Below are 47,426 nucleotides of genomic sequence, written 5' to 3' on the forward strand. Positions count from 1 at the left end.
CAGCATCCGGGTCGATACGAAGGGCCGCGAAGTCATGCGCTTTCTGCCGCGCAACCATGACGGCGTGAACGATGAATGGATTTCCGACAAGACACGCTTTGTCTGGGATGGCCTGCGCCGCCAGCGGCTTGATACCCCCTATATCCGCGAAAACGGCAAGCTGCGCAAAGCCAGCTGGCCCGAAGCCCTGAGCGCTGCGGCGACTGCGATGAAAGGCAAGAAACTGGCCGGTCTGGTCGGTGATCTGGCCCCTGTCGAAGCTGCATTCGCGCTGAAACAACTGATCGAAGGGCAGGGCGGTGTCGTCGAATGCCGCACCGATGGGGCGAAATTGCCTGCCGATAACAGGTCGGCATATGTCGGTACCGCCACGATCGAGGATATCGATACGTCAGAGGCGATCCTGATCGTGGGGTCGAACCCGCGTGACGAAGCCCCTGTATTGAACGCGCGTATCCGCAAAGCCTGGAGCAAGGGCGCTTTTGTCGGGTTGATCGGCCCTGCCGTCGATCTGACCTATGCTTATGAACATATGGGCACCGACCGTGCCGCACTGTCCGCCGCACAAGACGCAGGCAAAGCGATGACTGCTGCTAACCCCATCGTGATCGTCGGGCAGGGTGCCTTGCAAGAGGCGGATGGCGCTGCGGTTCTGAGCCAAGTCATGCAGATGTGCGAGGCGACCGGTGCGAAACTGCTGGTGCTGCACACTGCCGCCGGCCGCGTCGGTGCGATGGATGTCGGTGCCGTGGCCGACGGTGGCATGGACGCGATCAAGGATGCCGAGGTGATCTATAACCTTGGCGCCGACGAGGTTGAAATCGACGCCGGCGCATTCGTGATTTATCAGGGCAGCCATGGCGACCGCGGCGCGCATCGTGCCGATATCATCCTGCCCGGTGCCGCGTATACCGAAGAAAACGGCCTGTTCGTGAATACCGAAGGCCGGCCGCAACTGGCGCTGCGGGCCAGTTTCCCACCGGGCGAGGCCAAGGAAAACTGGGCCATCCTGCGGGCGCTGTCGGCGGAACTGAACGCGACGCTGCCATTCGACAGCATGGCGCAACTGCGCCAGACGCTGGTCAAGGCGCATCCGCATCTGGGTCGGATCGATGAAGTTGCCGAAAACGACTGGCAGCCGATCCCGGTCAAGAAACCCGGCAAAGCCGATTTCCGCAATGCGATCAGTGACTTCTACCTGACGAACCCCATCGCGCGGGCGTCAAGCCTGATGGCCGAACTCAGCGCCAATGCAAAGGCACGCAAGACCGCCCCGATGGCTGCGGAATAAGTGACGGGGTTTGCCCGCAAATTTGCCAGTCAAGGGCTGGCATCCAAGGCGCAGATTGGTTACGCGCTGGTTTATAAATGCGCCGCTCGACCGGTGTGAGGGACAAAGATGATTGAATTCTTCACCAATACCAACCTGGGCATTGTTCTGGTGATCCTTGCGCAGTGTCTGCTTGTGCTGGTTCCCCTGCTTTTGGCGCTGGCCTTTCTGATGTATGCCGACCGCAAGGTCTGGGCGGCCGTGCAGATGCGCAAGGGGCCAAACGTGGTGGGGGCCTTTGGCCTGCTGCAATCCTTTGCCGACTTCCTGAAATATATCGTCAAGGAAATCGTCGTGCCGGCGGGGGCCGACAAATTCGTCTTTTTCCTTGCGCCAATGATCGCCTTTGTGCTGGCCGTGATCGCATGGGCCGTGATCCCGTTCAACGATGGCTGGGTTCTGGCCGATATCAACGTGGCGATCCTTTACGTCTTCGCGATCTCCAGCTTGGAGGTCTACGGCGTCATCATGGGCGGGTGGGCGTCGAACTCCAAATATCCGTTCCTTGGGTCGTTGCGGTCTGCCGCGCAGATGATTTCCTATGAGGTGTCGATCGGCCTGATTATTGTCGGCGTCATCATTTCGACCGGGTCGCTTAATTTTGGCGACATCGTCGCGGCCCAAGACGGGGCTGGTGGCATCTTTAGCTGGTATTGGGTCGCGCATTTCCCGATGCTGTTCCTGTTCTTTATCAGTGCGCTGGCGGAAACCAACCGCCCGCCGTTCGATCTGCCAGAGGCGGAATCGGAACTGGTGGCCGGCTATCAGGTTGAATATTCATCGACACCGTTCCTGCTGTTCATGATCGGCGAACTGATGGCCGTGGTGCTGATGTGTGCGCTGGTGTCGCTGTTGTTCCTTGGCGGTTGGCTGTCGCCCATTCCAGGCCTGCCGGACGGCATCCTCTGGATGGTGCTGAAAATGGGCTTTTGTTTCTTCATCTTCGCGATGGTCAAGGCGATCACCCCCCGCTACCGCTATGACCAGTTGATGCGGATCGGCTGGAAGGTGTTCCTGCCGATGTCGCTGGCATGGGTGGTGATCGTGTCTTTTCTTGCAAAATACGAGGTTCTGGGGGGCTTTTGGGCCCGCTGGACAATGGGAGGGTAAGCAATGACCCAGATGGACTATACGCGCGCTGCGAAATATTTCCTCCTGCAGGATGTGTGGCAGGGTTTCAAACTGGGGATGAAGTATTTTTTCGCCCCCAAGGCGACGCTGAACTATCCGCATGAAAAAGGGCCGCTGTCGCCCCGTTTTCGCGGCGAACATGCGCTGCGCCGTTATCCAAATGGCGAAGAACGCTGCATTGCCTGCAAATTGTGCGAGGCGGTGTGCCCGGCGCAGGCCATCACGATTGATGCCGAACCGCGTGACGACGGCAGCCGCCGCACGACCCGCTATGACATCGACATGACCAAATGCATCTATTGCGGTTTCTGCCAGGAGGCGTGCCCTGTTGATGCCATTGTCGAAGGGCCGAATTTCGAATTCAGCACCGAAACACGCGAAGAACTGTATTACGACAAGGCCAAACTGTTGGAAAACGGCGACCGCTGGGAAGCCGAGATTGCGCGCAACCTCGAATTGGATGCGCCCTACAGATGACCGATCAGAACAATCCCTTTGATGCCATGATGAAGATGGGCCAGGACTGGGCCAAGTCGATGAACATTGACATGGATGCCTTTACGCCCAAGGGGTTTGAAAACCTCTGGCCCACCATGTCCAAGGACATGATGGAGAATTTTTTCGGCAAGGGGATCAATCCGGACGGGCTGGATGCGAAAACGCGGCTGCTGTTGACGCTGGCCGGGCTGACTGTGCTGGGCGCGCAGGCCGAGGCGCAGATCAGGCTGACCGTGCGGCACCTGATCGAAGCGGGGGCGACGAAACAGGAAATTGCCGAGGCAATCGCGCAGATGGGCCTGTTTGCCGGAATGCCCGCCATGACCAAGGCCATGACGCTGGCCAATGAAGTGCTGGAAAAGGACGAAACCGAATGACTGTTTTCGCGTTCACCTTCTATCTTTTTGCGATCACCACCGTGGTCGGCGGACTGCTCACTGTGCTCAGCCGCAACCCTGTCCATTCGGTGCTGTGGCTTATTCTTGCGTTTCTGTCGTCGGCGGGGCTGTTCGTGACGCTTGGCGCGGAATTCGTCGCGATGCTGCTGATCATTGTTTACGTGGGCGCTGTCGCGGTCTTGTTCCTGTTCGTCGTTATGATGCTGGATGTAGATTTCGCGGAACTGAAGGCCGAGATGGCGAAATACATGCCTCTGGCGCTGCTGATCGGCGTGGTGATCATCATGCAACTGGCGATTGCCTTTGGCGCATGGGAATTTTCCGATGGGTTCGAAATGCGCGTCGCCAGCCCGACGGGGGATATGACAAACACCGCCGCGTTGGGGATGTTGATTTACGACAAATATATCATGCTGTTCCAACTTGCGGGTCTGATCCTGCTGGTGGCGATGATCGGCGCGATTGTGCTGACGCTGCGCCACCGCGTCGATATCAAGCGCCAGAATGTGCTGGAACAGATGTATCGCGATCCCGCCAAGGCGATGGAATTGCGCGACGTGAAGCCGGGGCAGGGGTTGTGATGGCGAATTCTTCTGTAATTTTCTTCGCTGCGGACAAGACTGAGGGACGCACCAATGATCGGACTTGAACATTATCTCGCAGTGGCTGCGGCCTTGTTTGTCATTGGCATTTTCGGCCTGTTCCTGAACCGCAAGAATGTGATCATCCTGCTGATGAGCATCGAGTTGATGCTGCTGGCCGTGAATATCAACCTTGTCGCATTTTCCAGCTATCTGGGCGATCTTGTCGGGCAGGTGTTCACGCTGTTCGTGCTGACCGTTGCCGCCGCCGAGGCCGCGATCGGCCTTGCCATTCTGGTTTGTTTCTTCCGCAACCGCGGGACCATCGACGTTGAAGACGTCAACGTGATGAAGGGCTGAAGACCATGGAAACCATCATCCTTTTCGCTCCGCTTGTCGGTGCCATCCTGTGCGGGTTCGGCTGGAAGCTGATGGGCGAGAAAGCCGCCCAGTGGACGGCGACCGGCCTGTTGTTCCTGTCGGCCTTGCTGTCGTGGATCGTTTTCCTGTCATTCGATGGCACCACCGAAAACATTCAGATCATGCGCTGGATCGAAAGCGGCACATTGTCCACCGATTGGGCGATCCGGATGGACCGGCTGACGGCGATCATGCTGATCGTGATCACCACGGTGTCCGCGCTGGTCCACCTGTATTCTTTTGGCTACATGGCCCACGACGATAATTTCAAGGAAGGCGAGAGCTATCGCCCGCGTTTCTTTGCCTATCTGTCGTTCTTTACCTTTGCGATGTTGATGCTGGTGACAGCTGACAACCTTGTGCAGATGTTCTTTGGCTGGGAAGGGGTCGGGGTCGCGTCCTACCTTTTGATCGGCTTCTATTATCGCAAACCCACCGCCAACGCCGCCGCGATCAAGGCTTTTGTGGTGAACCGTGTGGGGGATTTCGGTTTCGCCCTCGGTATCTTTGCGCTGTATATGGTGACCGACAGCATCCGCTTCAGCGACATCTTTGCCGCGATCCCGGATTTACAGGATCACACGATCACTTTCCTCTGGGCTGACTGGAACACGCTGAACCTGATCGCCGTGCTGCTGTTCATCGGGGCGATGGGCAAATCGGCGCAATTGGTCCTGCACACATGGTTGCCTGATGCGATGGAAGGCCCGACGCCCGTGTCGGCGCTGATCCACGCCGCGACCATGGTAACGGCGGGTGTGTTCCTTGTCTGCCGCATGTCGCCGCTGATGGAATACGCGCCACAGGCAACAGCATTCATCGTATTCCTTGGGGCGACGACGGCGTTTTTTGCCGCGACCGTGGGTCTTGTGCAGAACGACATCAAGCGCGTCATCGCCTATTCCACCTGTTCGCAGCTGGGCTATATGTTCGTGGCTGCCGGGCTTGGTGTATATTCTGTCGCCATGTTCCACCTGCTGACGCACGCGTTTTTCAAGGCGATGCTGTTTCTGGGGGCCGGTTCGGTCATTCACGCGATGCACCATGAACAGGACATGCGCAATTATGGCGGGCTGCGTCACAAGATCCCCAAGACGTTCTGGATGATGATGATCGGCACGCTGGCCATCACCGGTGTTGGCATTCCGCTGCTTTACGTGGGTTTTCCCATTGGCTTTGCCGGCTTCGTATCCAAGGATGCCATCATCGAGAGCGCCTATGCGGGCACCCATGGCGGCTATGCGTTCTGGATGCTGGTGATTGCCGCGCTGATGACCAGTTTCTACAGCTGGCGGCTGATGTTCATGACATTCTACGGCACCCCGCGCGGTGACAAGCATACCCATGATCACGCCCATGAAAGCCCAAATTCGATGTTGGTGCCGCTTTATGTGCTGGCGATCGGGGCCGTGTTCAGCGGGATGGTCTGGTATGGGCCGTTCTTTGGATCGAACGACAAGGTCGGCAAATTCTTTGGCGTGCCCTATGCCGAAGCCGAGGTTGAGGCCGCGGCAGAGGGTGATCACGGTGCCGAGGAAGACCATGGCAAGGCCCATTACAATCTGGTCGGCGCACCGGGGGAAGGGGCCATTCACAACAGCCCTGACAACCACGTGCTGAACGACGCACACGCGGTGCCGATCTGGGTCAAACTGTCCCCCTTTGTGGCGATGCTGGCCGGGCTGGCACTGGCCTATCAGATGTATATCCGGCGTCCCGATTTGCCCGGAAAGCTGGCCGCGCAGCAGGCACCGCTTTACAACTTTCTGCTCAACAAGTGGTATTTTGACGAGCTTTACACCTTCATCATCATCAAGCCCCTGATGGCGCTTGGCCGCATCCTGTGGAAACAGGGCGATACGAATACAATCGACGGGGGGATCAACGGGTTGGCCATGGGGATCATTCCATTCTTTACACGGCTCGCGGGCCGCGCGCAGTCGGGGTATTTGTTCACCTACGCCTTTGCGATGGTGCTGGGGATTGCGGTGCTGCTGACCTGGGTCACGCTGACCGGGGGGGCAAACTGATGGGTAATATCCTTTCGCTGACGACGTTCATCCCGCTTTTGGGGGCCGTCATTCTGGCGTTGTTCCTGCGTGGCGATGACGCGGACGCACAGCGCAATGCAAAATGGGTCGCGCTGGTCACCACTGCGGTCACGTTCATCTGTTCGTTGTTCATCCTGTCCAACTTTGACCCGGCCAATACTGGGTTCCAGATGGTGGAAACCCGGCCTTGGCTGCTGGGACTGCAATACAAGATGGGTGTGGACGGGATCAGTATTCTGTTCGTGATGCTGACGACCTTCCTGATGCCGCTCGTGATCGCGTCCTGCTGGAACGTGACCACGCGCGTCAAGGAATACATGATCGCCTTCCTGATCCTTGAAACGCTGATGCTGGGCGTGTTCCTCGCGCTGGATCTGGTGCTGTTCTACCTGTTCTTCGAGGCAGGGTTGATCCCGATGTTCCTGATCATCGGCATCTGGGGCGGCAAGAACCGGATTTACGCATCCTTCAAGTTCTTCCTTTACACCTTCCTTGGGTCTGTCCTGATGCTGGTCGCCATGGTGGCGATGTTCGCCGATGCGGGCACGACCGATATTCCGACGCTGATGACCCATACGTTCGGCACCGAAACCGTCAGCGTGCTGGGTGTGCAGATCATGGGCGGCATGCAGACGCTGCTGTGGCTGGCGTTCTTTGCCAGCTTTGCGGTGAAGATGCCGATGTGGCCGGTGCATACCTGGCTGCCCGACGCGCACGTGCAGGCCCCGACGGCAGGGTCGGTCGTGCTGGCCGCGATCCTGCTAAAAATGGGCGGCTACGGCTTTCTGCGGTTCAGCCTGCCGATGTTCCCCGTCGGGTCAGAGGTGATGGGACCGCTGGTGTTGTGGCTGTCGGCAATTGCCATCGTCTACACCTCGCTGGTGGCCCTGGTGCAGGAAGACATGAAAAAGCTGATCGCCTATTCGTCCGTTGCCCACATGGGTTACGTCACGATGGGGATATTTGCGGTCAACCAGCAGGGGATCGACGGCGCGATTTTCCAGATGATCAGCCACGGCTTTATCTCTGGTGCGCTGTTTCTGTGCGTCGGTGTGATCTACGACCGGATGCATACGCGCGATATTGACGCCTATGGCGGTCTGGTGAACCGGATGCCAGCCTATGCGCTGATCTTCATGTTTTTCACCATGGCCAACGTGGGCCTGCCGGGGACGTCGGGGTTCATCGGTGAATTCCTGACGCTGGTGGGGATTTTCCAGGCGAACACGTGGGTGGCCGTGGTCGCCACCTCGGGTGTGATCCTCTCGGCGGCCTATGCGTTGTGGCTGTATCGTCGGGTGGTGTTGGGTGACCTGATCAAGGAAAGCCTGAAAACCATTCAGGACATGACCACCCGCGAGCGGGCGATCTTTGCGCCGCTGGTTGTGATGACGCTGCTGTTGGGCGTCTATCCTGCGTTGGTCCTCGACATGATCGGCCCCAGTGTAACGGCGCTGGTCGGCAATTATGAAACCGCGCTCGCGACCTTTGAGGCCGCTACGCAGTTCGCATTGAATTAAGGAACGGACGACATGATCGCCTCTGATATCCAAATCGTCATGCCGGAAATCCTGCTGGCCGTTTATGCCATGCTGGCACTGCTGGGGGCCGTTTACACAACCAAGGACGGTGCCGCACCGTTGCTGACATGGGTCACATCCGGTCTGTTTGTGGTGCTGGCGTTCTGGATCGGGATCAACGGTCAAGGTGCGCAATCCGCCTTTGGTGGGATGTTCATCGACGATGGCTTTGCCCGTTTCGCCAAGGTCACGATCCTGTTGTCGGCCGCCGCCGTCCTGCTGATGAGCGAGGCGTATATGCAGCGCCGCGGCCTGTTGCGGTTCGAATATCCGCTGCTGGTTGCACTGGCTGTCGTCGGCATGATGGTCATGGTCAGCGCGGGCGACCTGATGGCACTTTACATGGGGTTGGAACTGCAATCGCTGGCGCTTTATGTCGTTGCCGCCCTGCGCCGCGACAGCGTGAAATCCACCGAGGCCGGTTTGAAATCTTTCGTCCTTGGCGCGCTATCCTCGGGCCTGCTGCTGTATGGCGCGTCGCTGACATATGGCTTTGCGGGCACCACGTTGTTTTCCGGCATCATCGAAGCAACGGCAGATGACCCGTCGCTTGGGTTGCTGTTCGGGCTGGTTTTCCTGATCGCGGGCTTTGCGTTCAAGGTATCGGCGGCGCCGTTCCACATGTGGACGCCGGACGTCTACGAAGGGTCGCCCACGCCGGTCACGGCGTTCTTTGCCACCGCCCCCAAGGTTGCCGCGATGGCCCTGTTTGCCCGCGTCGTGCATGACGCCTTTGGCGGTATCGTGGGCGACTGGCAGCAGATCGTTGCGTTCTTGTCGGTGGTGTCCATGTTCCTTGGCGCGATTGCTGCCATCGGACAGACCGATATCAAACGGCTGATGGCCTATTCATCCATCGCGCACATGGGCTTTGCGTTGATGGGGCTGGCCGCGGGAACCGCCTTTGGCGTCCAGGCGATGCTGATTTACATGGCAATCTATGTGACAATGAATATCGGCACTTTTGCCTTTATCCTTGGCATGGAACGTGACGGGCGGCCCGTGACCCATATCGAAAGCCTGCGGATGTATTCCAAGCGCCAGCCGCTGCGCGCGCTGGCCATGTTGGTGCTGCTGTTCAGCCTTGCAGGTGTGCCGCCGATGGTCGGGTTCTTTGGTAAGTTCTATGTGCTGCGCGCCGCCTACGATGGCGGGCTGGCCTGGTTGGCCATTGCGGGCGTGATCGCATCGGTGATCGGCGCGTTCTATTACCTGCGTATCGTCTATTACATGTATTTCGGGGAAGAGGGCGACGTTCTGGATGGCAAGCTGAACCCCGTTCTGTGGACGTTCCTGATGGGGTCGGCGCTGATCATGGTCGTGGGCGTGGTGAACCTGTTCGGGATCGAACCGATGGCCGCCGCCGCGGCAGCGACGCTTGTCAACTAACGACACCGGCCAGGGGCATTGGCCCGAAGGTTATGCGCGCGTCGTGCTGGACAGCGTCGACAGCACCATGGCCGAGGCCGCGCGCCGGGCCGGCGCATTGGACCGCCCCACATGGATCATGGCCCACAGCCAGACAGCGGGGCGGGGACGCCGCGGGCGCGCTTGGGTCGCGCCCAAGGGCAACCTGAACGCCACGTTGATTTTCAAGCCAGAGGCCACGGCCGCAGAGGCAGCGCGCCGGTCCTTTCTGGCGGCCAACGCGCTTTATGCGGCACTGGCGATTTACGTGCCTGCGGTCAAGCTTTCGCTGAAATGGCCCAATGACGTGCTGTTGTCGGGCGGCAAGGTTGCGGGGATCCTGCTGGAAAGCAGCGGACAGGGGCGGTTCGTGGACTGGCTGTCCATCGGTTTCGGGGTCAATCTGGCCCAGGTGCCCGATGGCGTAACCGGTGCCAGCTTCCCCCCCATCAGCCTGAAGTCCGCAGGCGGTTGGGATGTGGACCCGGCGGATTTTCTGGCCACCCTTGCCGACGCTTATGCCACGCAGGAGGACAAGCTGGCGCATTTCGGTTTCACGCGCATCCGGCAGGATTGGCTGCGCCACGCCGCGCGGCTGGGCGAGGTCATTACCGCACGCACCGGCCGACAGGATATCACGGGCATTTTTGACACCATCGACGACGACGGAAACCTGGTGCTGATCACGGGCACCGGCCCTTGCGCTGTTTCCGCCGCCGACGTGTTTTTCTAAGGAGGGGCGGGGGATGCTTCTGGCCATCGATGTCGGCAATACCAACACCGTGTTTTCCATCTGGGACGGCACGCGTTTTATCGCCACATGGCGCACCGCGACCGAATGGCAGCGCACGGCGGACCAGTATTACGTCTGGCTGTCCAGCCTGATGCATTTCCAGAAACTGCATGTGGATATAGACGAGGTGATCGTCAGTTCCACCGTGCCGCGCGTTGTGTTCAACCTGCGGGTCTTTGCCGACCGATATTTCAACTGTCGCCCGCTTGTGGTGGGCAAGCCCGATTGCCTTTTGCCCACGCAACCGCGTGTCGACGAAGGCACGCAGGTTGGCCCTGACCGGCTGGTCAATGCGGCAGGCGCCTTTGACCGGCATGGTGGGAACCTGATTGTCGTGGACTTTGGCACTGCGACAACCTTTGACGTGGTGGATGTTGACGGCGCCTATGTCGGCGGGGTGATCGCGCCGGGCGTCAACCTGAGCCTGGAGGCATTGCACAATGCCGCTGCCGCCCTGCCGCACGTCGATATCACCAAGCCCCAGCAAGTCGTGGGCACCAACACGGTTGCCTGCATGCAATCGGGGATTTTTTGGGGTTACATCGGTCTGGTCCGTGAGATATGCGACCGGATCAAGGCTGAACGTGGCATGCCGATGCTGGTCGTATCGACCGGCGGGTTGGCGCCGCTGTTCCAGCAAAGCGAACCGCTGTTTGACGCGTTCGAGGATGATTTGACGATCCACGGCCTGACCGTGATCCATAAATATAACAAGGAAAATACATGACTGACCGCCTGATCTATCTGCCACTTGGGGGCGCCGGCGAGATCGGCATGAACGCCTATGTCTATGGCTATGGCGCACCCGGCAAGGAACGGCTGATCGTGGTCGATCTGGGTGTGACATTCCCCGACATGGACGGCACGCCCGGTGTTGACCTGATTCTGCCTGATATTGCCTGGTTAGAGGCGCGCCGCGCGCAGATCGAGGGGATTTTCATCACCCACGCCCACGAAGACCATGTGGGTGCTATCGGCCATTATTGGGACCGGCTTGGCGCGCCTGTTTATGCGCGCAAGTTCACCGCCAATATCGCCCGGCGCAAGCTGGAAGAGCAGGGCCATTCCCCCAACGTCGTCAAGGTCGTGGATGTCTATCCGCAGGTCATCGACTGTGGCCCGTTCAAAGTATCTTATCTGCCAATCAGTCATTCGATTCCCGAAAGTGCGGGCCTGTTGATCGATACGCCCGACGGCCGCGTCCTGCATTCGGGGGATTTCAAGATCGATGAAACCCCTGTTGTGGGTGATCCGTGGAATGCGGCGATCTGGGAAGAGGTGTCAAAGGACGGGGTCAAGGCGCTGATCTGTGACAGCACGAACGTGTTTTCACATTCCCCCGGACGGTCGGAAACAACCATCGGTCCCGCAATCACGGAAATGATGAAAGATGCCACCGGCATGGTCGTCGCGACGACTTTCGCCTCCAACATCGCGCGGCTGAAAACACTGGCAATGGCCGCACGCGACGCGGGCCGGTCGGTTGTGCTGTTGGGGCGCGCGATGCAACGCATGGTGCAGGCCGCAACGGATGAGGGCATTCTGGAAGGGTTTCCATCCGTCGTATCCCCCGAGGATGCGCTGAATATGCCGCGTGAAAACGTGATGCTGCTGGTCACCGGATCGCAGGGCGAACGGCGCGCGGCATCTGCGCAACTGGCGCAGGGGTCTTATCTGGGGCTGAAGCTGAAGGAAGGGGATACGTTCCTGTTCAGTTCAAAGACCATTCCTGGCAATGAACGCGGCGTGATCCGGATCATGAACCAGCTGTCGGAAATGGGTGTTGACGTGATCGACGATGCAGGTGGCAAATACCACGTGTCCGGCCATGCCAACCGTCCCGACCTTGAAACGCTGCACAAAATCGTCAAACCGCAGGTTCTGATCCCGATGCACGGCGAACACCGTCACCTGCGCGAACATGTCAAACTGGGGAATGCAGGTGGGCTGACCGGGATTGTTGCGGTCAACGGCATGATGATTGACCTGTCAGGCAATGCACCGAAGGTCGCGGAATATATCGAAACGGGGCGCACCTATCTGGATGGATCGGTGCAGATCGGGGCGATGGACGGGATTGTGCGTGACCGTATCCGCATGGCGTTGAATGGTCATATGATCGTGACGTTGATCATCGACGAAAATGACGAACCGCTGGGTGACCCATGGGTCGAAATCGCGGGGCTGGCTGAAACGGGCCGCAACAACGCGTCACTGGTCGAGGTTGTCGAGGAAGACCTGAGCCAGTTCGTAAATCGCGCAAATGCCAAGACCCTGCGGGACGATGTGAAACTGGAAAAAGAGCTGAAAATCATCGCACGCCGGTCGGCGCAAAGTGAAATCGGCAAAAAGCCAGAAGTGACAGTGATCGTGTCGCGGCTAAGCTGACGCAAAAGGCCGGGGTGAACCCCGGCCTGAATCTGTCTTCATCGGGGCGGGGATTTCCCCGCCCTTTTCATGTCTTGGCGCGTTCTTCGAAACTTTTTGCAATAAACGCTGGCGTGTCGTCGCCCATGCCGACAATCTTTTGATCACCCCGGTCGTGGGTCCGCCCCTTGCCACCGCGCGCACGTTCCTCGCGTTGCGGCTGCTTGCGTGGGCTGGGTTGTTCAGAGGGGGTGGCCTCTGGCTGCGCCTTGGCACTGGGTTCTGCTGCAACCTCGGGTTTTGCCACAGGTGCCGGTTTTTCGTCCGGCGTCGCCTCTGGCTTGGGCTCGGTCCGGCGGGTGCGTGTCCGCGTGCGCTTGGGCTTTTCATCCGGTGTGGCGGCCTGGGGTGCCGATTGTGGTGTTGCTTGTGTCTGGCCAAGCGGGTTTTCCAACCGCGGAATTTCATTCTGGACCAGACGTTCCACGTCTTCGAGGTTCTTTTCATCGCGCGGCCCGCAGATCATGATCGCCGTGCCGGTGCGGCCTGCGCGACCTGTGCGGCCGATGCGGTGCACGTAATCTTCGGCATGGCTGGGCACGTCAAAGTTGAACACATGCGTCACGGCAGGAATATCCAGACCCCGTGCCGCCACGTCAGAGGCGACAAGGAACCGCAGCTTGTTATCGCGGAACCCCTCCAGCGTGCGTGTACGGTGGCTTTGATCCAGATCGCCATGGATCGGGGCCGCGTCATAGCCATATTTGTTCAGCGATTTTGAAACGATATCAACGTCAGACTTGCGATTGCAAAAGATGATGGCGTTTGTGCAGGCATCACCTTCGGCGTCGATCAGGGCACGCAGCAGGGCGCGTTTTTCGGCGGGTTCCTTGGGCTTGGATGACCCTTTGAATATCACGACACCCTGTTTGATGTTCACGTTCGTCGTCGCAGCGCGCGCAACTTCGATCTTGGCGGGGTTCGACAGGAAAGTATTGGTGATCCGTTCGATCTCGGGGGCCATGGTGGCGCTGAAAAACAGAGTCTGGCGCGTGAACGGCGTGCGTTTGAAGATTTCCTCGATGTCGGGAATGAACCCCATGTCAAGCATGCGGTCCGCCTCGTCCACCACCATGATCTTGACGTCGGTCAGGATCAGCTTGCCGCGTTCCAGATGGTCCAGCAGGCGACCGGGGGTTGCGATCAGCACATCGACGCCCTTGTCGATCAGCTTGTCCTGGTCCTTGAAACTGGTGCCGCCGATCAGCAGCGCCTTGGTCAGTTTCGTGTATTTGGCATAGGCGTCAAAGTTTTCCGCCACCTGTGCCGCCAGTTCGCGCGTCGGCGCCAGCACCAGTGACCGTGGCATGCGCGCACGGGCGCGCCCGCGGCCCAGCAGGGTGATCATCGGCAGGGTAAATGCGGCTGTCTTGCCGGTTCCGGTCTGCGCGATACCCAGCACGTCGCGGCCTTCCAGCGCGGGGGGAATGGCACCGTCCTGAATGGGCGTGGGAGTGTCGTAGCCGGTTTCGGCCACAGCCTTCAGAACCTTGGCGTCAAGGTTCATATCGGAAAATTTCGTCATGAGCATCCTAAGTATGCGGTTACGGACCGCAATGGTGAAAGGACGCATTTATCCGAGCGTCCCGGCGTCGTCGGCCATTTCCGGCCATGACTGCGCATAGCCGAAACGGCCCAAAGGGTCAAGAAGCTGCCCTGCGGAACACAGTTTTCGCCCTGTCCTAGCGGTCTGACATGCGATCACTGGCATCCAGCACCTGTTGCAGCAGCGTGGCAGGGACGACACCGTGGTATCGCCCACGCCGCCCTTGCACGCGCAACGGCAGACCAGTGCGTGCAGCAGCGCGAAAGGCGGATTCGGTCAAAGGGATCACACCCACCTCGGCGCGCTGGCAGCCGTCGATGCAATGTGACCAGATCCGGTCGTGCATCTGATAGGGCAGGCGGATATCGCCCGCATAGACGGTTTCCACGACAGGCCCGTTGGGCACCCTGCGGCGGATATTTGTCAGAATGGCAAACTGGCGCCGCCCGTCACGCATGACCATCACCGGGCGCACTGTCATGATCGCCTTGTTGTCACGGAAAATCTCATGCTCTGGCGTGATGATTTCATTGAACCCGGTCCAGTCGTCATAGCGGATGACGATATCGGACTGCGGGGTGCAGGCGGCGATCAAAAAGCCCGAGAAAAGGATGCGCAACAACATGCTGCATCCTACGTGGTCGTGGTTAATGAAAGCTTACCAGCGGGCGCGCGGTCTCATCCGTCTATGATCTGGGCATTCACCATGATTGCAGACTGCCAAGTCTGATCGTCGGTCACGGGTTCAAGCGATCCGCGCAACGTCAGGCGCATCCCTTCCGTGATCACTGGCAAGGGGGCTGACAGGCTGACCTGAAGGGATGTCCCATGTTCAGGGCTGCCGCAAAACGGACAAAAGCCCATGTCGGATACCAACATCAGATCGCGGACGTTCGTTGTGCCGCCCAATGGCACGACAAAACCCGTGATGTCGAATTGTGCCACGCCATCCTTGATGGCCGAGGGGAAAACCTTGCGCACCTGATAGCTGTCATTGGTGATGATTTCCTGCACGTCAATCGCAGCGAGTGTATCCCATGCCGCGCTCTCGATCCGCTCTGCATAGGATGGTGAGGCGGCTGCAATCGCTGCGGCCAGGGACGCGGTTCGCGGTGTCATTCAAGGCTCCTTTTCGTTGCTGTGATCTGACATCGAAACCGGCCTTCTGTCCAGTTTTCGCGATTGATATGGGCGTGATACTGCCTAGACCATCATTTCCTTGGTCGCGGTCAGTGTCACATCAGGGTAGTCGCGGCCGACGCGGTCGATATCCCACTGCAGGCGGGTCAGATACACGGTATCGCCGTCGTTATCGGTGGCGATATGCTGTTTGTTCGCGGCCCCGAATTTCTCGACAGCGTCCTTGCTGCCTGATACCCAGCGGGCAGAGGTGAACTGCGATGGTTCAAACCGGACCGGCAGGCCGTATTCCAGTTCGATCCGGCTGGCCAGAACCTCGAATTGCAGCGCACCGACGACACCGACGATAAAACCGGACCCATAGGTCGGTTTGAACACCTTGGCGGCACCTTCTTCGGAAAATTGCATCAGCGCCTTTTCTAGGTGCTTGGCCTTCATCGGATCGCCCGCGCGCACGGTCTGCAGCAGTTCCGGCGCAAACGATGGAATACCTGACACGCGAATCGCCTCGCCTTCGGTCAGTGTGTCGCCGATGCGCAACTGGCCGTGGTTGGGGATGCCGATGATATCGCCCGCCCATGCTTCCTCGGCCAGTTCGCGGTCGGCGGCAAGGAACAGCACGGGGTTGGTGATCGCCATCTGCTTTTTACTGCGCACATGGGTCAGTTTCATTCCGCGTTCGAAATGCCCCGACGCAAGGCGCACGAATGCCACCCTGTCGCGGTGTTTGGGGTCCATGTTCGCCTGCACCTTGAACACGAAACCTGTCACTTTCGTCTCTTCTGGGGCGATGTTGCGCGGTTGCGCTGTTTGCACCTGCGGTTCGGGGCCATACGTGGCCAGTCCGTCCATCAGTTCGCGCACGCCGAATGAATTCATCGCCGACCCGAACCAGATCGGCGTCATTGACCCGTTCAGCACGCTTTCAGGGTCCAGTCGCGGCAGCAGTTCGCGGGCCATTTCGATTTCTTCAAGGAATTTTTCCAGCAGATGTGGAGGCACATGGGCGGCCAGTTTGGGGTCATCCAGCCCGCTGATCTGAATACTGTCCGCCACTTTGTTGCGGTCGGCACGGTCCATCAGTTCCAGCTTGTCGCGCAACAGATCGTAGCAACCGATAAAGTCGCGGCCGACGCCGATGGGCCAACTCGCCGGCGTGACGTCAATCGCAAGGTTTTCTTGAATTTCATCAATAATATCGAATGTATCGCGGCTTTCACGGTCCATTTTGTTGCAAAATGTCAAGATGGGCAGGTCGCGCAGGCGGCACACCTCGAACAGTTTGCGGGTCTGGCTTTCCACGCCCTTGGCCCCGTCGATGACCATGACCGCCGCATCGACTGCTGTTAGCGTGCGATAGGTGTCTTCGGAGAAATCCGAGTGGCCGGGCGTGTCGACAAGATTGAACCGGTATTTTTCAAAATCGAACGACATCGCCGATGCGGACACCGAAATGCCGCGGTCCTTTTCCATCTGCATGAAATCCGACCGGGTGCGCCGCGCCTCGCCTTTGGCGCGCACCTGACCCGCCATCTGGATGGCACCGCCATACAACAGGAATTTTTCGGTCAGGGTCGTCTTGCCCGCGTCGGGGTGCGAAATGATCGCAAAGGTCCGGCGGCGGGCGATTTCGGCAGGAAGGGCAGGGCGGTTTGTCATGCGGACGATCTAAGCATTCGTTGCGCAAAGGGCAATCGGGCAACTGTGCAATTTAACCAATGCTTTCCGGTTCGCGGGTTAGACCCATGTGATGAGATGGCGTATCGGATGGTTCCTGGCTGCGACCTTTGCCCTGGTGGGGTGTGGCGGTGGTGACGGCGGCGGCAGCGGGATCAACCCGCAGCTTTCCCGGCTGGACATCTACGAGGCGCAGAAACTGCGTGTGTTGGGTGACACCGGCACGGGGGTCATGGGCGTCGCAGTGACCGATGCAGGTGCAATGCCCCCGACGGGCACAGCGGATTTTGCCGGTTTTGCCACCCTGCGGGTCGAGGCTGAGACTCCGCTTGTCCTGTTTGGTGATGCGCAGGTCAATGTCGGCTTTGACGCAGGGCTGGCCAGCGGGCAGATTGATGCGGTTTTTGGCACAGATCGCAGCGGCCGAGTTGTTGATTACACCGGGGCGATCGTTCTGGATGCCGGTGTGGTTGGCGGTGACGTTCCCAGCGATCTCCAGCTTGATTATGGCGGTGTTCTGACTGCTGCTGGCGAAACACTGATCCTTGATGGTGCCGTGACGGGTGATTTCCGGGGCACCCCCGTCGCAGCGATCAGCCTTTCCGCGCTCGAGGCTGTGGTAGCTCATAACGGCCTTCCGACGCATGCGACGCTGGTGGTCGTGGCTGAAGTAACGCCATAGCAAATTTACCCTTTGTTAACGGTGGCGCAGCAAGATGATCGTCGAACATGCGGTGGATTATTCTTATTTTTGGCCTGCCTCTTGTGGGGTGCGGCGGGGCGGACGGCGGTGATATTGGCGGCGGGGATCGCCTTGCCGCATTTGACCGGCTTGCGGCCGATGCCGCGGCGCTGGATGTGACGGCCACTGCACAGTTCCCCATGAGCGGGCAGGTTGGATACACAGGTGCGGCGGTGCTCGACCTGCCGATTGACGGGGCCAGGGTCGCCTTCATCGCAGATCTTGTGATCAGGGTCAGCTTTGGTGCGGGCGATGCAGTTGTCGATGGTTCACTGGGGGCATTCACGGCAGACAACGGCGGCACGTTGGCCGGAGCACTGGCCATCAGCGACGGTGAAATTTTCGAGAATGCGGACCCCGACCTGGACTATCAATTCACCGCAAGCGTGGCGGGAACCCTTTCAGATCAAGCGGTGGCGCATGGTATCAGCGGCACATTGGCAGGTGATTTTCGCGGTCGCGATGCCGGTGCAATGGCTGGCGTCATCTTTGGTGATATCACCAGTGAGGGGATGGTCGATATCTTTGACGGGGTCTTTGCCGGCATGCGCCAGCCCTAGGGTGCCGAGTCTAACGCATGGATGCCTTGCGCAACAATGCGGCGGCTTGTGACGGCGGGATCAGATTGGCCGCGACTTCGTATTCTGTCAGACGGTTGGGCGGGTGATCGGGGAGCGGCGCACCCTCTGGCATGCCCGGCCGCGAGACGGAATCGATGCGCTGCGTTTCTGCACAAATCCCTTCTGCATAGACCAGATCATGGGCGTCCAGCACCAGTTGGTAGTAATCAATGAACCCCCCCGTGCGCCGATAGACGGTCACATCGTCAATCAACTGGCGCGCGCGGATCAGCACCTCTGCCCGTCCCGCGCCCAGATGATCTGCGCGCTGATAGACAAAAATCTTGTGATCGGCACGCACAACCAGATCGGCGTCATTGTGCAAGGTGCCTTTGCTGATCACCACGGGGGCAAAACTGCCGGTCGCCCGCAGGGTCGTCTTGGCGGTCCAGCGCAGGGGCTGTGGGCCATGATCGCGGGTCAGCACCAGATCACCGCGGTTCAGCAATTCAACCGGACACAGCCGCCCGTCGCCCAATGTGATCCGCGTGCCGCTGGCAAAGGCCCCACAACCGGCCAGAGCCAGGCGACGGGTCGCGGTCTTTCGTTCAATGCCCACCAGACGGTAATCTGTCTGGGCTTCAAGCAAACCGAGAGGCAGCAGATAGACACCTTCGGCCATCCCGTCGGCGACCTCGACAAGGATCAGCGCCTCGACGGTGGCCCCCGTCGGCGTCATCAGGGTCAGGCAACAATCCATATGCACCGTGTTGCCAGGCCGGTCGGGGCGCGCAAATACGGTGCTGTCATCCTGTGGCCGTAATTCCAGATGCAGCGGCTGGCTGTGCGGGGTCAGCTGGTACACATCGTCCAGAACCAGTTCGTCGGCAAAAGTTATCGGCTCGCCCAAGGCAACGCCATCTGTTGCGATCAAGTCTGTGGCTTTGTAGGGCGCTATGACCATTGGGTTTTCTGTCATGCCCATGCTTTATACCGCCGCTTGCGATCCGCCAAGATGCAAAGCTGATCACAGACAGCACGTTGCCGACAGGTTGGTGCAGTGCTAAGTCCTTTTGCGGAACATCGCATCACGAAAAGGAAAATGGTTATGGATCTGGGTATCGCCGGAAAGCGCGCATTGGTCTGCGCATCGTCAAAGGGTTTGGGGCGTGGCTGTGCCGAGGCATTGGCCGCAGCGGGCGTCAACCTTGTGCTGAACGCCCGTGGCGCCGACGCGCTGGAGGCGACAGCCGCAGCGATCCGTGACGCACATGGGGTCGAGGTGATCACCGTTGCCGCCGATGTCGCAACCGAAGAAGGGCGTGCCGCATTGCTGGCGGCCGCCGGTGATGTGGATATTCTGGTCAATAACGCCGGTGGCCCGCCTCCCGGCATGTGGTCTGACTGGGACCGTGATGATTTCATCGCCGCCCTTGACGCCAACATGCTGGCGCCCATCGCGCTGATGAAGGCGCTGATGCCCGGCATGATCGATCGCGGCTGGGGCCGTGTCGTCAATATCACATCCGGTTCGGTCAAGGCGCCGATCCCGCAGCTGGGGCTGTCAAATTCCGCGCGCGCCGGGTTGACGGGTTACGTGGCCGGCACCTCGCGGCAGGTGGCGCAATATGGTGTGAACATCAACAACATGCTGCCCGGTATTCATGCCACCGACCGGGCCGACAGCCTTGATGCGGGTGTGGCCAAGGCGCAAGGGATCGATATTGCTGCCGCAACGGCCCAGCGGCAGGCGACGATTCCCGCACGCCGCTACGGGACCGCTGCGGAATTCGGTGCGATGTGCGCGTTTCTGTGTTCACAGCACGCGGGCTTTATCGTCGGGCAGAATGTCGTGCTGGATGGCGGCGCGATCAACGCAACGATCTGATCTTTGGCCGGGCGCACCAACGCGCCCGGCCATCTTGCCGACGGGCGTTTCAGTTGTTAAGTGCGCCATACCTAATTGTTTTACTCAGGGATAAACCCCTTCATGGCGACCCCGCGGCTTGAGATCAGGAACATCGTCAAGGATTTTGGCGGCCGCCGGGTGGTGGATGACGTCAGCCTGACGGTCATGCCGGGGCAGGTGACCTGCCTGCTGGGGCCGTCGGGCTGCGGCAAATCCACGACCTTGCGGATCATTGCAGGCGTCGAAATACAGGACAGCGGCACCATCCATGTCGATGGCAATCTGGTCTGCGATACCGTGTTCCGCGTGCCCCCCGAAGGCCGGTCGATCGGGCTGATGTTTCAGGATTTTGCCCTGTTTCCGCATCTGACAGTGGGGCAGAACGTGGCCTTTGGCCTAAAGGGGCGCGATGCCGCTGCGCGTGTGAAAACCCTTCTCGATAAGGTGGGCATGGCGCGCTATACCGACGAATATCCGCACCAGTTGTCAGGGGGCGAGCAACAGCGCGTTGCCCTTGCCCGGGCACTGGCCCCCAAACCCCGCATCATGCTGATGGACGAGCCGTTTTCCGGCCTTGATGACCGCCTGCGCGACGATATCCGCGACGAAACGCTTGAAGTGCTCAAGAGCGAAGGGGCGGCCGTGCTGCTGGTCACCCACGAACCGGGCGAGGCGATGCGCATGGCCGATGAAATTGCGCTGATGCGCGACGGCAAGATCGTGCAGCGCGGCGCGCCCTATAACATCTACAACGCGCCAAAGGATTTGCAGGCGGCGGCGTTTTTCAGCGATATCAATGTGATCCGGGGCAAGGTTCAGGGGGCGCTGACCGATACCCCCTTTGGTCAGTTTCTAGCCCCCGGCGTGCCAGATGGCACAGAGGTTGATATCGTGATCCGGCCCCAGCACCTGAAAATCGACTTTGACCGGGGCGGGCGCGGCCCCAACCCCACGCCAGAGGACGGCACAGCGGCACGCGGCATCGTGCAGCGGTCGCGGTTCATGGGGGCGTCCAGTCTTGTTGAATTTCGCATGGATTTTGACGGCTCGATCCTGCGCGCCTCTGTTCCGACGGTCTTTTTGCCGAAACCCGGCACGCCTCTCTGGATCATGATCCGGCGCGACAGGTGTTTCGTATTTCCGCGTGGCTAGCTGCGAAACCTGAATGACATTTGACCTTTCTCAGGCCCCCGACCGTCAGATACCGCACCCCTGTGATCAGCGTTGGCTTTGCCGGAATTTGGGAAGGTCATTCTTGCGTTGGGGCGCTTGACTTCGATCAATCCGAGCAGGTCACTATTATGTGATACCCGGTGCAGGAGAAGGAGATTTGACGTGAAAAGTACCATTATTCTGCTTGCACTGATGGGCGCACTCGCCGCATGCGAAGATTTCGCGGCGCAAGATCAAATGATGACGGAAAGCGACAGCGCCGCAACCAGCGCCGATGACGATACTGCCGTTTCGGGAACCCATGAACAAGACCGCGACCGGGACCAGACAGGCACGCACAGCGGCGGCTAGGTCAGTAGCAATCAGTCTATTTGAAAGAATGAGCCGACTGTCCTGTCGGCGTCGTGCGGCAGGTTGTCCCGCAGTCGCCGGCATCCGTCGGCTTGCACTGAAAATTACTTCAGCCGCGCCGCCCGTCCGCCGCGTCGCTTTGTGATCTTGGCGGCCCGGTCGGGCAGTTCTGCCATGACCGCCTTGCGCGCCTCCGGGGACATGCGGGACCATGCGCCGATTTCGTCGATGCTGCGCAGGCAGCCGGTACAAAGCCGTGATTTGGGTTCGATCACGCAGATCTTGATGCAGGGGCTTTCGATTTCCGCCCTTGCCCAGATGTGATCGGTGTTTTCAGTTTTGGTCACGCGTGATTCCCCAGATGTCGCAGCCGGTCTAGCATACCTTGCAGGATATAGCTTGCCGCGACATGGTCGATCACTTCGGCGCGACGTTTGCGTGACGTATCCGCCTCTAGCAGGGCGCGTTCGGCGGCAACGGTGGACAGGCGCTCATCCCAGAATGTGATCGGCAGGTCGGTCAGTTTTTCCAGATTGCGGGCAAAGGCACGCGTCGCCTGACAGCGCGGCCCCTCGGACCCGTCCATATTGCGCGGCAGGCCCAGCACCAGCCCCCTGATCTGGCGGGCGTCCGTGATCTCCAGCAGGCGGGCGGCATCGAGGCCGAATTTGCGGCGCCTGATCGTCTCAAGCGGGGTGGCAACCGACCGCATCCCGTCAGACACGGCCACGCCGATGGTCACAGTGCCCAAGTCAAGCCCGGCAATCGCGCCGTGGGCGGGGATCGCTGCGGCAAAGTCCTGTGGTGTGTCGCAGATCATTCCAGCACGCCAGCCGATTGCGCGGCCTCGGTCAGAACCTCCATTGCGGATGTGCTGGTGCCGAACACTTCGCGCGCTTCGACCCAGACGGTGCGGGCGGCCTCTGTGTCACCCATGACGCCATAGGCGGTGATCAGCCGCGCCCAATCGGATGCGGTGCCGCCTTCGTTGGCCAGACGGTCGGCAAGACCGGCCACCATGTTGCCAATCATCGCCTGGCGTTCTTCGGGCGTCATGTCCTGCGCATTGTCGATATCGGCGGCAGACGGCCCGCGCACGGCGGGCAGCGTATATTCGACACCGGCACGAAACGCCGCATCCTCGATCTGGTCACGGGCCGCCGCGACATGAAATACAGCCGGATCGCCGGTTTCGACGATCCCGCGCCACAGCCGGTAGGCGATGTCGGCACGGTCGGTCTGGTTGTATAGCGCGCCAAGATAATAAAGCGCCGCGATATTTTCAGGATCGCGATCCAGAATTGTCCTGATCACCTGTTCCGCTTCGGGCGAGACAAGCCCCCCAGCGGCCGTCACCATCATATCGAGAAGCCGCCGCAGGTCTTCTGTTTCTGCCGCCTCACCCTTGAGGTCGATCACGCGTGACTGCGCCTGTGCTGCTGCGGCGTAGTTGCGCAACTCTGCCTCGTGATAGGCCAGCAGTTCCCATGCCTGAAGATCATCGGGGCGCGTGGGGGCAATGGCGCGCAGCTGTTCGATCGCCGTGCGGTATTCATCGGGGGCGTCCACGGGCGGCGGGGCGGGTGCAACCGCCTCGAGCGCCGCTTGTGCGGGGCGGTTTTCGCGCATGTCGTCACTTGCGGCAATCCGCGCCTGAAGCGGTAGATCACCGTAACCGGGTGCGCCCAGCGACTGATAAAGCCCAAACGCCACACCCACGACGACCACAACCAGAATGATCGAGGTCGTGGCCTTGGGCCGGCCCGTTGCCATCGACTGTTCGGTTGCCTTGCTGGCGGCCAGCAAGCGGCGGGCGACCTCTGTGCGGGCGCGGTCGGCCTCTTCCGGGGCCAGCACGCCGCGTTCCACATCGCGGTCCAGTTCATCCAATTGGGCACGGTAGATGGCCACATCGGGGCTTTCGTTTGAAACCCGGGCAGGGCGCAGAAGGGGGGCGACGACGACGGCCCCTACGGCAAGTGCCAGAACAATACAGATCAGCCAGAAAATCATCGTATACCCTCAGTGGTTTCCAAAGGGACATAACCGCGCTGTCACAGGGTTGAAAGCCCCCTGCGACGACCTGCCGTTTCCATCCCCGTTGCCCATGTCGTAAAATACGATAAAGACGCCGCTGGCAGTATCCTATTTGGACCGCGCAAGGTCCAGACAGGGCGCAGCCGTGCCAAGACCAATCAGGGAATCGGGGACCGATGAAACGTTATTCTGCCTTTGCCATCGCCCGCGAGGCCATGCGCCAGCACACCGGCTGGGATCGTGCATGGGCCGCGCGCACGCCACGCCGCAAATATGATGTGGTGATCGTGGGGGGCGGGGGGCACGGCTTGGCCACGGCCTATCATCTGGGCAAGAATTTCGGGATCACGAATGTAGCGATCCTTGAAAAGGGGTGGCTGGGTGGCGGCAACACGGGCCGGAACACGACGATCATCCGTTCCAACTATCTGCAAGACCCGTCGGCGGCGATCTATGAAAAATCCCGCAGCCTGTATGAAACCATGTCGCAGGATCTGAACTATAACGTCATGTTCAGCCCGCGTGGTGTCATCATGCTGGCGCAAACCCAGCACGAGGTGCGTGGGTATAAACGCACCGCCCACGCCAATGCGCTGCAAGGGGTGACGACCGAATGGATCGGCCCTGACCGCGTCAAGGAACTGTGTCCGATCATGAATATAGACGGGCCGCGTTACCCTGTCCTTGGCGGGCTGTGGCAGGCGCGCGGCGGCACGGCGCGCCACGATGCGGTGGCATGGGGCTATGCGCGGGCCTGTTCGGATATGGGCATGGACGTGATCCAGCAATGCGAGGTGACGGGCGTGCGCCAGCAGGGCGGCAAGGTCGTGGGCGTCGATACCTCAAAGGGGCCCATCGACTGTGACAAGCTGGGGATGGTCGTGGCAGGACATTCCGGTGTGTTGGCGCAGATGGCGGGTTTCCGTTTGCCGATTGAATCGGTGGCCTTGCAGGCGCTGGTGTCCGAACCGATTAAACCCTGTATGGATGTCGTGGTGATGGCGAACACCGTGCACGGCTACATGTCGCAGTCCGACAAGGGCGAGATGGTCATCGGCGGCGGCACGGATGGCTATAACAACTACACCCAGCGCGGATCGTTCCACCATATCGAGGAAACGGTGCGCGCGCTGGTCGAAACCTTCCCGATGATTTCACGCCTGAAAATGCTGCGCCAGTGGGGCGGGATCGTGGATGTGACGGGCGACCGCTCGCCCATCCTGTCGAAAACCCCGGTCGAGGGCGTGTTCGTCAACTGCGGCTGGGGCACGGGCGGGTTCAAGGCGACGCCGGGGTCAGGCTGGGCCATGGCCGAACTGATGGCCAAGGGGCAATCACCGCTGACCGAGGAATTCAGCATGTTCCGTTTCCGCGAAGGCAAATTCATCGACGAAAGCGTCGCGGCAGGGGTGGCGCATTGATGAAACCGAATAACAACCGTTCTGCAAAGGTGTTGCCATGCTGACCCTTCATTGCCCCTATTGCGGCGTCGACGCCGATGAAACCGATCTGCACGCGGGCGGGCAGGCGCATCTGAAACGCGAGGGGCCGGAATCGTCGGATGATGATTTCGAGGATTATCTGTTCATGCGCGAAAACCCCAAGGGGGTGCATTTCGAACGCTGGCGGCATGTCTATGGCTGCGGCAAGTGGTTTCACGCCGCCCGCTGCACCGCCACGCTGGAGGTGTTTGGCACCTATTCCGCGCAGACGCTGGAGCCACCAAAAGACATCCGCGACAAGATTACCGCAAAACGCCCGGGCTGGGTGTGGGGGGCGTTTAAATGAGCACACGTCTGGCAAACAAGGGCCGCCTGATCGACACGACACAGGCCGTTTCCTTTACCTTCAACGGCAAGCATCTGCGCGGTTTCAAAGGCGATACGCTGGCCTCTGCCCTTTTGGCCAATGACCAGATGCTGGTGGGCCGGTCGTTCAAATACCACCGCCCGCGCGGGGTTGTCGCCAGCGGCGCCGAAGAACCCAACGGGCTGGTCAACCTTGGCACAGGCGCGCGGTTCGAACCGAACCAGCGCATCACCACGACGCATGTGTTCGACGGGCTGACCGCGACCAGCCAGAACCACTGGCCCAGCCTCGAATTCGACGTGGGCGCGATCAACACGCGTTTGTCGCGGTTCCTGCCTGCGGGTTTCTATTACAAGATGTTCATGTATCCGCAGTCGTTCTGGAAACATGTCTATGAACCGATCATCCGCAAATCCGCGGGTCTGGGCCGTGCGCCCAAGGATCGCGACGCCGACACCTACGAACATTTCCACGCCCATGTGGATGTGTTGGTCGTCGGTGGCGGGATCGCCGGGCTGTCTGCTGCACAGGCCGCCGGTGATCGTGGCGCGCGGGTGCTGCTGGTCGAGCAGACTGAGCATTGGGGTGGCCGCGCCGGTGTCGATGCCCCCGAAATTGAAGGGCAGCCCGCGCAGGACTGGATCAAGGCCACTGTGCAAGCCCTTGAAAATATGCCAAATGTCGATCTGCGCCTGCGCTGCATGGGCGCGGGCGTGTACGACCACGGCTATGTGTTGGCCTATGAACAGCTGACCGATCACGCGCCTGATGCGGGCGGCCCGCGCCATCGGTTGTGGCGGATCAGGGCGCAACAGATCGTCACCGCGACAGGGGCGATCGAACGCCCGCTGTCGTTTGCGGGCAATGATATTCCCGGTGTCTTGCTGGCGGCGGCAGTCCGCGATTACGTCGTGAACTGGGGTGTGTCGCTGGGCGATCGCACGGTCGTCGTGACCAACAACGATGATGCCTATCGCACCGCCATTACCCTGAAAGAGACAGGGCTGGAAGTGCCGGTGATCGTCGATGCACGCACCGATGCCAAAGGGCCGCTGATTGATCAGGCCCGCGCCCTGGGGATCCGGGTGGAAATGGGCAAGGGTATCGCCAAGGTCAAAGGCGGCAAGCGTGTGACCGGTGTGGCCCTGTGCGCGCAGGCCGGCGAAGGCGCCGTTCTGGAAGAAATCGCCTGCGATTGCGTTGCCATGTCGGGCGGCTGGTCGCCGGTCGTGCACCTGTGGTCGCATTGCGGCGGCAAGCTGTGCTGGGATACGGCCCAGGCGATGTTCCGCCCCGATCATGACCGCGCGCCAACGGGTGCGGATGGCAAGCCTTTCGTGACGGTCGCAGGCACGGCAAACGGGCACCTGTTCACCGCCGAAGCGATTGGCGACGGTTGGGCCGCCGGTCGGTCGGCGGCCAAGGCGGCGGGTCATCTGAAACGCGGCGGGCAGGCCCCCCTGGGCGACGATCTGGAAGAAGGCCCGCTCGCGCCGGTCTGGCTGATGCCGCAGGGTGCCAGCTATGCGCTGCGGTCCAAGGCGTGGCTGGATTTTCAGAACGACGTCAAGGTCAGCGATGTGCAACTGGCTGCGCAGGAAGGGTTCGAAAGCGTCGAACACGCGAAACGCTATACCACGCTGGGCATGGCGACAGATCAGGGCAAGCTGAGCAATATCAACGGCCTGGCGATCCTGTCGCAGTCACTGAATGCGGAAATCCCCAATGTGGGCACCACGACATTCCGCCCGCCCTATACGCCGATTTCCATGGGGGCGATCACCGGCGTGGCGCGGGATGAATTGTTTCAGCCGATCCGCAAGACGCCGATGTCGGACTGGCACAATGCCAATGGGGCCGACAACGAACCCGTGGGCCAATGGCGCCGCCCCTATGCTTATGTGCGCAGCGGCGAAACTGTCCATGATGCCGTCAACCGCGAGGTCAGCAATACCCGTGAAAAGCTGGGGCTGCTTGATGCCTCGACCCTTGGCAAGCTGATCGTCAAGGGGCCGGACGCGGGCAAGTTTCTGGACATGATGTATACCAACATGATGTCCACCCTGCCGGTTGGCAAATGCCGCTACGGGCTGATGTGTTCGGAAAACGGGTTTCTGATGGATGACGGTGTCGTCGCGCGGATGGATGACGACACATGGCTGTGTCACACCACCACTGGCGGGGCCGAACGTATTCACGCCCACATGGAAGACTGGCTACAGTGCGAATGGTGGGATTGGCAGGTGTATGTCGCCAATGTCACCGAACAATACGCACAGATGGCCGTGGTCGGCCCCAATGCCCGCAAGATGCTGGAAACGCTGGGCGGCATGGACCTGTCAGCGGAAACGCTGCCCTTCATGCAATGGGCCGAAGGCAGGATCGGGGATTTCGACGCGCGGGTGTTCCGCATCAGTTTCTCTGGCGAGCTTTCGTATGAAATCGCCGTACCTGCGGGGCAGGGTGCTGCGTTCTGGGATGCCCTGCTGGCGGCGGGTCAACCGTTTGGCGTGATGCCCTACGGGACCGAGGCCTTGCACATCATGCGCGCCGAAAAAGGGTTCATCATGATCGGTGACGAAACCGACGGCACGGTCATCCCGCAGGATCTGAACCTGCAATGGGCGCTGTCGAAAAAGAAAGAGGATTATCTGGGCAAACGCGCCCATTTGCGCAGCCATATGGCCGACCCGGACCGCTGGAAACTGGTGGGGCTGGAAACGGTTGATGGCTCGGTCCTGCCTGACGGTGCTTATGCGATTGCGGATGGCACCAATGAGAACGGCCAACGCAACACGCAGGGCCGCGTCACCTCGACCTATCATTCGCCCACATTGGGGCGCGGAATCGCCATGGGGCTGGTCCTGCATGGGCCCGACCGCATGGGCGAGGTGATAGACTTCAACACCGTCGATGGCACCACGGTGGCGGCGAAAATCGTCGATCCGGTATTCTATGACAAGGCAGGGGAAAAGCAGAATGTCTAACGCTGTCAGTGCCTTGAATGGCAAAACCGCCGTCGGTGACGTGACTGTAAGTGACGCAGGTTTGCAGGGTATGATCACCCTGCGCGGCGATCTGGGCGCGAAAAAGCTGCGCACGGTTTGCACCGATCTGACCGGGGTGGCATTTTGCGAACAGGGCAAGGCCAATACCGCAGGCGACAAAGGCCTGTGCTGGATGTCACCCGATGAATTGCTGGTGCTTGTGCCTTATGCGGATGTTGGCGCAGCGATTGCACAGATCGACAAGGCCATGAAAGGCACGCATTATCTGGCGGAAAACCTCTCGGACGCCCGCGCGCTGATCACGGTCAGCGGCCCCTATGCGCGTGAGGTGGTGGCAAAACTGGCCCCTGTCGATTTGCACCCGGCTACGTTCCAGCCCGGCACCTTTCGCCGGACCCACCTGGGACAGGTCGCCGCGGCTTTCTGGATGGAAGATACGGACACGGTGCAGGTCATTTGTTTCCGGTCGGTGGCTGACTATGCATTTGATCTGCTGGCAGAAAGTGCCAAGGCAGGGCCGGTGGGGCATCTGTAAGCCCTGTAATTCCATCATGATTGTGTGACAGGACCGTGTTTTTCATCCGGTACTGCGACACAAATATTGTCACCTTCCATATTATTGACATTGTAGCATGGTGATCGGTAGGTCAGTTTACAAAGACAAATTGGTCGTGCGTACGGCCCGATCTAAAGAGTCTCGACCGTATCATGAGAAAACCGCCTGTCACTGACCTGTCTGTATCTGTCAAACTGGTCATTTGGGATCTTGATGAGACGTTCTGGAATGGCACCTTGTCAGAAGGTGGCATAGTGGCAATCGAACAGCATGTGCAAATGGTGCGTACTTTGGTAGATCGCGGGATCATGTGCGCGGTCTGTTCCAAGAACGACTGGGCAACCGCCAAGTCCGAATTGGAAAAGATGGGCATTTGGGATTTGTTTGTTTTTTCCCACATTGATTGGACCCCGAAAGGTCAGGCAATCCAGAATATGTTGCAGCGGATGGGCCTACGGGCTGAAAATGCGCTATTTCTGGATGACAATCATCTGAACCTCGAAGAGGCGAGGTTTTTCAACGAGAAGCTGATGGTCGTCGATGCTGAAAAACATGACCTGATCAGCCTACTCGATCTACCCCAATTACAGGGAAAAGATGACAGCGCCAACAAACGGCTTGCCCAATACAAGGTCATGGAAGGCAAGCTGCAGGAGCAGGCTGAAACCGGGCTTTCCAATGTGGAATTCCTGCGTCAGTCGGCAATCAGGGTCAAGATTATTACGGATATCGAAAATCACATGGACCGGGTCTACGAGATTTTGAACCGGACCAATCAACTGAACTACACTAAGGTCAGGGCCAATACCCCAAAAGAGCGCGCGGATTTCGAGGCGCTTTTGGCGACTTCGGGGATGCATGCGGGGCTGATCCACGCGCATGACCGCTATGGTGACTACGGGGTTGTCGGCTTCTTTTGTGTCCGCACCAAGTTTTCAGGGACCACCGTGCATCATTTCGCGTTTTCTTGCCGAACGTTGAATATGGGTGTCGAGCAATGGGTTTGGGATTATCTGGGTCAGCCCGACGTGAATGTAGTCAACCCAGTCGCAAATCCGATCAGAACCTTCGATGCGGTCGATTGGATTACAGAAGTGGCCGATTTCGACGAAGGTGAGAATGGGCAGGAGCAGAAGCGCCTGTGCCTTGTGGGTGGCTGCGATCTTTTGCAGGTGTCGTTTTACTGCGGCACAAACCGTGACGAGTTTGTCAACAAGCAGGACGAAATGGGGATGCTTGTGCGGTATGATGACGTTGGCTTTTTCCTTAACCCGCGTGAGATGGAGCTCAAGCACTCCAAACCGCTCAAGAATTTTCTAGGCTGGTCGCTTGATGACATGAAGGCGTTGGACCAAAGCCTTAAAGTGTCCGACCTGATCTTGTTGTCGTTATATTTTTCAGTGCCTTCCGACAACCTGTTCACGTTTGGTGGAACAGAATTTGGCGGCAAGTTTTGGGGAACGGTGCCGCCGCGCCGCCTGAAACGACTGATGAAGGACCCCGATCACGCGATCCGCTTTGCCAAGCAGATGTTTCACCGGCGCCTGCCACTTGAAGAGCGGCTGGAATTGACCCGGATGTGCTTTGCCCATGCGTACCGACTGAAACGCCGCGAGGTTCCGCTGTTTATTCTGGGAGCGGCGATGCATCACGGCGATCAGGCCAAGCGAACACATGCTATCCGTGGGGCCTATAACGAAATGTGTCAGGCCTTTTGCGAAGAACATAGAGGCGCAATCTTTATCGATGTCGATCAACTGCTCGATGCCGAAGAATTCGCCGACAGCGACCACTATACACGGACAGGGTATTTCAAGATCGCGGAGTTCGTGAATGCGAATGCGAATGCTGGACAGAAGGCCTTGGCAAACGCGGAAAAATCAACTTTGGGGACTGTGCAGTGAGTGGAAGCGAGCCAAATATCGCGTTTGACGCGCAACAAAGAATCAAATCCGATGATGTGACGGCCCCCAGCAAAATGGAACGCTATATGGGGTTCCTGGTTCAAGAATGGCGTAAACTGTCGAGCACATCGCTGATCGATCCTAATGATGCGCCAGCTTCACGGACCAAGGTGCTGGATTACACTGTCGAGCAACTCGGTGAGAAGCCCGGTCTTCGGTTGGAATTCGGCGTCTGGCGCGGGAATTCAATCAAGCGCTGCGCGGCCAGCTTTCCAGATCATCATTGGTATGGCTTTGATAGCTTTGAGGGTTTCCCCGACGATGGGCGGGTGGACTGGCAAAAACCCTTCAAGGTCATCGAATTGCCGGACACGCCTGAAAATGTTACCTTGGTCAAAGGATACTTTTCGGACACGCTTGACCCGTTTCTGGGTGAGGTGCCTGGCGAATTGGCTTTCATCAATGTCGACTGCGACATTTATTCGTCTACCGTTGATATTTTCACAGCACTTGAGAAACATGATCGCCTGCGGCCTGGCTTGACGATCTATTTCGACGAGCTGATCAACTACGTTGATTTCATGTGGAACGAGGTGCTTGCCTTGTTTGAAATGTGTGAGCGGACAGGTTACGGGGTGGAGTGGGTTGCACATGACCACAGGCTGAGAACGCCCAAAGAGACTGTCCAGTATTTTCACCAAGGCGATCATCCCACATGGATGGATGATATGCGATCAGGATACTGGATGCAGGCAAGCTGTCGGTTGACGGACGCAGGCATTGATTGCGGTCCGATGGACGACCCTGCGTACCGTGAAGAACTGAAATGGATGATCGCGGGTTTTGAACGGCAAGAAGAGCGGCGCCAGCAGGCGCTCGACGAACGCAACATACGCTTGCAGGAGATGGAGCGCGAACGCGAAAGGCGTTACGCGGAGCGTAAAAAGCTGGAAAAACAGCGGCAGAAAGAGAACCTTGAACGGCGCAAACGTGAGCGCGAGCAGGCGAAGCAAGATGGGCGTGATCGTGATGTCTGATGACGCGACGAAACAAGCTCGGGATACTGTATTGGACCGTGCCGAAGTGCTCATCGCCGAGGTGCGAGCAGTGGCGCGTGAAATGCATTTGGCAGCTTCCCTCGCTGGCGTGTCGGATGATGGCACATGTCCGATTTTTTTCAAGGATGAGGTGGTCCACATTGCCCTGCCTTGGGCGTCGGTGGATCAGCTGCAGATGACCTATGTATCACGCCGCATGCCCGCCGACCCGGTATTCATGGAACAGATCCTGGACCTAGTGCCTACGCTTGAGGGCAAGGCTTTTCTAGATGTAGGTTCCTACACCGGGACGTTCGCCATGTTTGTCCGGCGTTTTCTGAAGCCCACCAGCGTGCATCTGTTTGAGCCACAAAATGTGATGAAAGACGCGCTGCTAAAGACTATTTCGGCCAATGATGGTGCGAGCGATGTGCGATATCATCAAGTGATCATCGATGAAGACGACGCTTCTCATGTAATCGGTGCCTACAGTCCTACGAAGCTGTCAGAGGCGAAATATCTACGGCGGGAGGGTGGCACGCTGCGCGCGCGGTCGATCGACAGTATGGCCATCGCCGATGTCGGCTATATCAATCTTGACTTCCCGAATGCCAAGGTCAATGCGATCCGGGGAGCCATGGCCACGATAGAAAAGGATCGTCCGGTTCTGAGCGTTGATCTGGGCGCGCGCGATATCAAGGAAATACGAGCAATTATCGAACCGCTGGACTATGAAGCTGTCCGGGCAGGGCGAAATAGCATTATCTTTGTGCCCAAGTAACCGGTCGTTATGTCCACAGTCTTTGTCACGATGGTTTATAACGACGACGTGTTTCTTGATATCTGGGTCAGATATTATGAAAAATATACGGATCGGGCGAACCTTCATGTTATCACCCATGGCCCGCAACCGTCTGCGCATGAACTGGCTAAAGCGTGCAAGATCATCGAAATTGATCGCGATCCTCGCAATCCAAGGCTGGATCAGGACCGATTTGCGTTCATCAATCAATATTGCTCTGAACTGACGAAACAAAACGACCGCGTCATCTACAACGACGTGGATGAGATTGTGGTGCTCGATCCTGCTTTCGGCACAGACCTCGTTGGCTATATCGAAACCCTGCCCAAAGCGCAGCAGGTCGTGACCCCGCTTGGTCTTGAAATTGTTCACCGCCAGGAACACGAAAACGACTATGACTATACGCGGCAGATGTTCGCGCAACGGCGTTTTGTGCGGGTGAATGGCTGGTATACCAAGCCTTGCATCACCAATACCGACATCATTTGGGGGCCGGATGGCCACGGTGCATCGCACGATCAGCTACATCTGGATGATAATCTTTTCCTATTTCATCTCAAATGGTTCGACACCGAATTCCATTTGAACCGCCACCGCGAACGGCTGAAGCTGCGGTTCAAGGATGATGCGGGCGAAGAGGTGATCGTCGGGGCTGGCAGTTGGAGCTGGTCGGAAATGACGTACCGGATCGTGACGAATAGTTTTCTGCGCACGTCCATCGATAAACATGAACTTGGTTTTGATTTTTCGGCGCACAGAAGCCGTATTCGGCAAAGCTTTCGCGGCAACGAAAAAGGCATGTACAAGATCGACTGGTTCGTCGACGGTGACCTTCGGATTTTGCCAGATCGCTTCATTGGGCTGGTCTGAAAACAAGGCCCCCTAAAGGCACTGAGAATGACAAAGGCGAAATAATGAGCGAACTGAAAAAAGAGACAGACGAAACAACGTTGGTTGACCTGATTGCATCCAACAAGGCGTTGGCTAACCGTCTTGACGAATTGATCCATCTTCAGCGCGTTGCCATGCTTGAAGATGGACACATCCTGAGATTTCTTTTTGACGATGAAGAGATTGCACTTTCCATACCACTGGCCGAGCGGGATTTTATCCAGCGTAATATTCTGAAATCTGGCAGCTTTTACGAAATTCGTTTGCTGGATCTCTTGCGTCAGAGGGCGGGAATAAAGGCCAATGGGATATTCTATGATGTCGGTGCAAACATCGGCAATCATACCGTCTACTTTTCCAAGGTTTTCAAGCCGCGGCAGATCGTATCCATCGAACCGCAAAAATCCGCAGCAAAATTGCTTGAACGGAATGTCGCGCTGAACGACATCACCCAGTGCACAGTCGTGAAATGCCTTCTGGGTCGCGGCACAGGGCGCGGTGCCATTTCCACGTTTGGTGCGACGAACCTTGGTGGAACATCCTTTAGGGAAGACGCTGAGGGTGCTGTCGAAATGCGCAGCCTTGACAGCATTGTCGATGAACACTCTGATGGAGCGGTCGATTTTATCAAGATTGACGTGGAAGGGATGCACCTTGCGGTTCTGGAAGGCGCCGACAACGTCTTGCAGGTGGCCAGACCAATGATCTGGATTGAACTGCGTACGTTCAAAGGTGAATTTGATGAAGCGGCAAAGGTCTTCGATCGGCACGGCTATCGCCAGACACTTAAGCTGGGGCCGCACGACTTTGTGTTTTCTCCGGTGCAAAAGAAATAGTGGCATTGCAGGTTCAAGGAAGCGTAGCCATTGAAACTTTCGAGTAGTCAGATAGGTAGGGTGACAACAGAAACACAAAAGGAGCTCAGACATGGCCTTCACACTTCCCGATCTTCCCTATGCTCATGACGCCCTTGCCCCCAAGGGCATGTCGGCGGAAACGCTCGAATATCACCACGACCTGCACCACAATGCCTATGTCACCAATGGCAACAAGGCGATTGAGGGCACTGAGTGGGAGGGCAAGTCCCTTGAGGATATCATCAAGGGCACCTATGACCCCAGCGCCGTGGCGCAGAACGGGATCTTCAACAACATCAGCCAGTTGTGGAACCACAACCAGTTCTGGGAAATGATGACGCCGAACGACAGCAAGATGCCGTCCGAGCTGGAAAGTGCCCTGAACGTCAGCTTTGGATCGGTTGACAAGTTCAAGGAAGCCTTTGCCGCCGCAGGTGCCGGGCAGTTCGGGTCCGGCTGGGCCTGGCTGGTGCGCGACACAGACGGCAGCCTGAAGGTCACGAAAACCGAAAACGGCGTGAACCCGATCTGCTTTGGCCAGACCACACTGTTGGGCTGTGATGTGTGGGAACATTCCTATTATATCGACTACCGCAACAAGCGTCCTGCTTATCTGACCAACTTCCTGGACAATCTGGTCAACTGGGAAAATGTCGCATCGCGCATGTAAGCCTTTCGCGATGGACAAGACACAAGGCCCGTGGGACATCCTGCGGGCCTTTTGTTTTGGGGAAAGACATGACCGGACCGGAATTATCGGAAATCACTGCCGCTGTTGATGCGCTGGAGGGGGTTGCGCTGCGCACACCGGTTTTGCCGCTGACATCCGCGCGGTGGGACGGGGTGCTGCCCGATTGCGCAAGCGTCACCGTCAAGCTGGAACTGTTTCAGCAGGCGGGGTCGTTCAAGGCGCGTGGGGCATACCTTGGGATCAGCCAACTGACACCGCAGCAGCGCGCGCCCGGTGTGGTGGCCGCCAGCGGCGGCAATCATGCGCTGGCCGTGTCCTGGGCCGCGCGGGCGGCAGGTGTCAATGCGCTGATCTGCATGCCGCGCGCGACCGATCCGTCACGTATTGCCGGTTGCCAAGCGCTGGGGGCTGTCGTCGATCTGTTTGATGACATGGCCGCCGCATTTGCCGCGATGGCAGATGCCGCCGCTGCGGGCCGCACCCTGATGCATCCCTACGAGGCGGAACATATGACATTGGGCGCGGCAACCTGCGGGTTTGAATACGCCGCACAGTCCCCGCATGTGGATACATACGTGGTGCCTATCGGTGGCGGCGGCCTGATCAGCGGAATGGCCTGCGCGATCAAGCAGCTGGCCCCCGATGCGCAGGTAATCGGGGTCGAACCCTTTGGCGCGGACAGTATGTCGCAGAGTTTCCAGGCAGGCCGGCCGATGCGACTGGACAGCGTGGATACCATCGCTGACAGCCTTGGGGCACCCTTTGCGATGCCCTATTCTTTCGGTGTGGCCAAGGCCCATGTGGACAGGATTGTGCGGATCAGCGATGCCGAGATGCTGCGCGCGATGGACCACTATCAGAATATCCTGCGGATCACCGCAGAGCCCGCCTGCGCGGCATCACTTGCCGCGATCCTTGGGCCGCTAGCCGCTGATCTGGCCGGTAGGCACGTGGGGATCATCGCCTGCGGGTCGAACATCGGCCTGGCCCGGCATCAAACGCTGATGCAGGGGCTGCGCTGATCAGGCGAAAGCGGCGTTTAGCGCGCTTTCGAGGGATGCGACGTCATCGGCTGTCACAACAAAGGACAGCAGCGTCGGATCGGCAAAGCCGCTGGCGACCACGTGATCCAGCAGGGATTTCAGCGGGTCCCAGAACCCGTCGATATTCAGCAGGATGATCGGCTTGGCATGCAGGCCCAGCTGCCGCCATGTCAGCGCCTCAAAGAATTCGTCCAGCGATCCGGCACCACCCGGCATCACGACCACCGCATCGGCATTCATGAACATGACCTTTTTGCGTTCATGCATGGTTTCGGTGATGACGAAACTGTCCAGATCGCGTTTGCCGACTTCGCGGGCCATCAAATGCGTCGGGATCACGCCAAACGTGTTGCCGCCAGCAGCCTGAACCGCCGATGCGACCCGCCCCATCAGCCCCACATCGCCCGCGCCGTAAACCAGCCGCCAGCCATTTGCGGCCAACATCTGCCCTGTGGTGGTGGCTGCGTCTGCATAGGCTGGGTTGCCACCGGCGCGGGACCCGCAATATACGCAGACCGATTTGGGAAATGTCGTCATTATCAGGTCCTTGTCACATAGGTTCGCTTTGACCGGTGATAGCCATGTTGCTATCAATGCTCAACAAGATGTGGTTGGCTGGCCGCATGCGCTGCTTGCAAGAGGACATAACGTGACAGACAAGACGCCATCGCAGGCCGGGCGGATTGCCTTGGGTGCCTTATGCGCGATTGCCATCGGATTGATCGTTTTCTTTTTCCTGCCTGACCCTGCGCCTGACCCCGCTACCGGGGCTGGCCCTGTTTCCGTCGCTGTGCCGCAGGTATCACCCGAAACGGTGTCCACCGCGGCCCCTGCGCCGGTTGTTTCCACCGTCCCGCCAAGTCCGTCAGGGCCGGAGCCCTCGATGGCCCCGCGGTTCGACACTTTCCGGGTCGAGCCCGACGGTGCAATGCTGATCGCGGGGCGCACAAGGCCCGATCAGCAGGTTGCCCTGGTTCTTGGCGGCAAGGTGATCGAAAGTGTAGCGGCTGATGCGGTGGGAAGTTTCGTGATTTTTGCGCAGGCAGGGCCGTCGGATGTGCCGCGTCGTCTATCGCTTTTGGGCGACCCAGAGGGTGCAGCGATCCCGTCACAGACAAGCTATATGGTGGCCCCGATCCGGACAGCCCGCGTGGTTGAAACGCCAGCGGCGCCGCGACCTGTCGCACCGCCTGTCGTGCCGGACATCGCCTTGGATATACCTGTTGATGCGCCAGATGTGGACGCTGCCGTGCCTGCCTTGTCGGATGTGGCCGAACCGCCGGCAGCACCGACTGTCTTGCAGGCCGATGCAGAGGGGATCCGTGTGGTGCAGTCCGCGCGCGAGTCGATCCCGAATGTGGCACTGGATGCGATCACCTATGACCCGGACGGGGACATCCGGCTGTCCGGTCGGGCGACGGGCGTGGGCGCGGTCCAGGTCTATCTGGACAATCGGCCTGTCACGTCGTCACCTGTGAATATTGATGGTGACTGGCGCATTGATCTGCCGCCGGTCGATACCGGGATCTACACGCTGCGCATTGATGAAGTGAACAACCAAGGCGCCGTGGTGTCGCGGATCGAGACACCGTTCAAACGCGAGGAAGCCAGCGACGTGGCGGCCGTTCTGGCCGAACAAACGGCGCGCGACGGGTTCGAGGTGGCAGTGCGCACAGTGCAGCCGGGTGCGACGCTTTGGGCGATCGCCGAGGAAAACCTTGGCAAGGGCATCTACTATGTCGCGGTGTTCGAGGCCAATCGCGATCTGATCAAGGACCCCGACCTAATCTATCCCGGTCAGATATTCCGGATCCCCGCACATTCAGAGTGATCCCGGCAGGGTCTGGTCTTTGTCGGCGTGACGCCCTATCTGAAGGGGCCGTCAGCTGGAGAAACACATGCGCCGCCTGCCCAAGACCGCTGCCAACCTTGACAACGCCACCGTGCAAGGTTGGGCCGTCATACGGCGCGTCATTCCCTACCTTTGGCCCGAAGGGCAGGGGTGGGTGAAACGCCGGGTCATTGCGGCCATGGCGATTTTGCTGCTGGCCAAGGTGATCGCTGTTGGCACGCCGATTTTTTACAAACAGGCCGTGGATGCGCTTGCCCCTGAAACCGCATCGGCGGCGACGTTTCTGGGGTTCGGTGCCGTGGGGCTGACAATGGCTTATGGCCTTGCGCGGCTGATGAACGTGGGCTTTCAGCAGTTGCGCGACGTGATCTTTACACGCGTCGGCCAGCGGGCGCTGCGGCAACTGGCGCTGGAAACATTCACCCACATTCACCGCCTGTCCATGCGGTATCACATCACGCGCAAAACCGGCGGGTTAAGCCGTGTGATCGAACGCGGGGTCAAGGGGGTGGATTTCCTGTTGCGGTTCCTGTTGTTCAGCATGGGGCCGCTGTTGCTGGAACTGATCATGATTTCCGTGGTTTTGTTCTTTCTTTTCGATGTCTGGTATCTGGCCGTCGTGGTGGCGACCATCGCGCTTTATGTGATGTTCACCTTCAAGGTGACGGAATGGCGCGTGAAAATCCGCAAGGAGATGAACGATCAGGATACCGATGCCAACCAAAAGGCCATCGACAGCCTGTTGAACTTTGAAACGGTCAAATACTTCGGTGCCGAACAGTGGGAGGCGAACCGTTACGACCGCGCGATGGCCCAGTATGAGAACGCGGCGATCCGCACCAACTACTCGCTGGCCTTTCTGAATTTCGGGCAGTCGCTGTTGATCACCGGCGGGTTGGTCGCGGTGATGATCATGGCGGCCATCGGCGTGCAGCGCGGCGATCTGACGGTGGGCGATTTCGTCATGGTGAACGCCTATATGATCCAGATCACCATGCCGTTGAATTTTCTGGGCACGGTTTACCGTGAAATCCGGCAGGCGCTGATCGACATGGGCGATATGTTCGACCTGTTGGGCCAGCCCGCAGAAGTGACCGACGCGCCCGATGCCAAACCGTTGGTGGTGACGGGGGGGCGCGTCACCCTGCGCGATGTGACCTTTGGCTATGATGCGGCGCGCGGGATATTGAAGGGCATCAACCTTGATGTCGCGCCGGGTCAGACCGTGGCGATTGTCGGCTCGTCCGGGTCGGGCAAATCCACCATCGGGCGGTTGTTGTTCCGGTTTTACGATGTGACGGGCGGGGCGCTGTTGATCGACGGACAGGACGTGCGGGACGTGACGCAGGACAGTCTGCATGCCCAGATCGGCGTCGTGCCGCAGGATACGGTGCTGTTCAACGATACGGTGCATTACAACATCGCCTATGGCCGCCCCGACGCGCAGGAGGACGAGATTATCGCCGCCGCCAAGGCCGCAAAGATCCATGATTTCGTCGTCGGCCTGCCGGATGGCTATCAGACCACCGTGGGCGAACGCGGGCTGAAACTGTCGGGGGGTGAAAAGCAACGGGTTGGCATCGCGCGGACCTTGCTGAAAAATCCGCCCATCCTGCTGCTGGACGAGGCGACAAGCGCGCTTGATACCGAGACCGAACGCGAGATTCAGGCCGAACTGAAAGCCATGGGCGAAGGCCGCACGGTGATCACGATCGCGCACCGTTTGTCCACCATCGCCGATGCCGACCGCATCGTGGTGCTGGAGGACGGCGTGATCGTAGAGGAAGGGCGGCACGAGGAATTGCTGGCGCAGGACGGACGCTATGCGCATCTGTGGAACCGGCAGTCAGAGGAAGAGGTGCCCCCCACGATTCCGGCCTAGCAGGTCGGCGCGGCACGCCCGGGCAGATCGCAAAGGCACGCAAGATGTGATTAAGCGTCTGGTCAAGGCATGGGGCCGGGCGTATAGCAACGCCCATGACTGACATATTGCCCCCATGCCCCGAATGTGGTGCCGCCTTTACCTATCAGGTGGACGCCTTGTTGAATTGCCCATCGTGTGGCCATGAATGGTCTGCCGCTGACACCGCAGAAGTCACGCAGGAGGTGCGCGACAGTGTGGGAAATATCCTGCGCGATGGCGATACCGTGACTGTGATCAAGGATCTCAAGGTCAAGGGGTCGTCAACGCCGCTGAAGGTTGGCACCAAAGTGTCGGGCATCCGTCTGGTTGACGGGGATCACGACATTGACTGCAAGGTTCCGGGATTTGGCCAGATGGGGCTGAAATCGATTTTTGTGAAAAAGGTCACGGGCTAGACCCACTCCCAAGCCGCACATGCTACAGCCGGACCCGTGACAGGTCCGGCTTTTGTTATTCGGCGGCTTGCAGCGGTGATTTCAACGGAAGCGGTGCTGGCGGTTCATCCTCGGTCCAGATGAACTCCGGTGCCTTTATCCGGCGGGCCTGACGCGACAGGGCCCAATCGCGTGCCGCGCGGCTGCTGCGGCCCATCGACAGTTTCGCCAGTAGTTGTGCCGCCCATTGCGCATAGGTCACGATCCAGACGCGCAGCGCCAGCATCGACGGGGTGAACACCAGCGTCAGCACCGTGGCGATGCCAAGACCGAACACCACTGCGGTGGCCAGTTGTTTCCACCACATCGCCGTTGGACTGTCGATGGAATAGCCGCCGTTGATGAAATCAAGGCTAAGTCCGAACATCATCGGTGCAAGGCCCGCCATCGTGGTGATCGTGGTCAGCAGGACGGGGCGGATCCGATCCTCGGCGGTGCGGGTAATGGCCTCGGTCCTTGGCATGTATTGGCTGTATTCCTGGTAGGTGTCGATCAGGATGATGTTGTTGTTCACCACGATCCCGGCAAGCGCCACGATCCCGGTGCCGGTCATGATGATGGAAAACGGCTGATCCATCACCAGCATCCCCACCAGCGACCCGGCGGTGGACATGACGACGGCCATCAGTACCAGAACCGAATTGTAGAAACTGTTGAACTGCGCCAGCAGGATGATGAACATCAGCCCAAGGGCTGCAACCCCGGCAACGGCAAGAAATTGCTGGCTTTCGGCCTGATCTTCCTGATCGCCGGTCCATTCCCAGTCGACGGCGTCTGGCAGGGGGTTCGTTTCCAGCCATTCGGTCAGCACCGCGATCCGGTCATTGGGTGTTACCGGCGTAATGGTTCCGGACGGGGCAGCGGTTTTCAGTTCGTCCATGCTGGACGCGCCGGTGACCGCAACGACGGTATAGCTTGTGTCGTTTCTGGTCAGATCTGCCGGGGTGTTGGGGTCGGTCACTTCGCGCAACACGCCAAGCGGTGTGCCGCTGTCGCTGGTCAGTGTCGCCAGCCCTGCGCCGACACCGGCCTTGACGTCGAAATAACGTTTCTGGTCCACCCGGTCGATCTGGGCCAGCTTTTGCACGGGCGTCCGGGTGATAAAGTTTGACAAGGGGATCAGACCGTCCGAGGTGCGCACCCGCAAGCTGTCAAGGGTGGACAGGACGCGATCCTTTTCGGGCAAGCGGACACGGATATCGATTTCCTCGTCCGATGTCTCGACCCGCATGGTATCAAGCAAGATACCGCGTGTGACCATCTGGACCATCGCCCCCACGGTGGCCACGTCCGCGCCATAGCGCCCGGCTTTTTCGACATCGACGTCGATTTGCCAGTCGATCCCGGGAAGGGGCAGGGTGTCTTCGATCGTGATCAGCCCCGGCGTCGCCTCGAACCGGGCGCGTGCCGTGTCGGTTGCTGCGACCAAAGCGGGCCAGTTATCGCTTTTGAGGCGCAGGTGCACAGGCTTGGCCGACGCAGGGCCACGCGACAGGTTCAGGATTTCAAACCGCACACCGGGGATGCCGGCCAGTTGCGATTCCAGATTTGCCAGCACGGTGTCGCCGTCATAGGCCGGGTCTACCTGCGTACTGGTCCAAGGGATAAAGCCGAGCAGATGGGTTTTCTCGGACATGGTGGGGCGGTCTTCCCACGGAATCAATTCCAGCTGCATCTGGCCGATGGCGTCTGACGGGCCTTCGGCGCCGCCGGTATTCGAATTCAGACCACCATCGCCGGCAAAGGAAAACACGCTTTGAACCCCGCGCGTATTCAGGGCGACTTCCTCTGCCTGCTGCAAGATCGCGTCTTTTTCTGGCAGCGACAGGTTGCCCCGTGCCTGCACATAGACAATCGCCTGTTCGGGCTCTGATTCGACAAAGAATTCAACACCGTTGTTGTTGGCGCCGAAGTAGCCAAAGATCGACACGACAAAGAAGATCACCGCGCCGACGGAAACCAGCGGCATGATCGGGTTGCCGGTGATGAAATGCATCACATGGCCAAAGGGGCTGCGTTTATAGCCCGCCTTGATCCGCGTGGCGCCGCGTTCGATCCGCGCAGCGCCCATCGTGATGGACAGCATGACCGCACCACCAAGAAACAGGATGATCCCGGGCAGGGACGCGATCAGCCCATCGGTCTGCACCGCGTTTCCCGACAGATAGCCGGGGTTCAACGTCAGCATTGCCCCGGTAAACACCACCATGATGGCAGGCACGACAAGTGCTGCGTTGACGATCCACGGAAGCCGCGCGCGCAAGCCGTCCGATGCATTGCCGAAAAGGCGGCTCATCCGGCCGGTAACGCCGCCCATGACCGGCAGGTAGATCAGCGCCACCACAAGTGATGCGCACAGCACGAAAATCAGCGTGACAGGCAACATGCCCATGAACTGCCCCGCCACGCCGGGCCAGAACAGCATCGGCAGGAACGCGCAAAGCGTCGTCGCCGTGGAAGAGATGATTGGCCAGAACATCCGTTTGGCGGCCTCGGTATAGGCATGCATCGGGCCGGACCCTTCGCTGATCCGCTTGTCGGCATATTCCACCACCACGATGGCCCCATCGACCAGCATCCCCACCGCAAGGATGAGGCCAAACATCACGATGTTGGAAATCGTGATGTCCATGATCGCAAGCAGCGCAAAGCAAAGCAGGAACGATGTGGGAATCGCAAAGCCGACAAGCAGGGCAGGGCGGGTGCCTAGGGCGGCCAGCACCACGATCATGACCAGTGCGATGGCGGTCAGCACCGACCCTTCCAGCTGGCTGACCATAGAGGCCACGTTGCGCGACTGGTCATTGGATGTGCCGACGTCGATCGCGCTGCGCAGCTCCGGCGACCAGCTGGCGCGTTCCTGATCGACGACGTCCTTGACCAGTGCGGCGGTGTCGATCAGGTTGTATCCCTTGCGTTTGACGACTTGCAGGGCGACCGTGTTGACCCCGTTGAAACGCGCCGTGCCAATCCTGTCCTCGAACGTCAGGCGGATCGTGGCCAGATCGCCCAGCGTGATCACGCGATCGCCGTTGGTTTTGACCGGCAGCGCATAGATATCCTGCGGATCATCAAACGAAGACGGGATCTTGACCGCAAAGCTGCCCTGCGCAGAGTCGACTTCGCCCGCTGCGATCAACAGGTTGTTGTTGGTGACGACGCCAATCAATTCACCCGCCGTCACGTTATATGCCTCAAGCCGGAGCGGGTCGATCACGACTTCCAGCATCTCGTCCCGCTGGCCGGCCAGACCGGCCTCCAGCACGGCATCAAGGCCCTCGATCCGGTCCTGCAAGCCTTTTGCCACACGGATCAGCGTTCGTTCGGGGACGTCACCTGTCAGGTTGACGATGATGATCGGGAATTCGGAAAAGTTGATTTCATTGATGGAATACTGGTCCGCCCCGGACGGAAACCGGCCCTCGGCGTTGTTCATCGCGGACCGGATATCGGCCAGTGTCTTGGTTTTGTCCCAGCCGAATTCGAATTCCAGTGCCACGCCCGCGTAACCTTCGGCGGCGGTCGCGGACATGGTTTTCAGCCCGTCCAGATCGGACAGTTCGGTTTCCATCGGTTTGACCAAAAGCGTTTCCGCGTCTTCGGCGGAAATGCCGGGAAACGGGACCGATACGAAAATCGCGGGGATTTCGATGTCAGGCTCGCCTTCTTTGGGCAGGCTGACATAGGCCGCACCGCCCGCCAGCAGCGACAGCGCGATAAAGGCAAGAACCATGCGGGCCCGCGTTGCGGCCCAGTCAACTAATCCGGTCATCCCTTGGCCTCGCGAAATGTGGGTGTGACGCGCACGCCGTCAATGACAAATTCCTGACCGACGGTGATGATATCTACAGTCTCGGGCAGGTCAGTCACCCAGACGCCCTGCGCAGTGTCGCGCAGCAGGGTGACGGGCATGAATTTCACCAGGTTGTCCGCGTCGATCGTGCGCACGCCCAGCACCCCGTCGTCATCCAGCGTCAACGCCGATTGTGCGATCAGGTGCGCGGTGCGCCCATCAGCGGCCACGATGATTTCGGCCGTCTGGCCATCGCTGATGGCCTGATCGGCATTCGGCACCGTCACCTCAACCCGGAAGGTGCGGGTCAGTTCATCGGCGCTTCGCGACAGGAACGTGACTTGCCCGCGCACCTGCTGGCCGGTCGTAAGGCGGGCACCGGCGGTGGCACCTGTGGCGATTTTTGTGACATCGGTCTCGGGCACGAACCCAACCAGTTTGATTGGGTCAAGCTGGATGATCGTGGCGCAGGGGCTGCCGGTCTGCATCAGGGCACCCAGTTCGGTCGTGTCCGTTTCCAGCAACCCGGAAAATGGCGCTGCGATACTCAGTCGTTCTATCTCGCGCTGTGCGGCGGCAACGGCAGCCTGGGCCGCCTGGATGCCGGCCTGCGCTGACGCGACGGCGGAATTTGCGCGCTGCACGCCGGCTTGCGCGGATTCCATGGTCGCCTGCGCACTGATCAATCGGGTTTCTGATGCAAACCCGTCCTCTGACAGACGTCTGGCCGCATTCAGGTTGATTTCGGCCTCGCGGACACGGGCCGTCGCCTCGGTCACGCCGGCAAGCGCCTCGGGCACGCGTTCTCTTGCCTCGGCAAGGCGCGCGCGCGCCTCGTCCAGTGACGCCTGCCGCGTGCCGGCGTCAAGCCTGCAAAGCTGGTCGCCCGCTTGCACGAATGTCCCCTTGCGCAGCGGTTCCGAGATGACCAGGCCCGATGTCTCGGCGGCAACAGTGACCTGACGGGCGGCTTCTGTCCGGCCGCGCAGAATCACTGCGCTGTCGATCGTCTGCGCGACAGAATGTATTGCCACGACATTCACGCCTGCGTTACTGTCGGCAACCACCGCTGCTGTGTCCTGTGCGGCATCCCCGGCTTGGGTATCGGCCGTCTGTTCACCGGCAAAGTTGAACAGGGTGTCGCGTTCGAACACCACAAAATATAGGGCAATACAAACCACGATCGCGGTGATGACGGGGAAAACTTTCATAACGCGGCCTTTTTTAGCGTCATATAAATATGTGACGACATTTTACATGTAGTATTCACGATACGCTGACGCCGGCTTGCCGGATCACAAATCATACTAAACCATTCAGTTCAAAATATACAAAACACGACAGTGTCGCAAGGTTAGTTTTCTGCGGTGCCGCATGATGCTGGCCGCAAAGCGCGGCTCAGCCCTTGTCCCTTGGCCTTTCTTCGCGATATGTAGCCGCAAACAGCGTAGCGCAACAGCGTGAACATTGGGGGCGTGAGTGAGTAACTCGGACAGTTTCATTGATGAAGTCACCGAAGAGGTGCGCCGCGAAAAGCTGTATGGCTATCTGCGTCGCTATGGGTGGATTGCGGTCGTCTGCGTGCTGGCGTTGGTTGGCGGCGCTGCATGGATCGAATATAGCAACGCACAGGATCGCGCCGCCGCCGAAGCCCGCGGTGACGCTCTTCTTGCGGCCCTGAACCAGCAAGACGCCGCTGCGCGCGCCGCTGCGATCGCGCAGGTGGAAACGGATGGTCAGGCGGCTGCCGTCGCCGCTCTCTTGACGGCCGCCATGCAGCAGGAGGCCGGTGATCTGGCAGCGGCGGCACAAACATTGCAGACGCTTGCCAACAGCACCGACGCACCGCAGATGTATCGCGATCTTGCGGCGTTCAAGGCAGCGCTGTTGCCTGCGGATGACGCAGACAACCGCCTGGCTGCATTGCAGGATCTGGCGGCACCAGGCCAGCCCTATCGCCTGTTGGCGCTTGAACAACTGGCCTATCTGTCATTGGAAGCTGGCGATAAAGAGGCCGCGATTTCGACACTGCGGCAGATCGAAGAAGATGCATCCGTTTCACGGGGCTTGCGAGAGCGTGTTCAAACGGTGATGGTGGCGCTGGGTGAACCACTTCCGGCTGCGCCCACCGAGTAATCTTTGAATTGGACCGGCACTTGATACCAAAGACACGCATCTGCGCCATTATTGCGCTTGTCCTGTTGGGGGCTTGTGCCGAGGATGACGTCATTCTGCCCGGCGCGCGTTTCGATTTGCGTCCGGCTCCTCCGACGGTGAATCAAATTCGCCCGGTCAGTTTGCCAGCACAGGTGGCCAATCCTGACTGGACGCATCGCAACGGGGGACCAACGCACAAGATCACACATCCCGCCCTTGGTGCGACGCTTGCCCCGGCCTTTGTGACCGGGATCGGCGAGGGCGACAGCCGTCGGGCGCGGATCACGGCCGATCCGGTTGTGGCAGGCGGCGTGATCTACACGCTGGATGCCAGGGCGCGCGTGTCGGCAACGACAACGGCAGGGCAGCAGATATGGACCGCTGATCTGACACCGGGCCGCGATAACCCGACCGATGCCTCCGGTGGTGGTCTGTCGGTTGCGGACACAAAGGTTTATGTGACCACTGGCTTTGGTGAACTGACGGTTCTTGATGCGGCGACGGGTAACACGGTCTGGGTGCAGGACCTTGACGCGCCCGCCATCGCCGCGCCGACCGTCGTGGGGGATCTTGTTTATGTGGTGGCCCGCGACAGCACCGCCTGGGCGTTGGATGTGACCACGGGCCGGATCAGGTGGCAACAGACAGGCACCCCGTCTACAGCGAATTTCGCAACCGGTGCGGCGCCTGCGGTCAACGACCGCATCGCCATTTTCCCCTTTCCCTCGGGCGAGGTTCTGGCGACCTTTCCGGGTGGTGGATTGCAGCGCTGGTCCAGCGTCATTTCGGGTGACCGGCTGGGGCGGGCGATATCGCTTGTCACCGATATCGGCGGTGATCCTGTCATTGACGGCAGCCGGGTCTACGTTGGTAATTTCGGCGGCCGTGTCGTGGCGCTTGATATCATCGACGGCACG

The 47,426-nt window shown here is 59.4% G+C and carries 44 protein-coding genes; 33 read left to right on the forward strand and 11 right to left on the reverse strand.

The genetic code is table 11. The annotated features are described in order from the left end of the window. The 12 genes from ACTG4B_RS10240 to ACTG4B_RS10295 all read left to right on the forward strand — a co-directional run. The coding region (locus ACTG4B_RS10240; RefSeq protein ID WP_439155604.1) for a molybdopterin-dependent oxidoreductase at nt 1-1,291 on the forward strand (1,291 nt) is incomplete at its 5' end. A gap of 108 nt (nt 1,292-1,399) precedes the next feature. Further along, complete coding sequence (nuoH, locus tag ACTG4B_RS10245; RefSeq protein WP_439155605.1) at nt 1,400-2,440, forward strand: NADH-quinone oxidoreductase subunit NuoH; 1,041 nt, start codon at nt 1,400-1,402, stop codon at nt 2,438-2,440. A 3-nt stretch (nt 2,441-2,443) separates the two neighbouring features. After that, nucleotides 2,444-2,938 (forward strand): NADH-quinone oxidoreductase subunit NuoI, encoded by a 495-nt coding sequence (gene nuoI / locus ACTG4B_RS10250; RefSeq protein WP_439155606.1) that lies wholly within the window; start codon nt 2,444-2,446, stop codon nt 2,936-2,938. Then, nucleotides 2,935-3,336, forward strand: coding sequence for a carboxymuconolactone decarboxylase family protein (locus tag ACTG4B_RS10255; protein ID WP_439155607.1), 402 nt, complete (start codon nt 2,935-2,937; stop codon nt 3,334-3,336). Before nuoI ends, ACTG4B_RS10255 begins: the two co-directional genes overlap by 4 nt. Beyond that, nucleotides 3,333-3,938: an NADH-quinone oxidoreductase subunit J gene (locus ACTG4B_RS10260; protein ID WP_439155608.1), complete on the forward strand. Its 606-nt coding sequence runs from the start codon at nt 3,333-3,335 to the stop codon at nt 3,936-3,938. Before ACTG4B_RS10255 ends, ACTG4B_RS10260 begins: the two co-directional genes overlap by 4 nt. Before the next feature lie 54 nt (nt 3,939-3,992). Continuing rightward, nucleotides 3,993-4,298: an NADH-quinone oxidoreductase subunit NuoK gene (nuoK, locus tag ACTG4B_RS10265; RefSeq protein WP_183528144.1), complete on the forward strand. Its 306-nt coding sequence runs from the start codon at nt 3,993-3,995 to the stop codon at nt 4,296-4,298. A 5-nt stretch (nt 4,299-4,303) separates the two neighbouring features. After that, on the forward strand, nt 4,304-6,388 hold the full coding sequence (gene nuoL / locus ACTG4B_RS10270; protein ID WP_439155609.1) for an NADH-quinone oxidoreductase subunit L: 2,085 nt from the start codon (nt 4,304-4,306) through the stop codon (nt 6,386-6,388). Continuing rightward, nucleotides 6,388-7,929, forward strand: a complete 1,542-nt coding sequence (locus ACTG4B_RS10275; RefSeq protein WP_439155610.1) for an NADH-quinone oxidoreductase subunit M — start codon at nt 6,388-6,390, stop codon at nt 7,927-7,929. Before nuoL ends, ACTG4B_RS10275 begins: the two co-directional genes overlap by 1 nt. A gap of 12 nt (nt 7,930-7,941) precedes the next feature. Further along, the gene (gene nuoN / locus ACTG4B_RS10280; protein ID WP_439155611.1) at nt 7,942-9,378 is read left to right on the forward strand and encodes an NADH-quinone oxidoreductase subunit NuoN; all 1,437 of its coding nucleotides are present in this window, start codon (nt 7,942-7,944) and stop codon (nt 9,376-9,378) included. After that, entirely contained in the window at nt 9,368-10,129 is a 762-nt protein-coding gene (locus tag ACTG4B_RS10285; RefSeq protein ID WP_439155612.1) for a biotin--[acetyl-CoA-carboxylase] ligase, read from the forward strand. The genes nuoN and ACTG4B_RS10285 overlap by 11 nt, the downstream gene beginning before the upstream one ends. 13 nt (nt 10,130-10,142) lie before the next feature. Next, the gene (locus ACTG4B_RS10290; protein ID WP_439155613.1) at nt 10,143-10,916 is read left to right on the forward strand and encodes a type III pantothenate kinase; all 774 of its coding nucleotides are present in this window, start codon (nt 10,143-10,145) and stop codon (nt 10,914-10,916) included. Continuing rightward, entirely contained in the window at nt 10,913-12,577 is a 1,665-nt protein-coding gene (locus ACTG4B_RS10295) for a ribonuclease J (protein WP_439155614.1), read from the forward strand. The genes ACTG4B_RS10290 and ACTG4B_RS10295 overlap by 4 nt, the downstream gene beginning before the upstream one ends. Nucleotides 12,578-12,644: 67 nt before the next feature. On the opposite strand, the gene ACTG4B_RS10300 is transcribed toward ACTG4B_RS10295, so the two are convergent. The 4 genes from ACTG4B_RS10300 to ACTG4B_RS10315 form a co-directional block, all read right to left on the reverse strand. Beyond that, entirely contained in the window at nt 12,645-14,141 is a 1,497-nt protein-coding gene (locus ACTG4B_RS10300) for a DEAD/DEAH box helicase (protein WP_439155615.1), read from the reverse strand. Between the two features lie 157 nt (nt 14,142-14,298). Next, nucleotides 14,299-14,787, reverse strand: a complete 489-nt coding sequence (locus tag ACTG4B_RS10305) for a hypothetical protein (RefSeq protein ID WP_439155616.1) — start codon at nt 14,785-14,787, stop codon at nt 14,299-14,301. Nucleotides 14,788-14,840: 53 nt separating this feature from the next. Next, on the reverse strand, nt 14,841-15,281 hold the full coding sequence (locus ACTG4B_RS10310) for a hypothetical protein (protein ID WP_439155617.1): 441 nt from the start codon (nt 15,279-15,281) through the stop codon (nt 14,841-14,843). Between the two features lie 84 nt (nt 15,282-15,365). Next, nucleotides 15,366-16,961 carry a peptide chain release factor 3 gene (locus ACTG4B_RS10315; RefSeq protein ID WP_439155618.1) on the reverse strand — a complete coding sequence of 532 codons (1,596 nt, stop codon included), beginning with the start codon at nt 16,959-16,961 and terminating at the stop codon, nt 15,366-15,368. A gap of 91 nt (nt 16,962-17,052) precedes the next feature. On the opposite strand from ACTG4B_RS10315, the gene ACTG4B_RS10320 reads away from it, so the two are divergent. Both ACTG4B_RS10320 and ACTG4B_RS10325 read left to right on the forward strand, forming a co-directional pair. Further along, entirely contained in the window at nt 17,053-17,661 is a 609-nt protein-coding gene (locus ACTG4B_RS10320) for a hypothetical protein (protein WP_439155619.1), read from the forward strand. Between the two features lie 47 nt (nt 17,662-17,708). Further along, the gene (locus ACTG4B_RS10325) at nt 17,709-18,281 is read left to right on the forward strand and encodes a hypothetical protein (protein WP_439155620.1); all 573 of its coding nucleotides are present in this window, start codon (nt 17,709-17,711) and stop codon (nt 18,279-18,281) included. 10 nt (nt 18,282-18,291) lie between these two features. On the opposite strand, the gene ACTG4B_RS10330 is transcribed toward ACTG4B_RS10325, so the two are convergent. After that, the gene (locus tag ACTG4B_RS10330; RefSeq protein ID WP_439155621.1) at nt 18,292-19,260 is read right to left on the reverse strand and encodes a Hint domain-containing protein; all 969 of its coding nucleotides are present in this window, start codon (nt 19,258-19,260) and stop codon (nt 18,292-18,294) included. A gap of 129 nt (nt 19,261-19,389) precedes the next feature. Between ACTG4B_RS10330 and ACTG4B_RS10335 the strand changes: the two genes are divergently transcribed. From ACTG4B_RS10335 to ACTG4B_RS10345, 3 genes are all read left to right on the forward strand, one after another. Continuing rightward, nucleotides 19,390-20,169, forward strand: coding sequence for an SDR family oxidoreductase (locus ACTG4B_RS10335; RefSeq protein WP_439155622.1), 780 nt, complete (start codon nt 19,390-19,392; stop codon nt 20,167-20,169). A gap of 102 nt (nt 20,170-20,271) precedes the next feature. Continuing rightward, entirely contained in the window at nt 20,272-21,342 is a 1,071-nt protein-coding gene (locus ACTG4B_RS10340; protein WP_439155623.1) for an ABC transporter ATP-binding protein, read from the forward strand. Between the two features lie 183 nt (nt 21,343-21,525). Beyond that, a complete protein-coding gene (locus ACTG4B_RS10345) occupies nt 21,526-21,714 on the forward strand; it encodes a hypothetical protein (protein ID WP_439155624.1) in 189 nt (62 codons plus the stop codon). 104 nt (nt 21,715-21,818) lie between these two features. Here ACTG4B_RS10345 and ACTG4B_RS10350 read toward each other — a convergent pair whose 3' ends face one another. Genes ACTG4B_RS10350 through ccmI form a run of 3 tightly spaced genes read right to left on the reverse strand, consistent with a single transcriptional unit; the run spans nt 21,819 to nt 23,727 of the window. Continuing rightward, nucleotides 21,819-22,061, reverse strand: a complete 243-nt coding sequence (locus ACTG4B_RS10350) for a DUF1289 domain-containing protein (RefSeq protein ID WP_439155625.1) — start codon at nt 22,059-22,061, stop codon at nt 21,819-21,821. Beyond that, nucleotides 22,058-22,534 (reverse strand): Holliday junction resolvase RuvX, encoded by a 477-nt coding sequence (gene ruvX, locus ACTG4B_RS10355; protein ID WP_439155626.1) that lies wholly within the window; start codon nt 22,532-22,534, stop codon nt 22,058-22,060. Before ruvX ends, ACTG4B_RS10350 begins: the two co-directional genes overlap by 4 nt. Next, complete coding sequence (gene ccmI / locus ACTG4B_RS10360; RefSeq protein WP_439155627.1) at nt 22,531-23,727, reverse strand: c-type cytochrome biogenesis protein CcmI; 1,197 nt, start codon at nt 23,725-23,727, stop codon at nt 22,531-22,533. Before ccmI ends, ruvX begins: the two co-directional genes overlap by 4 nt. A gap of 200 nt (nt 23,728-23,927) precedes the next feature. On the opposite strand from ccmI, the gene ACTG4B_RS10365 reads away from it, so the two are divergent. The 11 genes from ACTG4B_RS10365 to ACTG4B_RS10415 all read left to right on the forward strand — a co-directional run bounded on the left by ACTG4B_RS10365 (nt 23,928) and on the right by ACTG4B_RS10415 (nt 36,328). Continuing rightward, nucleotides 23,928-25,172 (forward strand): sarcosine oxidase subunit beta family protein, encoded by a 1,245-nt coding sequence (locus tag ACTG4B_RS10365; protein WP_439155628.1) that lies wholly within the window; start codon nt 23,928-23,930, stop codon nt 25,170-25,172. A gap of 37 nt (nt 25,173-25,209) precedes the next feature. After that, nucleotides 25,210-25,539, forward strand: a complete 330-nt coding sequence (locus ACTG4B_RS10370; protein ID WP_439155629.1) for a sarcosine oxidase subunit delta — start codon at nt 25,210-25,212, stop codon at nt 25,537-25,539. Beyond that, nucleotides 25,536-28,547 carry a sarcosine oxidase subunit alpha family protein gene (locus ACTG4B_RS10375; protein ID WP_439155630.1) on the forward strand — a complete coding sequence of 1,004 codons (3,012 nt, stop codon included), beginning with the start codon at nt 25,536-25,538 and terminating at the stop codon, nt 28,545-28,547. Before ACTG4B_RS10370 ends, ACTG4B_RS10375 begins: the two co-directional genes overlap by 4 nt. Beyond that, the gene (locus tag ACTG4B_RS10380) at nt 28,540-29,103 is read left to right on the forward strand and encodes a sarcosine oxidase subunit gamma (protein ID WP_439155631.1); all 564 of its coding nucleotides are present in this window, start codon (nt 28,540-28,542) and stop codon (nt 29,101-29,103) included. The genes ACTG4B_RS10375 and ACTG4B_RS10380 overlap by 8 nt, the downstream gene beginning before the upstream one ends. A 173-nt stretch (nt 29,104-29,276) precedes the next feature. Then, nucleotides 29,277-31,028, forward strand: a complete 1,752-nt coding sequence (locus ACTG4B_RS10385) for a hypothetical protein (RefSeq protein ID WP_439155632.1) — start codon at nt 29,277-29,279, stop codon at nt 31,026-31,028. Next, the gene (locus ACTG4B_RS10390; RefSeq protein ID WP_439155633.1) at nt 31,025-32,065 is read left to right on the forward strand and encodes a TylF/MycF/NovP-related O-methyltransferase; all 1,041 of its coding nucleotides are present in this window, start codon (nt 31,025-31,027) and stop codon (nt 32,063-32,065) included. The genes ACTG4B_RS10385 and ACTG4B_RS10390 overlap by 4 nt, the downstream gene beginning before the upstream one ends. Then, nucleotides 32,043-32,846, forward strand: a complete 804-nt coding sequence (locus ACTG4B_RS10395) for a hypothetical protein (protein WP_439155634.1) — start codon at nt 32,043-32,045, stop codon at nt 32,844-32,846. The genes ACTG4B_RS10390 and ACTG4B_RS10395 overlap by 23 nt, the downstream gene beginning before the upstream one ends. Nucleotides 32,847-32,855: 9 nt before the next feature. After that, nucleotides 32,856-33,737: a hypothetical protein gene (locus ACTG4B_RS10400; RefSeq protein ID WP_439155635.1), complete on the forward strand. Its 882-nt coding sequence runs from the start codon at nt 32,856-32,858 to the stop codon at nt 33,735-33,737. 44 nt (nt 33,738-33,781) lie between these two features. Then, a complete protein-coding gene (locus tag ACTG4B_RS10405; protein WP_439155636.1) occupies nt 33,782-34,594 on the forward strand; it encodes an FkbM family methyltransferase in 813 nt (270 codons plus the stop codon). A gap of 91 nt (nt 34,595-34,685) precedes the next feature. Then, nucleotides 34,686-35,285 (forward strand): superoxide dismutase, encoded by a 600-nt coding sequence (locus ACTG4B_RS10410; protein WP_439155637.1) that lies wholly within the window; start codon nt 34,686-34,688, stop codon nt 35,283-35,285. A 68-nt stretch (nt 35,286-35,353) separates the two neighbouring features. Continuing rightward, nucleotides 35,354-36,328: a threonine ammonia-lyase gene (locus ACTG4B_RS10415; protein WP_439155638.1), complete on the forward strand. Its 975-nt coding sequence runs from the start codon at nt 35,354-35,356 to the stop codon at nt 36,326-36,328. Here the strand turns inward: ACTG4B_RS10415 and ACTG4B_RS10420 are convergent, their stop codons facing one another. After that, nucleotides 36,329-36,886 carry a TIGR00730 family Rossman fold protein gene (locus ACTG4B_RS10420; protein ID WP_439155639.1) on the reverse strand — a complete coding sequence of 186 codons (558 nt, stop codon included), beginning with the start codon at nt 36,884-36,886 and terminating at the stop codon, nt 36,329-36,331. 112 nt (nt 36,887-36,998) lie between these two features. Here ACTG4B_RS10420 and ACTG4B_RS10425 point away from each other — a divergent pair, with 112 nt between their 5' ends. From ACTG4B_RS10425 to ACTG4B_RS10435, 3 genes are all read left to right on the forward strand, one after another. Further along, nucleotides 36,999-38,180 (forward strand): LysM peptidoglycan-binding domain-containing protein, encoded by a 1,182-nt coding sequence (locus ACTG4B_RS10425; RefSeq protein ID WP_439155640.1) that lies wholly within the window; start codon nt 36,999-37,001, stop codon nt 38,178-38,180. A 67-nt stretch (nt 38,181-38,247) separates the two neighbouring features. Then, nucleotides 38,248-40,083, forward strand: coding sequence for an ABCB family ABC transporter ATP-binding protein/permease (locus ACTG4B_RS10430; RefSeq protein WP_439155641.1), 1,836 nt, complete (start codon nt 38,248-38,250; stop codon nt 40,081-40,083). 95 nt (nt 40,084-40,178) lie between these two features. Next, nucleotides 40,179-40,520 carry a zinc ribbon domain-containing protein YjdM gene (locus tag ACTG4B_RS10435; RefSeq protein WP_439155642.1) on the forward strand — a complete coding sequence of 114 codons (342 nt, stop codon included), beginning with the start codon at nt 40,179-40,181 and terminating at the stop codon, nt 40,518-40,520. A gap of 55 nt (nt 40,521-40,575) precedes the next feature. Here the strand turns inward: ACTG4B_RS10435 and ACTG4B_RS10440 are convergent, their stop codons facing one another. Next, nucleotides 40,576-44,331: an efflux RND transporter permease subunit gene (locus ACTG4B_RS10440; protein WP_439155643.1), complete on the reverse strand. Its 3,756-nt coding sequence runs from the start codon at nt 44,329-44,331 to the stop codon at nt 40,576-40,578. Beyond that, nucleotides 44,328-45,563 (reverse strand): efflux RND transporter periplasmic adaptor subunit, encoded by a 1,236-nt coding sequence (locus tag ACTG4B_RS10445; RefSeq protein WP_439155644.1) that lies wholly within the window; start codon nt 45,561-45,563, stop codon nt 44,328-44,330. The genes ACTG4B_RS10440 and ACTG4B_RS10445 overlap by 4 nt, the downstream gene beginning before the upstream one ends. 268 nt (nt 45,564-45,831) lie before the next feature. On the opposite strand from ACTG4B_RS10445, the gene ACTG4B_RS10450 reads away from it, so the two are divergent. Both ACTG4B_RS10450 and ACTG4B_RS10455 read left to right on the forward strand, forming a co-directional pair. Then, the gene (locus tag ACTG4B_RS10450; protein ID WP_439155645.1) at nt 45,832-46,488 is read left to right on the forward strand and encodes a tetratricopeptide repeat protein; all 657 of its coding nucleotides are present in this window, start codon (nt 45,832-45,834) and stop codon (nt 46,486-46,488) included. A gap of 20 nt (nt 46,489-46,508) precedes the next feature. Continuing rightward, the coding region (locus tag ACTG4B_RS10455) for a PQQ-binding-like beta-propeller repeat protein (RefSeq protein ID WP_439155646.1) at nt 46,509-47,426 on the forward strand (918 nt) is incomplete at its 3' end.

The organism is Yoonia sp., from assembly GCF_965660735.1.
In the GTDB taxonomy this organism is placed as follows: Bacteria; Pseudomonadota; Alphaproteobacteria; order Rhodobacterales; family Rhodobacteraceae; genus Yoonia.

Excerpts from the sequence above, each read along its gene's own strand:
- nuoH (WP_439155605.1), top strand. The coding sequence starts at position 1,400 with ATGATTGAATTCTTCACCAATACCAACCTGGGCATTGTTCTGGTGATC.
- nuoI (WP_439155606.1), top strand. The coding sequence starts at position 2,444 with ATGACCCAGATGGACTATACGCGCGCTGCGAAATATTTCCTCCTGCAG.
- ACTG4B_RS10255 (WP_439155607.1), top strand. The coding sequence starts at position 2,935 with ATGACCGATCAGAACAATCCCTTTGATGCCATGATGAAGATGGGCCAG.
- ACTG4B_RS10260 (WP_439155608.1), top strand. The coding sequence starts at position 3,333 with ATGACTGTTTTCGCGTTCACCTTCTATCTTTTTGCGATCACCACCGTG.
- nuoK (WP_183528144.1), top strand. The coding sequence starts at position 3,993 with ATGATCGGACTTGAACATTATCTCGCAGTGGCTGCGGCCTTGTTTGTC.
- nuoL (WP_439155609.1), top strand. The coding sequence starts at position 4,304 with ATGGAAACCATCATCCTTTTCGCTCCGCTTGTCGGTGCCATCCTGTGC.
- ACTG4B_RS10275 (WP_439155610.1), top strand. The coding sequence starts at position 6,388 with ATGGGTAATATCCTTTCGCTGACGACGTTCATCCCGCTTTTGGGGGCC.
- nuoN (WP_439155611.1), top strand. The coding sequence starts at position 7,942 with ATGATCGCCTCTGATATCCAAATCGTCATGCCGGAAATCCTGCTGGCC.
- ACTG4B_RS10290 (WP_439155613.1), top strand. The coding sequence starts at position 10,143 with ATGCTTCTGGCCATCGATGTCGGCAATACCAACACCGTGTTTTCCATC.
- ACTG4B_RS10295 (WP_439155614.1), top strand. The coding sequence starts at position 10,913 with ATGACTGACCGCCTGATCTATCTGCCACTTGGGGGCGCCGGCGAGATC.
- ACTG4B_RS10300 (WP_439155615.1), bottom strand. The coding sequence starts at position 14,141 with ATGACGAAATTTTCCGATATGAACCTTGACGCCAAGGTTCTGAAGGCT.
- ACTG4B_RS10305 (WP_439155616.1), bottom strand. The coding sequence starts at position 14,787 with ATGTTGTTGCGCATCCTTTTCTCGGGCTTTTTGATCGCCGCCTGCACC.
- ACTG4B_RS10310 (WP_439155617.1), bottom strand. The coding sequence starts at position 15,281 with ATGACACCGCGAACCGCGTCCCTGGCCGCAGCGATTGCAGCCGCCTCA.
- ACTG4B_RS10315 (WP_439155618.1), bottom strand. The coding sequence starts at position 16,961 with ATGACAAACCGCCCTGCCCTTCCTGCCGAAATCGCCCGCCGCCGGACC.
- ACTG4B_RS10320 (WP_439155619.1), top strand. The coding sequence starts at position 17,053 with ATGAGATGGCGTATCGGATGGTTCCTGGCTGCGACCTTTGCCCTGGTG.
- ACTG4B_RS10325 (WP_439155620.1), top strand. The coding sequence starts at position 17,709 with ATGCGGTGGATTATTCTTATTTTTGGCCTGCCTCTTGTGGGGTGCGGC.
- ACTG4B_RS10330 (WP_439155621.1), bottom strand. The coding sequence starts at position 19,260 with ATGACAGAAAACCCAATGGTCATAGCGCCCTACAAAGCCACAGACTTG.
- ACTG4B_RS10335 (WP_439155622.1), top strand. The coding sequence starts at position 19,390 with ATGGATCTGGGTATCGCCGGAAAGCGCGCATTGGTCTGCGCATCGTCA.
- ACTG4B_RS10340 (WP_439155623.1), top strand. The coding sequence starts at position 20,272 with ATGGCGACCCCGCGGCTTGAGATCAGGAACATCGTCAAGGATTTTGGC.
- ruvX (WP_439155626.1), bottom strand. The coding sequence starts at position 22,534 with ATGATCTGCGACACACCACAGGACTTTGCCGCAGCGATCCCCGCCCAC.
- ccmI (WP_439155627.1), bottom strand. The coding sequence starts at position 23,727 with ATGATTTTCTGGCTGATCTGTATTGTTCTGGCACTTGCCGTAGGGGCC.
- ACTG4B_RS10365 (WP_439155628.1), top strand. The coding sequence starts at position 23,928 with ATGAAACGTTATTCTGCCTTTGCCATCGCCCGCGAGGCCATGCGCCAG.
- ACTG4B_RS10370 (WP_439155629.1), top strand. The coding sequence starts at position 25,210 with ATGCTGACCCTTCATTGCCCCTATTGCGGCGTCGACGCCGATGAAACC.
- ACTG4B_RS10375 (WP_439155630.1), top strand. The coding sequence starts at position 25,536 with ATGAGCACACGTCTGGCAAACAAGGGCCGCCTGATCGACACGACACAG.
- ACTG4B_RS10380 (WP_439155631.1), top strand. The coding sequence starts at position 28,540 with ATGTCTAACGCTGTCAGTGCCTTGAATGGCAAAACCGCCGTCGGTGAC.
- ACTG4B_RS10385 (WP_439155632.1), top strand. The coding sequence starts at position 29,277 with ATGAGAAAACCGCCTGTCACTGACCTGTCTGTATCTGTCAAACTGGTC.
- ACTG4B_RS10395 (WP_439155634.1), top strand. The coding sequence starts at position 32,043 with ATGGGCGTGATCGTGATGTCTGATGACGCGACGAAACAAGCTCGGGAT.
- ACTG4B_RS10400 (WP_439155635.1), top strand. The coding sequence starts at position 32,856 with ATGTCCACAGTCTTTGTCACGATGGTTTATAACGACGACGTGTTTCTT.
- ACTG4B_RS10405 (WP_439155636.1), top strand. The coding sequence starts at position 33,782 with ATGAGCGAACTGAAAAAAGAGACAGACGAAACAACGTTGGTTGACCTG.
- ACTG4B_RS10410 (WP_439155637.1), top strand. The coding sequence starts at position 34,686 with ATGGCCTTCACACTTCCCGATCTTCCCTATGCTCATGACGCCCTTGCC.
- ACTG4B_RS10415 (WP_439155638.1), top strand. The coding sequence starts at position 35,354 with ATGACCGGACCGGAATTATCGGAAATCACTGCCGCTGTTGATGCGCTG.
- ACTG4B_RS10420 (WP_439155639.1), bottom strand. The coding sequence starts at position 36,886 with ATGACGACATTTCCCAAATCGGTCTGCGTATATTGCGGGTCCCGCGCC.
- ACTG4B_RS10430 (WP_439155641.1), top strand. The coding sequence starts at position 38,248 with ATGCGCCGCCTGCCCAAGACCGCTGCCAACCTTGACAACGCCACCGTG.
- ACTG4B_RS10435 (WP_439155642.1), top strand. The coding sequence starts at position 40,179 with ATGACTGACATATTGCCCCCATGCCCCGAATGTGGTGCCGCCTTTACC.
- ACTG4B_RS10440 (WP_439155643.1), bottom strand. The coding sequence starts at position 44,331 with ATGACCGGATTAGTTGACTGGGCCGCAACGCGGGCCCGCATGGTTCTT.
- ACTG4B_RS10445 (WP_439155644.1), bottom strand. The coding sequence starts at position 45,563 with ATGAAAGTTTTCCCCGTCATCACCGCGATCGTGGTTTGTATTGCCCTA.